Here is a 57,671-nt window from a genome sequence, read left to right as displayed (position 1 = left end):
TTTAGGATTGGCTGAGCAACAAAACGGTTGGTTTACTTCTGAAAATTTGCGTTTTGCTTGTAAATCTTGGGCGGAAGCGTTGCAACGGAACAATATAGAACGTTGGCTATCAAACTACACCTTTGATGGAATTACTCCTAAAGATATAGCCATCATTATGGCGGGAAACATTCCTTTGGTGGGGTTTCATGATTTTTTATGTGTACTAATTTCAGGACATCGTGCTGTGGTCAAACTATCTTCGGATGACGAAGTGCTACTTCCTTTTTTAGCGAATTACCTTCAATATATAGAACCGAGTTGGCAGGGAAAATTTGAGTTCACAAACGAACGAATGACCCACTTTGATGCTGTCATTGCTACAGGAAGTGATAATTCTGCTCGATATTTTGAGTATTATTTCGGAAATAAGCCTCATATTATTCGAAAAAATAGAAATTCGATAGCTGTTTTAACAGGAAAAGAGACTCAGGAGCAGCTTTTTCAGTTAGGAAAGGATATTTTTACGTATTTTGGATTGGGCTGTAGAAGTGTTTCTAAGATTTTTATTCCTGAAAATTATGATTTAGATATCTTTTTCAAGGCAATTTTCCCTTATAGTGACATCATCAATGGGCAGAAATATGCTAACAATTATGACTATAACAAGGCTGTTTATTTGATGAGTTTGTACAAGCTTCGTGAAAACGGCTTTTTGATTTTGAAAGAAGATGAGCGATATGCTTCTCCTATAGCAACACTTTTTTACGAATACTATACCGATATTAACAATTTGAAAAATAAATTGCTAACCGACTTTGATAAAATTCAATGTGTTGTCTCAGATGGATTTTCGCACAATGAAATTCATTTTGGAGAAACCCAACAACCAGCATTGTGGGATTATGCTGATGGAGTGGACACGGTTGCATTTTTAACGAATATACCATAGAAACGAATGAAAAAACATAATTTTAGTGCTGGGCCTTCTATCTTGCCTCAAACTGTTTTTGAAAAGGCTTCACAAGCAGTAATTGATTTCGAAAATACGGGACTCTCTATCTTAGAGATTTCCCACCGAAGTTCTGAATTTCTGAATGTTATTGAACGAGCCAGAGCTTTGGCTTTGGAATTGGCCGGATTGGATGATTCGTATGAAGCGTTGTTTTTGCACGGAGGAGCGAGTACTCAATTTTTGTCAGTTCCGTATAATTTGTTAGAAAATAAAGCTGCTTATATTGACACAGGAACGTGGGCAAATAAAGCTTTAAAAGAAGCTCAATTGTTTGGAAAAGTAGAGGTTATTGCTTCCTCTAAAGATACTGGTTATCGACATATTCCAAAGGAGTATTCAATTCCTAAAGATATTGATTATTTACATATTACAACGAATAATACCATTTACGGGACGCAGTACCACAGTTTGCCTACAACGGAAGTCCCCTTAGTGGCAGACGCAAGTTCGGATATTTTTTCAAGAACAATGGATTACTCAAAGTTCAGTGTCATTTACGCTGGTTCTCAGAAAAATATAGGTCCATCAGGTAGTACACTTGTGTTAATCAAGAAAGACGTTTTAGGCAAAGTATCTCGAAAAATTCCGTCAATTTTGAGTTATGAAAATCAAATTGGAAATGAGAGTATGTTCAATACCCCAACTACGTTCTCAATATACGTGAATTTGTTGGTTTTGGAATGGATTCAGGCAAAGGGTGGACTACAAGGAATGGAAAAAATGAATCAAGTTAAGGCTGAATTGATTTATAATGAGATAGATAGAAATCCTTTGGTGTTAGGGTACGCTAATACAGAGGATCGTTCTTTGATGAATGTTGTGTTTAATTTGAAAGATACATCTGCAGAAATATTATTTGATGCACTTTGTGAAGAAGCAGGAATTAGCGGGATTAAAGGACACCGAAGTGTGGGAGGTTATCGAGCATCTATCTACAACGCAATGCCTTTAGAGAGTGTACAACTGTTAGTGGAAGTCCTCCAGTTACTTGAAAGAAAAAGCTGAAGGTAAAGGATTAGATTAACTTTATCATCTCTCTCTATATAGTATCATTAATCCTTAGTCCTATCAGCTTTTCGAGGGTGCAAAAATAAATATTTTTTTGGAATGCCCAAAAATGTTTTTATATTTGTATGTTTAAAACGTATAATAATATGCAAAATATGTATAAAATAGGGGTAAACATTCGTAAAGTAAGAGAACTACGGGGGTATTCACAAGAATATGTGGCAAATAAACTAAATATCAGTCAAGCGTCCTATGCACGAATGGAAAGTGAAGATACTAAGATTACAGTGGATAGGTTATTTCAGATAGCCAAAATTTTAGAAACAAATGTGAGTGATTTCTTTGATAACAGCGGAATAAACATTCATTCACAGGTCTATAACGGTGAAGCCTACTGCAATGGATATATACAAAATTTGGTTGTAGAAAATAAAGATACGGTTAATAAATTAATTGAACTATATAAAGCACAGCTACAGGATAAAGATAATCAAATTCAGTATTTAAAAAGTCTTTTGGCTCAATTTACCCCCTGAAATATTGCTATTTTTTTGACAGTTTTCGAGCCAAAAGAAGTCAAAAAATATATCAACCGACCTAAAAAATATATAAATCTATGAAAATCAGACTTTTATTTTTGTTATCTTCTTTTTTTCTCTATGGATGTCACCACCAAGAGAAACCTATTTTGGAGGAGCAGACTCCACTGATTGACTATGTGAATCCTTTGATGGGAACAGATTCAAAGTTCGAGCTTTCCAATGGAAATACGTATCCAGCCATAGCTTTACCTTGGGGAATGAATTTTTGGACACCTCAAACCAATAAAATGGGCGATGGATGGACGTATCAGTATCAAGCCAACAAAATTCGAGGATTTAAACAAACCCATCAACCCAGTCCATGGATCAACGATTATGGAGCTTTTGCTTTGATGCCTGTGGTGGGCGATTTGAAAATTGAAGAAAGTGAACGAGCATCTTGGTTTTCCCATAAAGCAGAGATAGTTAAACCGCATTACTATAAGGTATATCTGGCTGATTATGATACTACTGTTGAAATAGCTCCAACCGAAAGAGCAGCTCAATTTAAGTTTACATTTCCAGAATCGCAGAAGGCTTACATACTTTTGGATGCTTATTTCAAAGGCTCGATGGTAAAAATTATTCCTGAAAAACGGAAAATTATAGGTTATGCTCGGAATCATAACGGAGGTGTTCCTGATAATTTCCATAATTACTTTGTAGCAGAGTTTGATACTGATTTTGAGAATGTTAGTACTTGGGGCGATCAATGGAGATTGTTGGAAAACAATACTGAAAGTGAAGGAAATCACGTTGGAGCAATTGTGAAGTTTGCTACCAAACGGGGGCAAGAAGTGCGAGTGAAAGTAGCGTCATCGTTTATCAGTTGGGAACAAGCTGAGCGTAATTTGAACGCTGAAATAGGCAACGATTCGTTCGAACAAACCAAAAATAAGGCTCTGAACCGTTGGGAAGAAGAACTTGCTAAGATACGTGTCAAAGATAGCAATATTGATAATATACGAACATTCTATTCATGCCTCTATCGTGTGTTACTTTTTCCCCGAACGTTCTATGAATTGGACGAAAAAGGCGAAATTGTACATTACAGTCCCTACAACGGAAAGATCGAGAAGGGTTATATGTTCACTGACAATGGTTTTTGGGATACATTTCGAGCTGTTTTTCCGTTCTTTAATCTGATGTATCCAGAGATGAATCAGAAATTTATGAAGGGATTGGTAAATACCTATTTAGAGTCAGGTTGGTTACCCGAATGGGCGAGTCCGGGGCATCGTGATTGCATGATTGGGTCAAATTCAGCTCCTATCATAGCTGATGCTTTTCTAAAAGGAAATATTTCCAATGAAGATGCCGAAATTTTGCTTGAAGCCATGTTGAAAAACGCTACTCAAAACGAAGGACGACCTGTCAAATCCGTGGGGCGTGAGGGTGTTGATTTCTATAATAAATTAGGATATGTTCCTTACAATGTGGGTATTAATGAAAATGTAGCTCGTACTTTGGAGTATGCCTATGCTGATTTTACCATTTACCAAATGGCTAAAGCGATGGGTAAAAACGACATCGCTCAGACTTACAAACAAAAATCGTTGAATTATCGCCATATGTTTGACAAAGAAAGCGGTTGGATGCGAGGTAAAAATGAAGATGGGACATTTCAATCACCTTTCAATCCACTGAAATGGGGTGATGCTTTCACTGAGGGTAATAGTTTGCACTACACTTGGTCAGTTTTCCATGACATTCAAGGATTAGCAAATTTGATGGGTGGAGATGTTGCCTTTGAGAAAAAATTAGATAAGGTTTTTGAAATGCCACCTCTGTTCGATCACTCGTATTATGGATTTACTATTCACGAAATCAGAGAGATGCAGATTATGGATATGGGCAATTATGCACATGGTAACCAACCGATTCAACATATGATTTATTTGTACAACTACGTTGGTAAGCCTCATAAAACCCAAGAGAAAATTCGTGAGGTAATGACCAAACTTTATGCTCCTACCCCCGATGGATATTGCGGAGATGAGGATAATGGACAAACATCCGCTTGGTATGTGTTCAGTGCGTTAGGATTCTATCCTGTGACTCCTGCCACTGATGAGTATATTATCGGAAGTCCAATTTTTGAGAAAGTAACAGTACAACTTCCAAATGATAAAAAGCTCATTATCAATGGTGTTAAAAACTCTTTGGAAAACAAATATATTGACCATGTCGTATTAAATGGAAAAACTTGGGATAAACCTTACATTCCTTTTGAGTTTTTCAAATCCAATGGACGTATTGATTTCCATATGACCCATATGCCGTCAGATAGTGGTATTGCAGGAGAAAAACCGTATTCAATTAGCAAGTGAAAATTGATAATTATTTTGAAAATTAGGTACTTTTATGATGAGATATCTATTTTAAAAATCATGTGAATATCTAAAAAGAAAGGAATCGCAAAAAAAAATAAATTATGAACCGAAATCTATTATCTCTGTTGTTTTTTATCATAAGTCTTTCCGCTTTTTCTCAGAATTACCAAGTGATTTATAAAACGGAAGTCAATATCGATAATCTCAAAAACATCAAAGACCCTATAATCAAAAATAATGTTGAGAGCAAATTAAAAGCAAAACGAAGCCACAGATTTCAGCTATTAGTTGCAGGGGACAAAGCGGTGTATTCATTTTATGAGCAAATGCTCCCTGAAGGAATACAACTTCCTAAGGTCGAAAGATTCTATTACAAAGGAAATCAGGTTGTTGCAGAAAGAGAAGGCGTATTTGTGAAATATGATTTGAATCATCATCAATGGACAATTACCGATGATTCGGTTACTATAAATGGTTATGTGTGTTATCGTGCTTTTACCAAACGGCCTCACCTGATAGAAGCCTTGGGAGATGAGGAACAGGAAATGGAAGCGTGGTTTTGTCCCGATTTTCCTGTCAAATACGGCCCTGAAGATTTTTTTGGACTTCCGGGGTTGGTACTTCTTGCGGGAACGAAGGGAGCGACAAGCAGTTTGGTAGTCGAGAAAATCATACCCCTAAAATCTGCTCCCCAATTGAAATTCCCAAAAATAGATAAAACGCTTACTCCTGAAGAATATAAAGTCTTTGTAAATAAAGAAGTTAATGAGTTTCTTGAAAAATTGAAATAAACTTCCCTTTTTGAATGCGTTTATTTTTCTTTCTGCTTATATTGTGTTATTTTTCAGGTTATTCCCAAGAAAGCTTGTTTGAAGGAACGGTCAGAGATAGCCTTGCTCCGTTGGAAAATGCAAACTTGTTGGCACGTCCTGCCCAAAAAGGAGGTCGAATATTGTTTGCTACGACCGACAAACAGGGGAGGTACAAATTCAACTTGCTTCGTGATGTCGAATATGTGATTTCAGTGTCCTATTTGGGATATACTCCTCAAAATATTACGACTACGGCAACGAGCGAACGTTCGGAACATCATTTTGTACTCAAAAGTACAGGAATTGAACTTACCGAAGTAGTCATTTCTGTTGAGAGGCTTCCTATCACTGTTAAAAAAGATACGACCGTTTATAAAGTTGATGCTTTTGTGTTGGGTAACGAACGCAAAATGAAGGAAGTACTGGAAAAACTCCCAGGTGTGGAGGTGGACGATGATGGCATAATCAAGGTACAGGGCAAACAAGTAACTCAAATGTTAGTAGAGGGACGTTCCTTTTTCGGAGGGAGTTCAAAATTGGCTGTTGAAAACATTCCTGCCGATGCGTTGGACAAAATTGAAGTAATTGACAATTTTAACGAGGTCAGTTTTTTGAAAAATGTATCAAGTTCTAATGAGTTGGCAATGAATGTTTTACTGAAAGAAGACAAAAAGAAATTCGTTTTTGGTGACCTCGAAGCTGGGGCGGGAAATGATAGTCACCACTTAGCACATACCGCCTTGTTCTATTACCATCCCGAATTGAATTTGAACCTTATAGGCGATGTTAACGATTTTGGAAAATCGGCGTTTTCTTTCCAAGATTTGATGCGTTTTCAAGGAGGACGCAGTCGTTTTACTAAGCAACGAGGGGTATCAGTAAATCTTTCTACGTACAGTAAAAATAACCAAAATATGTACCGCCACAATGCACGTTTTTTAGCGTTTAATTACGGGTATATGCCTACCTCCAAACTCTATCTGTCGGGGTTTAGTATTTTTTCAAAATTGCTAACTGATTACAAAAAAGATACTTCTATTGAGTATCTTACCAATCAGAAACCTCTTTTGGAATGGCAGCAGCTTACTAACGAGCAACAGAATCTGTTGGGAATGGGGAACATCAAGGTGGATTATTCTCCTTCGTCTGATGAAAAATGGTTTTATAATGCTCAGTTTGATGCTAATAATAATCACATCTCTAATGATTTAGTTTCCAAATCGTCTCTCAGAACCCGAAGTGTAAATTCATTGACCGATACTGATAATGTTTCGTTTAAGCAATATGTGGAATGGCATAAGGTTTATAACCCTAAGGAAACGACTACCTTTGTCATAAATCATAGTTATGATAAGATAACTATTGATAATCAATGGTTTGTGAATAAGTTGGCTTCCTTGCCGTCTTTATTGCCATTGCTAACCGACACGGAATATCATTTGTTACAAACCCAACAGACCAAAAAGTACCAAATAGATGCTATTTTTAAGCACTATTGGACGATTAATGATTTGAATCATTTATATACCAATATAGGTAGTAATTTGGAAATGAGTTCATTAGATGTTCGTGAAGGACAATTACTGACCAATGGAAATTTCAATGATTTTGCTTCGGAAGGTTTTGGAAATATGCATAACTATACTTTGGCAGATGCTTTTTTAGGGTTGGAATATCGGTTTAAAATTCGTAAATTAGTTTCAAAATTTTCTGCTTTTTTACGGTATTATACGCTTAAAAACAATCAATCAGTCAATAAAAGAACGTCTGATTTGTTGGCTTTTGAACCTGCTTTTGAAACTACCTATGAGTTTAGTAATTCAGAAGAAATTAAATTTCATTATGCCAAACGAAATATATTTCCTAAAGAAGAAATGCTATTAGAAAAATTTTCGTTACTTTCCTATAATGCCATTACGAAAGGAAATCCAATGTTGGATAATGAATTATTTCATTCATTTTCGTTGAATTATAGGCGAAACAGTTTTTTCAAACGAATCACATTATCAGCTCATTTGTCATTTAATAGAAAAACGAAAACCATAGGTAGTGAGTATATTTTTGAAGATATTAACCGTTTTTCGACTTGGTTTTTGACTCATAAACCTGAAACTTCGTGGAGTTTTATGACTACGCTGGAAAGAAAAATTTTAGGTATGCAGTGGGGACTGACTTACGCTGGTTCATGGAACGATTACGTACAGAAAATGAATCGTATCATCACAGAAAATCGTCGAGAGAATCATAGTGTAAAGGCTTATACAAGAGTTGTTTACAAGAAAATGAACCTGAATGTTTCTTATACAAAAAATTGGAATGCACATCGGGGAGTTTCTTCAACAAAACTCATATCCGATTATTGGCTTACTATTGGAAGTTACCGATTTACAAATGATTTTTCGACGGAATTGCAGTATGCTTATTTTAGAAATGAGCAACTTAATTCAAGTCAATTAGCCGATTTTCAATATTTAAATATATCGTTGGACTATCAGAGATCCAAAAGTCCGTGGGGGTTTCATTTGGCAGGAAATAACGTTTTGGGTACAAAGACTAAAATAAATAGCAGTATATCAAATTATTATGTGGTGATGCAAACTACCCACGTGATGCCTCGAACGATTGTTTTTTCAATTCGGTATAAGCTATAAATGATTTACAGAGAGATGGTTATATTGTTCTAAAAATTCGTAAAAGAATACAGTTTTTAGAAAACCACATGGAAACACAGATATACGATGTCTTTATGTGATTTTGGGTCGTGTTATAAAAAGTATGATGTAGTTCTGATTGTCAGGCTGAGCTTAGTCGAAGTCCTGTAATTACGAGGCTTCGACTAAGCTCAGCCTGACAAAAAAACTTCTTTTTTAAGGCATCATACTTTTTACATTACCTTCTGATTTTAATTGTCACAGCTCCAAAAATAGTATTTTATGCGTTTAGTTTGAAATTTTTGTAAAACAAAATTGAGAGTTTGATAAAAAACGTATCTTTGCCGAAAATATTCATATTTTGGTATGACGAGGAAATTTTTATTATTATTTTTGGGGATATTCCTAAGTGTTTCGGTGTATGCTCAAAAAAAATATACTTTCAGTGGACATTTTGTTGATGCCTCAAATGGAGAGTTGTTGTTGGGAGTTAATTGTATTATCAAAGAATTAGGTACGGGAACAACTTCCAACGAGTATGGTTTTTTTTCCATTACACTTCCCGAAGGAAAATATACCATATCTATTGAGTCTATGGGATTTATGACCATTACGGAGGAATTGGTATTGGATAAAAATATCCGTAAAGATTACAAATTATCTGCCGAAGCAATTGAATTGGATGGAGTAGAGGTGTTTGCCAATACTTCTTCAAAGGTGGATATCCGAAAACCTGAGATGAGTACAGTTTCCGTCCCTATTTCGACTATTAAAAAGCTACCCGTACTCATCGGTGAAGTAGATATTATAAAAACTTTGTTACAGATGCCTGGAGTGAGTAACGCAGGAGAAGTGTCATCAGGCTTCAATGTGCGGGGTGGTGGAGCTGACCAAAATTTAGTACTTTTGGATGAGGCTACCATTTTTAATTCATCACATTTGTTTGGTTTTTTAAGTGTGTTCAATGCCGATGCAGTTCGTGATATGAAACTTTACAAAGGAGGAATTCCAGCGCGTTATGGAGGTAGAACTTCTTCGGTTTTAGATATTTACCAAAAAGATGGAAATCGGAATGATTTCGGAATGACAGGTGGTCTGGGGATTTTGTCCTCAAGGTTGTTAGCTGAAGGCCCTATCGTTAAGGAAAAGAGTTCTTTTCTCATAGGCGGACGCGCTTCGTATGCTCATTTGTTTTTGAAGTTTACAGATAATAAAAATTCGGCTTATTTCTACGATCTAAACACAAAATTGTCCTATAAACTGAATGATAACAATACACTCTATTTATCCGGTTATTTCGGTCGTGATTTTTTTGATTTGAGCGATAATTTGAGAAATGTCTATGGTAATGCTTTGTTTAATTTACGCTGGAATCATTTGTTCAACGACAAGCTTTTCTCTAATTTATCGTTGATTTTTAGTGATTATTATTACGGTTTTATGTTTAATTACATTGGATTTCAGTGGGATTCAGGTATCAAAAACTTCAATTTGAAATATGATTTTAAAAATTATATATCTGAAAAATTCAAACTTTCCTATGGAGTTCAAGGTTTGTACTACGTTTTTATACAAGGAAAATTATCCCCAAGTTCTCCCGACTCGAATATCAAAGAGCAATATCTACCTAATAAATATGCCTTTGAAAATGGGTTCTACATTGATGCAGAACATAGTATAACCTCTTCGTTGAATTTGTCTTACGGACTTCGATTAAATTCCTTCTACCATTTGGGAAGTCGAGAAATAAACCGTTATGCTAACGATCAACCAGTTACGTTCAATCCTAATCGAGGTGTATATCAAAAAGGAGTTCCTATCGGTACTGATTATTACCCTAATAATAAGATAATAGATTTGTTCAGTCACCTTGAGCCACGTTTGACCTTATCGTATGCTCTGAATGATAATCGTTCGTTTAAAGCAAGTTATGGTAGAAATGCTCAATATTTGCATCTCATTTCAAACACTTCATCACCAAGCCCATTAGATGTTTGGACGCCAAGTGACCAATATTTAAAGCCACAAGTTAGCGATCAGTATGCTGTCGGATTTGCTACTAACTTTGCTGAAGACAGGTATAGTTTTGAGGCTGAAACCTATTACAAAACTACCCGAAATAGGTTGGATTATATTGATGGAGCTGATTTGATTGCGAATAAAGCCATAGAACAAGTGGTGTTGAACGGGCATAGTCGTGCTTATGGTTTGGAATTATTATTGCGTAAAAATACGGGAAAATTAACAGGATGGATTGCCTACACCTTGTCGAAATCGGAGCAACAAACCCCAGGTCGTACGCTACAAGAAACGGGAATTAATAACGGCGAATGGTATAGTACTCCGTATGACAAACCGCACGATTTGTCCATTACGGCAACCTATGCTTTGAGTCCGAAATGGACTTTTGGGGCTATTTTTAATTTACAAACGGGACTTCCAGCCAATTTTCCTGTGGGAACGTACCAATATCTAAATATGATTGTTCCAAATTACAGCAAACGCAATGAATATCGCTTGCCAACGTACCACCGATTAGATATTTCAGCAACTTACACGCCTCAAAAACAACATAAGCGCTGGAAAAGCGAATGGAATTTTGGAATTTATAACCTTTATAATCGAAAAAACGCTGTTTCTATTTCCTTTCGTGAAAATTCAGATACTCACTTGAATGAAGCTGTCAAGTTGTCGATTTTTGGAATTATTCCAAGTGTAACCTATAACTTTACTTTTTAAAATGAGAAAAATTTATACCATAATATGTATGCTTTCGTTCGCACTGAGTTCGTGTGAAGAAGTCATTACTTTAGACATAGATAATGAAAAACCTCAATTGGTGGTAGATGCCTATATTGATTGGAAGAAAGGAGATACTCAAGCCATTCCCGTAGTGCATTTGAGTTACACAACCGATTATTACAGCAATCTTCCTTCGCCAAAAGCCACTGGAGCAGCTGTTAAAATTACTACTTACCATAGTGAAGAATATATTTTGCAAGAGATTAGTCATCAGCAATTTGCAAATATTTTTCCACCGACAGAATACCCAACAGTATCCAACCATCTAGGAGGAACTATTTACGCCTTTCCTGACGGAATTACTCCTGTTTTGGGGCGGGATTATATCTTGCATATTGAGTATGAAGGGGAAAAATACGTAGCTAAAGCTCGTATGAAAGAAACAGCTATTGTTGATGCCTCACGAACACAACAAAATGACAACGGAGGAATTTTTGGAAATAAAACCGAAGCTCGATTCTTCTTTAATGGATTTGCTAATGAAGAAAATGCTTATTTGGTGCGAATGAAACACAAACAGAAAGAAGATAGATATACTTTGGATGATAAATTCATCGCTGATCAAAAGTTCTTTTTCACAACCAATGGTTTCCAAGAGGAGTTGAAAAAAGGTGATCAAATTTATGTCTCTTTATATCGTATATCATATGAATATAAACAAATCATAGACTTTTTGGCGGACGTAGCCATTAACGACCAAGGTAGGGGAGCAGGACCTCCATCCAATAATATTCCTGCTCGTATTTTAGGAAATGTAACACATGAAACTAATCCAAAGAAAAATCCGTTAGGAGCCTTTCGTGTAGGGCAGTATTCTGAATTTCAATATATTGTTAAGTAGAAGTGCAATGTTTTGATTATTGTTCTGAGATTAAAAAACATAAGTTTAATTTCATATTGGTTTTCTTGATATTTTCGAACTTTCGCCTTTATTTAAGTTCTGCTAAGTCGCACAAACATAAAAAATGAAAATAGCTGTTGTAGTTCTAAATTGGAATGGAAAGCATCTTTTGGAAAAGTTTTTACCTTCATTGGTAAAATATTCGCCTCAAGCATCTCTTTATTTGGTTGACAATGCCTCGACAGATACCTCTGTGGAATACGTTAAAAATACGTTTTCGGATGTTCATATTGTTAGTTTACCTACTAACGGGGGCTATGCTCGAGGGTACAATCAAGGGTTACAGCAGATTGAAGCAGATGTATATTGTTTATTAAATTCAGATATTGAAGTAACTGAAAATTGGTTGATTCCGATTGAAAAATTGTTCAAAAATCCTGAAATAGGGGTTGTACAGCCCAAAATATTAGATTATAAGGATAAAAACCACTTTGAATACGCTGGAGCTGCGGGTGGTTTTATTGATAAATATGGTTTTCCTTTTTGTAGAGGACGTATTTTTGATGTTGTAGAGCAAGATTTAGGACAGTATGATACTGAAATGGATGTGTTTTGGGCATCGGGAGCCTGTTTTTTTATTCGTTCAGATGTTTTTAAACAGATGAATGGATTCGATGAGGATTTCTTTGCTCATCAAGAAGAAATAGACCTTTGTTGGCGGATACATAGATTTGGAAAACGGGTTGTTTATACCCCACAGAGTAAGGTTTTTCACGTAGGTGCGGCTACCCTGCCCACCGATAATCCTAAAAAGACCTATTTGAATTTCAGGAATGGATTGTTCATGCTACTTAAAAATTTGCCACAGAAGAGAAAATATCGAATTTTATTTTTACGAATGTTGTTAGATGGAATTGCAGGAGGACGTTTTCTTTTCCAAGGAAAAATAAGCTTTACATGGGCAATTTTCAAGGCTCATATGAGTTTTTACAGAAATTTTTTTAAATTTAAAAATAAAAGAAAAGGAACTGATTTTCTGTTATATTATGAAGTAGAATCTATTGTTTGGGAATATTTTATTAAAAATAAAAGAACTTTTAACAAATTAAAATAGTATTTTTGCCTTTATATAAACCTTTAAAATTAAATATAATGAGAAAGATTTTTGTAGCTATTTCATTAGTGAGTTTGGTAACAGTTTCGTGCGTATCGAACAAGAAATATGCAGAGCTAGAACAAAAGTACAAACAAACAGATGAATTACTAAACACGGCAACTGTCAAATTGAATGCTTGTTTGAAAGATTATGAAAAATTGCAGTATCAAGTGTCAAGCCTAAAAAATGAAAATGATTTGTTGCGTGAAAACAATCAGCAATTGATTAATAATATGGGTAATTTGACAACCTTAACCCAAAAAGGAGCTGAAAATCTTGAAAAATCATTGGAAAGTCTTCGTGAGAAAGATTTGACAATCAGAAACTTAAGAGATGCAGTAACTCGTCGTGATTCTATCAACTTAGCCTTAGTGCAAAGTTTAAAGGGAGCCATTGGTAACTTAGACGACCAAGATATTGAAGTGAAAGTTGAAAAAGGAGTTGTTTTTGTAAATATTTCTGATAAGTTGCTGTTCAGCAGCGGAAGCTATGCAGTTACTAACCGTGCTAAAGAGGTGTTAGGTAAAGTGGCTTTGGTTGTGAAAAATAAGCCTGATTTTGAGTTTATGGTTGAAGGACATACTGACAATGTACCGTATAAAGCTAATACAGTTATTAAAGATAATTGGGATTTGAGCGTACTTCGTGCAACTGCAATCGTTCGTATATTACAAAAAGATTTTGGTGTAAGTCCAGAGCGTATGACGGCAGCAGGACGTAGCGAATACATACCAGTTACAACTAATGACACCAAAGAAGGAAAAGCTCAAAACCGTAGAACACGCATCGTAGTACTTCCTAAACTTGATCAATTCTATAATATGATAGAAGAAGGAATGAAAGATCCGGCTATTAATAAATAATTAAATAGTTTAAAGAAGCTGTCCAAAAAGTAATTTGTTGTTTTGTTATTTTAGTTTGTTGAGCTCTTGTTCAATTGTAGACATAAATCTTGCAAGTACAGATTTTCTAATTTCAACACGAGAATATTGCTCAACAGAATCTAAATCAATTGCAAGAGAAGAAAAAAAAATACTTTTATGACACTTAAATTCCATTAGTAAGTGCAATTTTTTGGGATCGTTTTTCTCTCTTTTTTCTTTGGGCTAGCCCAAAGAAAAAAGAGAGAAAGTAAAAAAACTTTCTCCCTTCAAAAAAATGTTATTTCTTTGTCAAATAACCAATAAGACAATGAAATATAAACATTTAACTTTGGAGCAAAGATACGAAATAAAAGCATATCTTAAATGTAATAAATCACAAAAATTTATTGCTCAGCAAATGGGCGTGTCAGAAAGCACCATCAGTAGGGAGCTTAAGAGGAACAAACTCAAAAGAGGGGGGTATAACCCTCAAAACGCTCAGGAACAAGCCAATATTCGCAAGGAAAGATTTGCCGTAAACAGGAAGTTTACCCCAAAGGTAGCAGCTTTTGTAGAAGAGAAAATAAGGCGGGAACAGTGGTCTCCTCAGCAAATCGTAGGTTACTGTAAAAAGCACGAAATAAGTATGGTAAGTACTGAAAAGATTTATCAATATATCCGAGAAGACAAGGAAAAAGGAGGAGATTTATATCAATATTTAAGACATAAGTTAAAACATCGAAAACGCCCCGTTTCAGGCAAAAAAGAAGTGATAAAAAACCGAAAACCAATTCGTTTACGCCCTGAAATCGTTTTGACTAATGAAGAATTTGGACATTTTGAGGTAGATTTAATCGTGGGGGCAGAACATAAAGGAGCGATTCTGACGATTGTAGAAAGAAAAACAAAATTTCTAATAATGAGGAAGTTAAGTGGTAAAAATGCAAAAAGTTTAGCCAAAGCAATGATATACGCTTTGCTTCCGTATAAAGATTATGTGAAAACCATTACCAGTGATAATGGATTAGAGTTTTCTGAACATGAGTATATTAGCAAGAAATTAAGTTGTGATTTTTATTTTGCCAATCCGTATTGTTCTTGGGAGCGAGGATTGAGTGAAAATACCAACAAACTTGTACGACAATATATCCCTAAGGGTACTTATTTTGAGAGAATTAGCAAAGAGAAGATTAAAGAAATTCAACATAAAATTAACCGAAGACCGAGATTAACATTAGATTTTGAAGAACCTAAAAATTTATTTTATAAATTCGTGGCATAAAAAATTGCACTTGGGGGTTGAATCTAAGACAGCTTCTTTTTTATTGAAAGTTATTCCAATTTAATTATATTCAGTATCTTTGTCATTGGATTTGTTTAAGAATCCGATAGATAATGAAGAAAAAAAAGAGAAAATATAATAAAAAACCATCGGTTCAACCTCGAAAATCTGATGTTACCACACCTCAATTACCGAAACCCAAAGAGGATGTTTCTGAGGAATCTAAACCTAAGGTAGACACTTCTCAAATTCCTATTGTAACAGATACAAACCCTAAAATACATAATTCAAGACCGCGTTCAAAGAAAAAGAGTAGAAGAGGGGATTGGCAAACTTTCTTGCGAGAGGTCAGGAGGTTTATTGACATGCTCTCGCCTATAGAAAAATCTGTAATTATTACGCTTTCTTTCATAATATGTATTTTGGTCTTAATGTTGCGTGTTCAGCTTAAAGCTAAGGAAGTTGAAATTATGTTGGAAATGAATTTTACTCCAGAAGTTGCTCAATTTGATATTCCTCCCGAAGAAAGCAAGGCTGAACAAGGCATAACGGAACAAACAAGGATTACTATAAAAACTTATAATGAAGCAGATAGAGCTTTAAAACACGCTGATGAGCCTTTCAAAACCTTAGATGAAATTTTAGCAGAACGCGAAATGAAAGAGGCTAGTGAGTCATTGCTAACGGATAAAATTTCCGATGTTGTAGTTACAACAGATGTCGGGATAGAACAAAACCAGCAAGGCGTCAAAAGAGAAGAAGTTGTCAATAAAAACACTTTAATAAAGTATGCTTTAGTCGATAGAGAAGTCAGGGGCGATTTGCCTAATCCTGTATTTACGTGTGAGGAAGAAGGCAAGGTCGTTGTTGACATAAAGGTCAATGAAGAAGGCAAAGTAGTAACAGCTTCCATAAATCGAGAGCATTCAACTACCACTAATGGTTGCTTAGTTGAGAATGCTCTGGCGTATGCTCGTCAAGCACGATTTAATGTCTATTTGGACAGAAAAATGCAAAGCGGTACAATCACCTATTTTTTTCAATCTAAACGATAAAATCTTATGATAAAAAATGTAATTGTTTTTTTTACAATAGTTTGTGTGTTTTTCTCATGCAATGGTTTGGGATCACAAAAAACACGCAATTACAATCTCAAAGTTCAACCACAAAAAAAGGAATATCATCTAAACGATACCGTTCAACTCTCTGTTTCTGATAATGATTTTGGAGAAGCGGTGGCTTCGGTAAGTTATAAAATCAATGGAGAGGAGCTTACGTTCATGGAAGGATCTTATCTTTTAAAAAATATAAAATTAGGTAAGCAAATTATTGAAATTGAGGTGGTAACAGAGAGTGGGAAAGAATATACGTTCCAAAAAGAATTGACAATTTTGGCAGATAAAGCCCCCAAACTCTACACTTACAGAATTATAAATCAATACGATCATGATAAAACTGCTTATACCCAAGGGCTTGAATTTGTGGGAGATACTCTTATAGAAAGTACGGGGCAATATGGAAAATCAACTCTACGAAAGTGGAATGTTTTTACAGGACAAGAGTATAAAAAAATCAATTTAGCGTCTCAGTACTTTGGGGAAGGAGTTACTGTTTTTGATAATAAAATTTTGCAACTGACATGGCAAGAAAACTTAGGTATTGTCTATGATTTGGATTTGAATCAGCAGCAAACATTTGCCTACGGGAAAAGTAAAGAGGGTTGGGGTTTGTGCTACGATGGAAAAAAAATCTATAAAAGTGATGGTACGGAGAAAATTTGGATATTAAATCCGAATACGTATCAAGAGGAAGATTTTATACAAATTTCTACTGATAAATCCTTATTTTCAAATGCAAACGAGTTGGAATGGGTGAACGGGAAAATTTACGCCAATACCTACCAGAAAGATGGAATAATGATTATCAATCCCCAGAATGGGGCTATTGAAGGTATTGTGGATATGCGTGGGTTGAAAGAAAAAGTGGAACAAATACCTGAATTAGATGTGTTAAATGGGATTGCTTATCACCATAATAGAAAAACGTTTTTTATAACAGGAAAAAATTGGAATAAAATTTTCGAAGTAGTTTTTGAAGAAAAGTAGGGACTTAGTTTTCTACGTTTTTTCTCTATCATCACATACACGACCTGATTTTTAAAATCGTGAATAAATTCAACTTGAGGTTTAATTAGTTGGTATGTAGATAGTTAATAGGATAAAACTGATAAACCTTTTTGATAATACGTCATAAATCATTTTTTTTATGTAAGTTTGCCAAGTTACAAGTATATTTTGGCACTTATTTTGCCCTTTCACAGAGAATTAATTAATATAGAAAACCTGTAGTAATGAAAAAAATTTCAGCATCTTTACTTTTATTTTTCATATCCTTTGCATCCTGTAGTTTTGCAAAAAAGTTTGAAAATCCTGACAAAGACAAACTATTGTTGGAGATTGTACAGTACGTGCTTAGTAATGGACATTTCAGTCCTATGCAAATCAACGACGAGTTTTCTAAAAAAATGTACAAAAGCTATATCGAGCAATTGGATAGCCAAAAACGTTATTTTCTACAATCGGATATCAACGAGTTTAAAAAATACGAAACTCGTTTGGATGATGATTTGAAACGAGGCGATATTTCATTTTTTAATCTCACATACAGCCGTTTGATGCAACGAATGAAAGAATCGCAAGAAATTGCAAAGCAGATATTTAAAAAACCGATTGATTTTAATTCTAAAAAAACAATAAGCACTGATTTTGAAGAAATTCAATATGTTAAAACAAAAACCGAAATGCAAAATCGATGGAATCAGATCATCACTTTTTCGGCTATTTCCAATTATTTAACCAAAGAAAAGGAAGAAAATACAAAATTGGAGAAAGATAGCACCTACAAAGTGAAGTCTGCTGAGGAATTAAAAAAAGAATCGGTGGAGAATGCTGAAAAAACACTCACAGAAATTTTTTCGATTTATGACGATATGCTCGAAGAAGAATGGTTTTCCATATATGTGAATGCTTTTGCTGAGACCTTTGATCCACACACCAACTATATGGCTCCCGACATCAAAAAAAGTTTTGATCAAGGAATGTCAGGAAAATTTGAAGGTATTGGAGCTCAATTACAGAAAAAAATTGACGGTATTCGAGTTACAACAATCATTTTAGGAGGGCCTGTTTGGAAAGCTAAAGCATTGGAAGTGGGAGATTTAATTCTCAAAGTAGCTCAGGGCAAAGAAGAACCTGTTGATGTTGTTGGAATGCGTTTGGATGAGGCTATTAAACTCATAAAAGGGCCAAAAGGGACTGAGGTGCGTTTGACTGTTAAGCGTGTGGATGGAACTATCGAAACGGTGGGTGTGATTCGGGACATTGTTGAAATGGAAGAAACCTATGCAAAATCAGTGATAGTGGATCATAACGGCAAAAAATATGGAATTATAGACTTACCCAAGTTTTATATGGATGTGGAGAACTACAATTCCAAAAATGCCGCAACCGATATGGCAATTGAGGTTGAGAAGTTAAAAAAGCAAGGTGTTGCTGGAATCATTGTTGATTTGCGAAACAATGGTGGTGGCTCGTTACGTTCAGTGGTCGATATTGCAGGGTTGTTTATCAAATCAGGGCCTGTGGTGCAGGTCAAATCTTCCCAAGGGCGTGTTGATAATCTCGCTGACACCGATTCACGTACGCAATGGGATGGTCCCTTGGTAATTATGACTAATGAATTGTCAGCTTCAGCATCCGAAATTTTAGCGGCTGCAATGCAAGATTATAAACGTGCTATTGTTATGGGGGGTAAACAAACTTTTGGGAAAGGAACGGTACAAACTTTTGCTGATTTGAATCAGTATGTTCGACAAAATTCATTCGGCGATTTGGGAGCTTTGAAGATTACGATTCAAAAATTCTATCGTATTAACGGGGGGTCAACTCAGCTCGAAGGTGTGAAAAGCGATATTGTTATGCCCGATAAATACAAGTATATTGATGTGGGAGAACGCGATATGTCTAATGCTATGGTTTGGGATAAAATTAAAAGTCAGCAGTACGTACCTCTGAAAAACGATGAGTTGTTTGCACGTGTAATAGCTAATAGCCAAAGGAGAATACAAGAAAATCCAAATTTCAAATTGATAGACGAAAATGCGAAATGGATTAAGCAACAACAAGATGAGAATATATTTCCATTAAACTATGAGGCGTACAAAAAACTCATGGAAAAAAATGAAGAAGAATCAAAGCGTTTCAAAGCTATTTCCGAATATAAATCAAACTTAAAGTTCTCTTCTTTGCCAAGTGATGAAGCTAAAATTGGTAAAAACGAAGATTTAAAGCTTCGTAGAGACCGTTGGCATGAAAACTTACAAAAAGACATTTATTTGGAAGAAGCCGTGAATGTTTTGGAAGATTTGGCTCAAAAATAACAAATGAAATATTGAGATTTAGAGTTTCTGAATCTCAATGTTTTTTTTAATCGATGTTTTCAGTTCCAATCTACGAAGTACTTTTATCAGACGACTAAGTGAATCTACACAAAAAGCGTTCTTTTTTACTCAAATTGAAATTAAGATTGTTGAGGTAAACATAGCGTTTAATATAAAAGATATTGAAACTAAAATTGTATATTTGCCGACAATAAAAGAAAGGGAAATGCAGAAAATAATTATCGCTATAGACGGATATTCATCCACGGGGAAAAGTAGTACGGCTAAGGTTGTTGCCAAGAAATTAGGGTATGTTTATGTGGATACTGGAGCAATGTACCGAGCTGTAACTTATTTGGCAATGCAAAAAGGATTTGTTGAAAAAAAAACAGTAGAAAACACTGATAAACAGCAAGATGAACAGACAGTTTATCTTAAAGAGCAAGAATTACTGACGGCTTTAAAAAATTCAGATATTAAGTTTAAATATAATCCCGAGTTACAGTTTTCTGAAATCTACTTGAATGATGTTAATATAGAGAAAGAAATCCGATCAATTGAAGTGGCTAATTTGGTGAGTGAAGTAGCAAAAGTAGCGAGTGTACGTGCTTATTTAGTTGATTTACAAAGGAAATTTTCAGAAGAGAAAGGCATTGTAATGGACGGAAGGGACATTGGTTCAGTAGTGTTCCCCAATGCAGAGCTGAAGATTTTCATGACAGCTTCCGAACAAATTCGAGCTGAGCGTCGCTACAAAGAATTGCTAGAAAAAGGCGAAGAAGTATCGTTTGAAGAAGTTTTAAAAAACGTTCAATATCGAGATTTTTTAGATACCACACGCAAGGAGTCTCCTTTGTTGAAAGCTAAAGATGCTGTTGAAATCGATAATTCCAATTTGACGTTTGACCAGCAAGTACAGAAAATACTCGACTTAGCAAACCAGCGAATTTCAGACGAAACAGTTTAATTCCTTTAACCAAAAAAATCAAAAGTTTCGTTTTGGTGCATATTCGAATTATTTAAATTAATTATCACTGAATTAATTATTAAGATTCGTATTTATTCAAAAAATATAGCAATTTAAAGCTATAAAATCACTTTCTATATAAATGATAAAAGCAACTAATATACATAAAACATACAGCGGTTTAGAAGTACTCAAAGGAGTTGATATTCACGTACATAAGGGAGAAATTGTTTCGATTGTTGGAGCTTCAGGAGCTGGGAAAACTACGCTTTTACATATTTTAGGTACACTTGATTTAGCAAATCAACAGCAAGATAGTTCATTGGTAATCAATGACGTAAATGTTAATGAACTATCATCGAAGTCCTTGTCGAAATTCCGTAATGAGCATATTGGGTTTATTTTCCAATTTCATCAGCTACTACCCGAATTTACAGCACTTGAAAACGTGTGTATTCCCGCTTTTATTAAAGGAACAGCAAAGAAAGAGGCGGAAAACAGAGCTAAGGAACTGTTATCATTTTTAAATTTATCAGACCGTATTCATCATAAACCCAGTGCTTTATCAGGTGGAGAGCAACAACGTGTTTCGGTAGCAAGGGCTTTGATGAATCATCCAGCAGTAGTACTTGCTGATGAACCCAGTGGCAACTTAGATTCGGAAAGTGCCGAGAATTTGCATCACTTGTTCTTTGAATTGCGAAAAACTTTTAATCAGACTTTTGTGATAGTTACACATAATGAGGATTTAGCGAATATGGCAGACCGAAAATTAACAATGCTTGATGGTAAATTCATATGATAATTAGTGATTTAAAAGATTTTTTAGACGAGAAAGTACTGAAATATAATCGACCAGAATTTGTTGAGACCGATCCCTTACAGATTCCTAAAAGGTATTCCGCTAAGGAAGATGTAGAAATATCAGGTTTTTTAGTTTCGGTTATTGCGTGGGGATTGCGAAAGTCTATTATAAATAACGGATTGAAAATGATGGACTTAATGGGGAATGCACCTTACGATTTTGTGATGTCGCATACTCAAAATGATTTGAAGCGTCTGCAAAATTTTGTCCATAGAACGTTTAACGGACAAGATTTCGAGCAATTTATTATCAGTTTAAAACATATTTATACGCATTATGATGGATTGGAAAACGCTTTGGCTGATAGTGTTGAAAACAACGATTTACAGTTAGGAATTTCAAATTTTAAAAGTTTGTTTTTCAAAGATTTAAAATATAATCGTTCTCTCAAACACTTGCCTGACCCTCGTAAAGGTTCCGTAGCAAAACGTATCAATATGTATCTGCGTTGGATGGTTCGCAATGACAATTCAGGGGTCGATTTGGGTATTTGGAAGCGTATTTCCCCTGCGATGTTATCCTGCCCGTTAGATGTACATTCAGGTAATGTGGCACGTTCTTTGGGGCTGATTACGCGTCCGCAAAATGATATAAAGGCTTTAACGGAATTGAACGGTCATTTACTACGATTCGACCCTAACGATCCCGCTAAATACGACTTTGCTTTGTTTGGATTAGGAATCTTTGAAGGTTTTGCATGATGGTAACTATTTATCTTATGGAAGTCTTATAAAATTTATAAATAATATATCTTATTGAAGTTTAATTTAAAAAATAATTGTAAAAAATGAAAAAAATATTCACTATTTTAGCTTTATTGATGTTTGTATTGGTAAAAGCACAAACAGGAACGGAAAAAAATACTATTTATCAATTTACTGTTAAAGATATTAGTGGCAAAAAGTTTGATTTTTCGAAACTCAAAGGGAAAAAAATAATGATTGTCAATACAGCTTCCAAATGTGGGCTTACGCCTCAGTATGAGGGATTGGAGGCTTTGTATAAAAAATATAAAGACCAGAATTTTATAATTATTGGATTCCCTGCTAATGATTTCAAATCGCAAGAACCAGGTACAAATTTTGAAATTGCACAGTTTTGTAAAGTGAATTACGGCGTAACTTTTCCTTTGATGGAAAAAATTACAGTAAAAGGAGATGACATTCATCCCATATATCAATTTTTGACTCAAAAGAGTAAAAACGGAGTGCAAGATTCTGAAGTACAATGGAATTTCCAGAAATATTTAATCGGAACAAACGGAAAATTAGAAAAAGTAATTTCACCACGCACCCAACCGGATGATCAGGAGATTATCAATTGGATTGAAAATTAAGTTATTACATAGATGAAATTAGATATATTAGCTTTTGGAGCACATCCCGATGATGTAGAATTAGGTTGCTCAGGAACGATTGCTAAAGAAGTGTCTCTTGGTCGGAAAGTAGGAATTGTAGACCTTACACAAGGTGAGTTAGGTACACGTGGTAACGCGCAAATCCGTAAGCAAGAGGCTAGGGAAGGAGCAAGGATTTTAGGAGTGGAGATACGTGAAAATTTAAAATTTGCTGATGGATTTTTTGTTAATGATCAAGCTCATCAGTTGGAAGTTATCAAAATGTTGCGTAAATATCGTCCTGAAATTGTACTTTGTAATGCTATTGATGACCGGCATATAGACCATGGCAGAGGTAGCAAATTGGTAAGTGATGCTTGTTTTTTGAGTGGGCTTCGGAAGATAGAAACTGTACACGAGGGAGTTACACAAGAAGCATGGAGACCCAAGGTTGTTTATCATTATATTCAATGGAAAAATATTGAACCAGATTTTGTAGTTGACATTTCAGGGTTTATGGATAAAAAATTAGCATCGGTTTTGGCATATAAAACTCAATTCTATGATGCAAATAACAATGAACCTAATACCCCGATTTCTGATAAAAACTTTTTGGATAGCGTAACCTATCGAGCCAGAGATTTAGGTCGGTTGATTAGTGTGGATTTTGCTGAGGGATTTACAATGGAACGCGTGGTAGCTGTAAATACGTTATATGATTTAAAATAAAAATAGAAAGAAAAATGAAACTTATTTTATTGACAATAGGGATTTTAGCACTTTGTATAGCAGGAATAGCTATTAAAATATGGGCAAAAAAAGGTGGAAAATTTTCAGGTACGTGTGCCAGTCAAAATCCGCATTTAAACAAAACGGGAGAACCTTGTGGTTTCTGCGGAAAGATGCCTGAGCAACAAGAATGTGGTAAGGAGTAAATTCTCGAAAATTAGGATATTCACAAAATGCGAAAATTAGCAAATAGCGAATTGATTCGATTGGATGTTGATGCGTTTAAAAAAGCTCCAAAAACTCCATTAATAGTTATTTTGGATAACGTTCGGAGTCTAAATAACATAGGTTCTGTTTTTAGAACAGCAGATGCTTTTTTGGTCGAAAAAATATACCTTTGTGGCATCACGGCAACTCCTCCAAATAAAGAAATTCACAAAACAGCATTGGGAGCTACAGAAAGCGTCTGTTGGGAATATGCCGAAGATACACTTTCAGTAGTGAATAGTTTAAAGACTCAAAATGTGAAAGTTATCAGTATTGAACAAACTGAAAATGCTGTAATGCTCAATGAGTTTCAGCCTCAAAAGGAACAAAAATACGCTTTAATCTTTGGAAATGAAGTCAAAGGAGTGGAGCAAGAAGTGGTTTCGGCTTCTGATGGGGTCATTGAAATTCCTCAATATGGAACGAAGCATTCACTCAACATCTCAGTAAGTGCAGGAATTGTTATTTGGGATTTATGGCAGAAGATTTATGGTAATTAAATTTATCAAAAAACAAATGAATCGACAAAATGATATATACATTTGATTTATCATTTATCTGTAAAAATGTAACGACACGGCTAAAAGGCCGTGTTTTTTATTCCAAGTTTATGTATTAAGATTTAATCAATCGTTTTGAGAAGTTTGTATACTTATTGAGCTGAGGTAGCCGAATGAATCAATTTGTCATTTGCCAATTAATACGTACCTTTGCGGTCTAAATATACGAACAATGGCACATTTACGATATGTACGAAAATATTTTTTTAAATACCGATACCATCTGATTTTAGGGATATTCATCACGATTTTAGCACGTATTTTTTCGCTATTTATGCCTGAATATGTTCAAAATTCGATTATAGCCATTGAGGAATATGCTAAATCATCGGATAAAAATGGAAACATTGTTCAACTTTTGATACAATATGCTTTAATAATTATCGGAGCAACTATAATTTCGGCTATTCTTACGTTTTTTATGCGTCAATTAATCATAAATGTATCTCGATATATTGAATTTGATCTAAAAAATGATATTTTTGTTAAATATGAAGAGCTTTCATTGAGTTTTTACAAAAGAAATCGTACAGGTGATTTGATGAATCGCATCAGTGAGGATGTAAGTAAGGTACGCATGTATGTTGGTCCAGCTATCATGTACAGTGTTCAAACCATTACTTTATTTGCATGTGTTATTCCGTTGATGCTTTACACTTCGGTGGAATTGACGCTTTATACTTTGATTCCTTTACCGATTCTTTCAGCTTTGATTTATGTGATGAGTAGGAAAATAAACCGCGAAACTTTGGTTGTTCAGCAGTTTCTTTCCGATTTATCAACATTTTCGCAGGAATCTTTTTCAGGAATAAACGTCATTAAGGCCTACAATAATGAGCCTTTGGTTAATCAGCAACTTTCCGACCTAGCGGAACGAGGACGTCAGAAGAATATCAAATTAGCTAAAATTCAAGCTATTTTCTTTCCTACTATGATTCTAATGATCGGGTTGAGTTTGATTTTTGTGATTTTTATGGGAGGTCGGTTGTACTACTTAGGAGAGATTACCTCTATTGGAGTGATAGCCAAATTTAGTATTTATGTGATGATGCTCACGTGGCCAGTAGCTACGGTAGGGTGGGTAAGTTCGATAGTTCAACAAGCCGAAGCGTCGCAAAAACGAATTAATGAATTTTTGGCAGAAATTCCTGATATTCGTAATCATAATCCTAATATTGAAAAAATTAACGGGAATATTCGCTTTGAAAATGTGAGCTTTACATATGCAGATACAGGTATTGAAGCGTTGAAAAATGTATCATTTGATATTCCTAAAGGACAAACTGTAGCTATTATTGGAAAAACAGGTAGTGGGAAAACTACAATCATCGATCTAATTGCTCGGATGTATGATGTGTCGAAAGGAGAAATTTATATAGATAATAAGCCTATTAGAGAAGTAAATTTGCACAGTTTGCGAGAAGCCATTGCTGTGGTGCCACAAGAATCATTTCTGTTTTCCGATACCATAAAAAATAATTTGTTATTTGCTAATAAACAAGCAACTGATACTCAAATCGTAAAAGCCACTCAAGAAGCAGTCGTACACGATAATATAATGGATTTTACCCATCAGTATGATTCTATTTTGGGTGAGCGTGGTGTTTCGCTTAGTGGGGGACAAAAACAACGGATTTCTATTGCACGAGCTTTACTTAAAGATGCAGAAATTTATTTATTAGATGATTCACTTTCAGCTGTGGACACGGAAACGGAAGAGAAAATATTACAAAATTTACACAATGCACTAAAAGGCAAAACAGTGGTCATTGTGAGCCATCGCGTGTCGATAGCCAAAAATGCAGATAAAATTTTTATGCTCAACGAAGGAGAATTGGTAGAAAGTGGCACACATGATTCCTTATTGCAACAAAATGGATTTTATAAGGCTTTTTATGATTCTCAAGTGTGATTTTGATATTTCCGGATTTATTGCTACCTTGCGACGTTGTTTTTCTCAAATGATTCTATGAAAAAAATATTATTAGCCAGCACATCAACTATTTATGGAGGTACCTACTTGTCATATTTGCAGGAAGAGTTAGCCGTTTTTTTTGCAAATGTTGATGAAATTTTGTTTGTACCCTACGCACAGCCTAGTGGTGTGTCATATGATGAATATACGCAAATTGCTCAAAAAGGATTTGAGAGTATAGGTAAGAAAATTGTTGGGCTGCATACTTTTGAAAATCCTAAGGAAGCAATTCATCAAGCTAAAGCCATTTTCACAGGCGGAGGCAACACTTTCCTATTAGTTACTCGGCTTTATCAGTTTGATTTGATGGGAACGCTACGAGAGGTTATTGAAAGCGGAATACCCTATTTTGGTACCAGTGCCGGTAGTAATATTGCAGGGCTAACGATGCAAACAACCAATGATATGCCTATAATTTATCCCCCAAGTTTTGATACTTTGGGAGTAGTACCTTTTAATTTGAATCCACATTATCTTGATCCTGATCCCGACAGTAAACACAAGGGTGAAACTCGGGAAACACGGATTAAAGAGTTTCATAAGCTTAATGATACTCCTGTGGTTGGGTTGCGTGAAGGTAGCAGTATTCTTTTCGAAAGTAATAGATTTATTTTAAAAGGGACATTAACTGCTCGTATATTTCTTAAGGACAAAGAGCCTTTTGAAGCTACTAATGAGGATTTTTCATCATTATTTAAGCAAATGGATAGATAATTTCAGAATTTTCAGTTTACGAGAATGCTCAGTATCAGTAAGTTGATTTTATGTTTTGAATCCATTGTAAGTCAAAAAGTTGCATTATAAGATTATGTTTCAACCACTAAATGAGAAATAATATAACTATGACAATAATCCTAAGTCACCAAGATATAGAAAACAAAATTCGGCGTATTGCATATCAAATTTACGAAAAACACTTAAATGAATCGGAAATCATTTTAGCAGGAATTGAAGGTAATGGATATCTGTTTGCTGAGAAATTAAACGCTTATCTTTCAGAAATATGTTCGTTGAAAGTAGCGCTTTGCAAAGTGAAAATGAACAAACGAAATCCTTTGGAAGGAATTTCAACGTCTATAGATTCAGAGGATTATAAAAATAAATCGGTAGTACTGGTCGATGATGTACTGAACTCTGGTCTGACTTTGATTTACGGAGTTAAACATTTTTTAGAAGTTCCACTAAAACGACTTACTACCGCTGTTTTGGTCAATCGTAATCATAAAAATTTCCCTATTAAGGCAGATTTTAAGGGTATTTCCCTATCCACCAGTTTGCAAGAGCATATTTCTGTGGATTTTACAGAAGGGAATTATGTTGCTTGTTTGAACTAGTTTAGTAGCTACAGAAGAGATTGGAAGAGTTTCATTTTTAGGGTGATGTTGTACAAATTATTTCATCCGTGTAGGGAAGTAAAGCGTTTTCTTTTATAAGTTTGCGATAAGCTTAGTTATAGAAAAATCAAAATTTTATATCACAATGCCAAATTGACATATAAGACGTCATTGGCATACTTTTTTATATATGATGGAGTAGTAAAATTAAATGAATAGATAATGAGTACAGAAAAACACGTTCAAGAAGAGCCTTTATCAAACGAAGAAGTTAAAAATGAAGGTATTACGAATGAAGCAATAGAGAATATAGAAGATAAAAGTTCCATTGAAGAAGAGTTAGCAAAGGAAAAAGATAAATTTTTGCGTTTATTTGCTGAGTTTGAGAATTATAAAAAACGTACAACTCGAGAGCGTGTTGAGTTATTCAAAACCGCAGGACAAGACATTTTGTCATCGATGTTGCCTGTGATTGATGATTTTGACAGGGCGTTGGTTGAAATTTCAAAATCAGAAGATAAAAACATGTTGAAAGGAGTGGAGCTTATTTATAATAAATTTATAAACACCTTAAAATCAAAAGGTTTAGAAAAGGTAGAGGTTGCTCCTAATGATGTTTTTGATAGCGAAATTCACGATGCCATTACGCAAATTCCAGCTTTGACCGAAGATATGAAAGGGAAAATTATTGATGTGGTTGAAAAAGGATATAAATTGGGAGATAAAATTATAAGATACCCGAAAGTAGTTGTAGGACAATAACTTATCATTAAATGAAAAAAGATTACTACGAAATATTAGAAGTTGAAAAAACGGCAAATGCCGCTGAAATAAAGAAAGCATACCGCAAACAAGCCTTGAAGTATCATCCGGATAAAAATCCTGGAGACAAGGATGCAGAAGAGAAATTCAAGTTAGCAGCGGAGGCATATGAAGTGTTGAGTGATGATACCAAAAGAGCTCAGTACGACCGTTTTGGACACGCTGCTTTTGAAGGAGCAGGAGGTGGATATCATTCCTCAATGGAGGATATTTTCAGCCATTTCGGGGATATTTTCGGAGGTCATTTTTCTGGATTTTCTGGTTTTGGTGGATTTGGAGGTGGAAGTCAAACGCGTTTGCGAGGTGAAAACTTGCGAGTTCGTTTGAAAGTTACCTTAGAAGATATCGTTAAGGGAGCCGAGAAAAAAATTAAAGTTAAAAGAAAAGTGAAGGCTGAGGGAGTTACCTATAAAACTTGTCCCTCTTGTAATGGTTCAGGTCAAGTAGTTCGCCAAATGCAAACCATGCTTGGAATGATGCAAACCTCAGCACCATGTTCGTCATGTCAAGGAAGTGGTCAGATTATTGAAAATCGACCTCCTGAATCTGATAGTCAAGGGCTTAAAATATTTGAAGAAACTATTAGTGTGAAAATTCCTGCAGGTGTAATGGAGGGTGTACAGCTTAAGGTTAGTGGCAAAGGAAATGAAGCGATGGGGAAAAATAGCGTTCCAGGGGATTTATTAGTTCTCATTGAAGAACAGGAACACGAGACCCTCAAACGAGAAGGAGAAAACTTACATTACGACCTATATATCAGCTTCCCAGAAGCTGTTTTAGGAGCTTCAAAAGAAATTGAAACGGTCACAGGAAAAGTGCGATTTAAGCTGGATGAAGGAGTGCAATCTGGAAAGATATTGCGATTGAAAGGCAAAGGGATTCCCAGTCTAAATGGTTATGGGACAGGTGATTTGATTATTCACGTGAATGTTTGGACACCTAAAAATTTGACTGAAAAACAAAAAGAATTTTTTAGAGAAATGCGAGATAATGAAAATTTCACACCAAAAGTAGAAAAAACGGATAAATCGTTTTTTGAAAAAGTGAAAGATATGTTTTCATAGAGAGATTGATTATGTTGTTTTATTAAGCTTCGACTATGTCCGTTTTATGAGCGATGTAGTCGAAGTTTGTTTTTTTTGAATAGCGAATCAACCTTTTGATTTACTTATATATCTTGTCTAAAAACAAGTACATTTGGTTAATGTTTATTAATCCTATATAACAAATTGAATAAAACGATGGGATATGCAATAAATGTTAAATAAATACAAAAAACAATATTTTTGAATAGTAATTTATTTTAGTTTACTATCTTTATCCGTCAGATAATTAGTATGACCAAAAAGGATATATTTGTTGAATTAAAAAAACGTATGAAAAAAGTTTTATTTGTAATGATAACCTTGTTTACAGGGATGTTATCAGCTCAATCCACCGAAGTAAAAGGAACTGTGTATAGCGTTCAAGATAACAAAGGGATAGCTAACGTACATGTGTTGAATTTGAATAGTGTTAAAGGAACAACAACCAACGAACAGGGGTATTTTTCTATAAAGGCAGCTGTTAACGATACCTTGTATTTATCTTTTTTAGGGTATAAATCTATTAAAGTTTTGGTAACCAATGATATGATTCGCTTTCCTAATACTAAAATAGGGATGACTGAGTTGGCGTACGCTTTGGAAGAAGTGGTTATAACTCCTTATAAATTAACAGGTTATTTAGATATTGATGCTAAGAATGCGCCTGTTAATGAGAATAAAAGGTATAGTATTTCAGGATTGGAGATTGGATATGAGAGTAGAGCCAATGCAAGTATGGTTGGTCGTATATTGAGTTCTGTGATGAATCCTGCTGATATGCTGTATAGGTTGTTTAGTTCTAAAGGTCAAGAAGTCAGGAAGTTACAGAAATTGAAGGATGATAACAAGTTGAGTGATGCACTTTCGCAACGTTACGATCGAGAAACTTTACTCGAATTACTACAAGTTGATAGAGCTGAATTAGAGAATATTATACGTTCGTGTAATTACTCTAATGAGTTTATTATGTCTGCTAATGACCTACAAATTTTGGATGCAATTAGCAATTGCTATGAAGAGTATCGTGTTTTGAACAGAAAGAAAAAATAGTTTTTGCAATTATAATTTAGTTTGCAAAAGAAATCTTTTATAAACTGTGTTGCAATTCCGTTTAGTTTCGAGTTGATTTTATTGAAGAGGTACATACTCCATAAAATAAAAAAGTGTGTTGGTATAAGTGGAGTAAAAAGTAATAAAAGTAGCTCAAAATGTTATCTTTTCAGTTATTAACAGTTCATTGTTGAAAAAAAATAACGAAATGAAGTGAAAAAAATAAAAATAAAACAGATTGAAAGAATCACATGTTTTCTTTTTGTTTAACAAATAAATGATATTAGAAATTGTTATTTAAAAGATAAAGGTGTCCTTTATTAACAAAAACGTTCAGAAAAACATTTTGTTATAAAATACAAAGGCTTTGTTTTTTTTCTATTGATGGACAAAAGTCATTTGCATATTTCGATTAAAAAGCTATCTTTGTAGTGTTCGGATGGCAAATTTGAATTTTTAGAGAGTATAAATATGATAAAGAAATGGACGTTGACAATAGTATGTTTACTATTGGGAGTTGTTGCTTATGGGCAATACGAAGTGAGAGGGGAAGTAGTCGATGCTAAGACTAAGAAGCCGTTGGTGGGAGCTAACGTGATTGTGCGAGGTAAACTTGTAGGTACAGCGACAGATATCAAAGGAGAGTTTATTTTACCAGTTTCTTCAAAGTCAGGAGAATTGGTGATCTCTTATATGGGGTATATTTCCAGAAGATCTTCGTATCGAATTTTGACTAATAAAAGAGGAAAGGTAAAGGTAGCACTACAATGGGACGAGAAAGGACAGACCTTAGCTGGGGTTATGGTTTCTGCACACTATAATATGTTTGATATTGCTGAAGAAAGGAAAACTCCAACTGCAGCGACTACTATTGATAGAATTGAAATCAAACGCCGTTTAGGAAACCGTGATTTTCCGGAGCTTCTTCGGCGAGTTCCATCAACGTATACAGTAAGAGGGGGAGGTTATGGAGATTCAAGTGTTAATATTCGAGGTTTCTCTAACGAAAACATCGCAGTGATGATTAATGGAATGCCAGTCAATGACATGGAGAGTGGGCGTGTGTATTGGAGTAACTGGACAGGATTGTCCGACGTAACCACGGCTATGCAAGTACAACGAGGTCTTGGTGCATCCAAATTAGCCATACCTTCAGTGGGAGGAACCGTTAACATTGTGATGCGTTCTGCTTTCATGAAGCAGGGAGGAATGGTCAATGCCTATGTGGCAAATGGAGGTGAGTACAAAACTTCGGTGACGTACAATACAGGAAAAAACGAAAAAGGATTTTCATCTTCTTTCCTTTTTGGAAATGTAGGAGGCTCTAAATATGTAGATGGTACACAATTTAAGGGATACAATTATTTTTTAGCATTGGGGTATAACCCAGTAGAAAAACACGAATTCCAATTAATGCTTACAGGATCGCCTTTACAACATGATCAGAGTTCGTCATTAGTTTCCATTGCAGATGCCTTGAAATATAGTACAAATGGAAAACCAAATCGAAGATACAATGCAGATTGGGGATATTTGGATGGTAAGGAATTTAGTATCCGGAAAAATGTTTTCCACAAGCCTGTGTTCAGCTTAAATTGGGATTGGAAAGCAACAGATAGAGCTGAGGTCAACACTACTGCTTATGCTTCTTTTGGTCGTGGTTATGGAACTAACGACTATGGAGCAAGTAGAGGTTTGAAAATAAATTCATTCCGAAGTCTGGAAACAGGATTGTACGACTTTGATAGAATTGTTCGCAATAATCAAGAGGCGACGTCCCCTGATGATGTTTTGCTTCGTTACGCGAGGGTAAATTCACACGATTGGTTTGGAATTTTAACCAATTATAAACAAAAAATTTGGGATACAGTTACCTTGGATGTAGGGTTTGATGGTAGATACTATCAGGGATATCACTATGGAATTGTTGAGAATTTCTTAGGAGCGAAGAGTATCCGCGATAATTCAAACAAAAATATAGGTGAGAATAACGTCTCTACAGTCGTAAATAATTCAAGTATTTACAATGTTTTTAAGAGTATAGATCCGATAGAAAACTCGATAATATATAACAACATAGGTAGGGTATACTGGTTAGGAGTTTTCGGGCAATTTGAGTATGAAGAGGATGATATTTGTATGTTCGTCCAAGGTTCCATTTCTGAAAAAGGTTATCAACGCGTAGATAACTTTATGAAGGAAGGTACACATGTTCCTGGAACAACTATCGAGATGCCACGAACTACCGATTACGAAAGAATGTTGGGATTCAATGGAAAGGCAGGAATCAACAAAAATATTGACGAACGTCATAACGTGTTTGTAAACATAGGCTTCTACAGCCGACAACCTATTTTTGATGCAGTATATCGAGGTGATTTGAACTATGCAAGTCCAGACAATGTGAATGAAAAAGTTTTGGGTATTGAATTAGAATATGGCTACAAAACTGATTTTTTTAATGCTAAAGCAAATTTTTACCGAACTACTTGGACAGATCGATTCCTACGACGCGTGAACCTAAGAGATGTTGATATAAATCAGACGTCTTATTTTGCGGATATTTCTAATTTGAGTGAGGTTCATCAAGGAATTGAGTTAGAAGCTTCCTATATTGTGAATGAATATCTGAAAGTACGTGGCATGTTATCAGTTGGTGATTGGTTCTATAATGGAAATGCAGATGCAAAAACTTTTCGAACTGAAGACAGTCAGCCTTACATTTTGACAAATTCAATATCTGATAGAACTTCTCTATTGTTGGACAAATCAAAAATTGGAGGTACAGCTCAAACCACATTCGTACTCGGAGCAGAAGTTACCCCTATTGATAGGATTATAGTTAATCTGGATTGGCGATATGTGGATCGTTTGTATTCCAATATTGATATATATGCCTTTACGGATAGAAGTTTGGCAGAAAAAGGAGCTCTCCGTTTGCCTAGTTATAATTTGGTTGATTTTGGAGTTTCGTACAGGTTACCATTATTTAAAAGTCATGTTATGAATTTTAGATTCAATGTTGATAATATATTTGATGCAACTTATATTACCGAGTCAAGCGATAGCGTTCACGCAACTGAACATAGTCAAGTTTATAAAGGAATTGATGTAAAAAACCGAGTTCACTTTGGTTTCGGTCGAACTTGGAACTTCTCAATGCGATATTCGTTCTAAGAGGGTATGGAGATATAAAAAAGAGAGAGGCTGTCCGACTTTTCGGATAGCTTCTTTTCTTTTTTAGACACTTTTGTACAAATATCTCGAATAATTATTGTGATATAACATATGAATATTTGTGTTTTTCAGACAAACTTGAAACTCGGTAAAATGCCAAAAATTGGATTTTGTATAAAAAGTTCGATTGCGATGACACAAAAATTTGTGGCTTACAAACTATTTTTGAAGAAAAGTAGTTTTTTTGCAGAATTTATCTTCGTTTTTAAAGGATTACAGACTTTAAATCGTGGGTACACACAGACGGTCGGAGGTAAGGAAATCAAATAAGTTGAATTTGGCAAGGCAAACAAAAATCTAAATAGACGATATTAGACTTGAGAGTATCTGATTTTCAGTTAATTTAACAAGAAATAAGATTAAAAAATATGTTTACAAGATAAAATTTTGCCCTAATTCTAAAAATAGGAGGGTTGTACCTTGTTTGGGGCAGGGGGAAGTCCTATTTTTATACTTCAAAGTTGATCCGAAGCATCTCAAACAGTAAAAATCGAACAGTAGGGATAAAAACTGATACATTTTTTACATATGCTACATTCAACTCGAAAAAGAGGAACAGACTATTTTCCTTTATTTTTTAACTTTTCAGATAAATCTGTAACCCAAATGTCCGTCAGCATAAACTCTAATTGTTTGTCATTTTTTGATTTTACAAGATTATGAATATCAGTATTTTCCATTACGTAATATGCCAATACACTTATTTTTTCGTCATCTAAGCCAAGGTCTTTTTTCAAAAACCTATTCATATTATCAATAATGTAGTTAGCCACAGCTAAATTTGTCTCATTTTTTAAAGCTTGTTTGTAATATTTTCTTTTCCCTGAAATGGCATTCAATATAGCTAAAATATTAATGGGAGGGAATCCTGAACCTGCCCAAAAATTGTTATTAGCATAGCTACGTTTCTCTTCTAAAGTTCGTTTTTTGGGCGTATATCCTAAAAAATCTTTTGCTGTAACAGTTGTTTCTTTAACTTCAACCCCTTCTAATTCAACAACTTGCTCTTTCAGTTCTATAATAAGTAACTCGTTTTCTAAATCTTCCTTATTAACACTTCGATATAAGTCTTTTTTACCCACATGGGTAAATTTAAGTACGTTCCCTACTTCTCCATGAATTAAAAATAATCCTTCAGTATCCGTAGTTACAAATTTTTTCTTATCGATATTTTGGATATGTACTCCCGGCAAAGGTTGGTTATTATGAATAACTTTACCTTTGATAACAAGATCATTTTGAGCTATTAAAGGTAAGCTAACACAAAAACACAACCATAAAAAAAATTTATTCACTTTCATTGTTCGCTTCTTGTTGTATTTGTAGCCATGAATCTATCAACATAAATTGTAAAGTCTTCGATTCTTTATTTTGCGTTACTCGATGATATTCTGGATTTTCCATTAAATAATACGCTAAATAACGTATTTCTTCTTCATCTAAATTAAGTTCTTTTTTGAGAAATTCACTCATATTATCAATGATATAGTTTGCTACTTTTAAATTTTGTTCATTCATCAGTACCTTACGCAACATCTTGGTTCGACCCGAAATTTTGTTAAGTAAGGCAATAAAACCAAATCCTCCTGCTCTACTGGTGTAAAGTTGTTTTTCGTTATAAGTACGTTGATTCGGAGTATGTTGCAAAATACCTAAGCTTTGAGCAGTAATATCAGGAGCTTTCTGAACCTCAACACCTTCTAATTCGTGAATGAGAGTACGCATTTTGATAACTACAACTGTACCGAAATCCGTCGCTTTCAGCAGACGATGTGTAGTCTGTAAACTTACATGGGTGAATTGCAAAGCATTATTTTCCGATGCAGATATGGTAAAATAACCTTTCTTATCAGTCGTTGTAAACTTTTCATTATGAAGATTTTGCACATGAACATCAGATACAGGAATGGAATCATTCATCACAATACGTCCTTGAAATATATTTTTATTCTGAGCGAAAAGCTGTACAAAAGACAAGATAAAAATAAGTATATAAAGTTTACGCATAATGTATTAAAATAATAAGCAAAACTCAGTGAAGGATTATTAATTTTACAAAGATAACTTAAGTAAAAACTATTTTTGTTTAACATTTATTGTTTTTTCCTCAATTCAATTACGGTAATTTCTGGCCAAATTCCTACACGTCCTGGAAATGCGTGATAGCCAAATCCGCGATTAACATTCAGTTTTTTTCCTGCTTCCTCATACATTCCTGCCCAATATTTATAAGTCCATTTTGAAGGGCTCCATTTCACAAGTCCCTCTATTTCAACACCTAATTGCATTCCGTGCGTATGTCCGCTGAGTGTTAATTGAATGTTTTTGTTTTCAGGTAACACTTCGTACTCCCAATGCGTTGGGTCGTGGCTTAAAAGAATCTTGAAATCTTCATCTGCAACATTTTGCATTGCTTTTTCCAAATCACCATACTTTGAAAATCGTCCGTGTCCCCAATTTTCAACTCCCAAAATGGCAATCCTTTCTCCATTTTTTTCAATATAACGATGGCCATTCAAAATCAAATCGAATCCCATTTCACGTTGTATTTGTTTTAAATCTTCAAGGTTTTTTGCCTTTGCTTCGGGGGTTTCCCAAGAAGAATAATCTCCATAATCGTGATTTCCTAAAACAGAAAAGACACCATCTTTAGCCTTTAATTGCTTCAAAATATCTTTCCAAGGAAGCAACTCACTAGCCAAATTATTTACAATATCACCCGTAATCATAATGGCATCACTCTGCTGTTGGTTAATCAAATCAATTCCATATCGGATTTTATCTTCACTATCGAGACTTCCTGTATGAATATCAGATATTTGCGTTATCCTATATCCATCAAAAGCCTCTGGCAAATCGTCAAAATAAAGTGTGTATTTCCAAACTTTGTAGTTGTACTTCCCTTTTGTAACACCATAAATCACAGACACAAATGGAATGGAAGCGATACCTAAAGCCAACAAACTGACAAATTTCCTTCTTGATGGAATTGATTTATCACCTGCTGATTTATACCGAAATATCGCAACACCAATCCGTTGTATATCTTCCAAAAATAAAATAAAAGACAACACAACAAGTATGATAAACCAAGTAATTAACGCCCCCATTGAGTACTGCTGAAAGATAGTCCATACGGCTTTGGTACGAAAGAGCCACTGCAAAACTACATTTACAATAACCAAAACAGAAACCGCTCCAAAAACATACCTACCCTTTTGAGAAATTTTCAGCGTTTTCAGAGCTTGATTAGCATAACGTGCCAATAAAAGATAAACAACTATAAATAAAATGAGTATTACGTACATATTTTCAAATAAAATTCTTCTCCAATTTCGTGAGAAGTACAAAAATCACTCCCAAAATTTTCAATCTTCATTCTTATAGAACTATTTCTGATAGTATCTAACCCAATCAACATACATACGAATTGGTTTTTCAAAATCAGGAACATCTCCAACCCAAGAGCCTCCTAACTGCATATCAATCAATAAATAAAAAGGTTTTCCAAAAGGGAATTGTTCTGGATTTCCTTCAATACGGGGATATGAAAACGTAAATTGGTCATTGACGTAAAAACGCAATTCGTTAGGCTGAATTTCTACCGCATAAGTATTGTAATCGTCTGGATTTATGGGAAAAGTAGTGTAATGCTTAGGATTTTCCTTATTCTTTTGTGTGTATTGCGTATGTATGGTTTGATATACAAAATTATCAAAATTCAATCGTTCCAAAATATCAATTTCACCGCCATAAGGCCATTTTCCTACCTTTGGAAGCATCCAAATTGCTGGCCAAGAGCCTTGTGTAGCTTCAAGTTTACAACGAATTTCTACCTTTCCGTATTCAAAATATTTCCCGTTTTTGGTAAAAACACCTCCTGTTACAAATTTTGAAGAATCATCTGGAGCGATGTCGTTTTTCTTCCCAATGAGTATCAGATTTCCATTTTTGATTTCAAAAAGCGATTCGTCCAAACTCATTGTGTTATTCCAATCAGATTTACCACGCGGAATTTTTGACCAAACGCCTGTAGAAAAAATATCATCTCTTTCAAAATCATCTTCCCAAACCAATCGCCACTTCTTTTCTTTTTTGCTACCAATTTCAGAAGAAGTTTTACATCCCACCATCAGGGATACAGAACAAAGGAGCATCAAAATTTTTCTCATTCTCAAATAATTTTGGAAAAATCACAATTCAAATAAACAACTAAAAATAAAGCATTTAAAAGTAAAAAATATAAGGTTTTACTTGTAATTGTGTAAAACTTTCAGAAAAATAAACACAGAAGTTTACTTCAAGGCGTTCATAATAGTTTTTATCTGTTCGATTCCTGAAATTGGACGCACCGATTCATCTAAAAAACTTGCCGTATTGAAAGAAAAAGGCATTTCGTTAGCTGATTTCTCAAAAACAGTGCCCGAGAAATGTACTTCGTTAAATCCTGCTTCTTTAATCTTTAATATGGTTTGTGGATTAATTCCTCCTCCTGGCATAATGGTAATTTTTCCTTCAGCCTGTTGATTAAGTTTTTTAAGTACTTCCAACCCTTCCACAGCTGATTTTTTTCCTCCTGAAGTTAAAATCCGTTTTACACCTAAAGTTTTTAATAGATTTAAGGCTTCTTCTGGATTAGGAACGCAGTCAAAAGCTCGGTGATAGATGAAATCAATATCTCCCGCCGCCTCAATCAATTGTTGTGTACGCTCTTTATCTATGGTGTTATCGGTATTCAAAACCCCTGTAACCACACCTTTACAACCCAATTCTCTACAAAAAGTAATATCACGGAGCATCACATCAAATTCCTCATCTGTATAGGTAAAATTTCCACTTCTTGGACGTATCAAAACACAATTTTCAATAGAAAGTTCGTCCATAACTTTTTTTATAAGTCCATAACTTGGGGTAACTCCTCCTACTCCTAATTCACTACACAATTCAATGCGATTTGCTCCTGCTAATTGAGCGTTCCTTGCTGATTCAAAGGAACTTGCACATATTTCGTAAATCATATCTTTTATTTTAAAATTTTTGCTATTCGTTCTAATGTTTGTGGTTCAGTACACAGAGACAAAAATGCTTCACGTTCCAAATCTAACAAATATTGTTCCGAAACGAGGGTAGGTTCGGAAAGATCACCTCCTGACATTACATATGCCAATTTATCGGCTATTCTTTTGTCATAATCGGTTATATATTTTCCTTCTCGCATCGAATCCGTACCTACCAGGAAAGCTCCCAATGATTGTCTTCCAAACACTTTAATATCGTCACGTTCAATAGGACGAGTGTATCCTGCTTCAGCAAGTAACAAAGCATGTTTTTTAGCTTCGGCAATAAGTCGTAAACGATTAACCACTACTATATCCTTCCCTTTTTGCAAAATATCCCAATCAAAGGCCTCATAAGCTGATTTTGAAACTTTTGCCATTGCGATAGTCAGAAAATAATCCTGCAAACGATTCAATATTACATCTCCTTTTCGTAAACCATCTGAAGCCCTGACTGTCAATTCTTTAGAACCTCCTCCACCTGGAATTAACCCTACCCCAAACTCTACCAAACCAATGTAGGTTTCTGCAGCAGCAACCACCTTATCGGTGTGTAGACTCAACTCACAACCTCCCCCTAAGGTCATCCCATGGATTGCAGCTACCGTAGGAATTGACGAATAACGGAGTCGCATCATTGTATTTTGGAAATAGGCTATTGTTTGGTTCAATTTTTCGTATTCTTTTGCTGTAGCCATTGCATAGATCATCGCAATATTCGCTCCTACGGAAAAGTTCTCTGCTTGATTTCCAATAACTATTCCTTGGAATTTTTCTTCAGCAAAATCAATCGCTCGATGGATTCCCTCCAAAATTCCTCCACCAATGGTATTCATTTTAGAATGAAATTCTAAATTCAAAATACCATCACCCAAATTAATGATACTCGCTTCATCATTTTTCCAAAGGGTTTCCGAACGAAAATTATCAAGGATGATAAATCCTTCTTGTCCTACTTTTTTTCGATATTTCTTTGTTTTTATATCGTAAAAATATGTTGCCTCCTTAGTTGGCTTGTAGAATGATAGCTGATTGTTACGCAACATATCCTGAATCCAATCGGCTGTTTCATAACCCATTGATTGTATCAACTCAACTCCTTTGGCAAGTCCAATAGCATCCCAAATTTCAAAAGGTGCTATTTGCCAACCAAAACCTGCTCTAACAGCATCATCAATCTGATAAAGCGTATCTGAAATCTCTGGAATACGATTTTGGATGTAGGCAAACAATGCCGCAAAAGTCCGTTTATAGAACAACGACACATTATCATCCCCCTGAATTAGGAGTAAAAAACGGTCTTTCAGCTCCTCTTTTTTAACTTCATTCAACAACGGAAATACAACTTGCTGACAAGGAACATACTCCATAGCACGTAAATCCAACTCAAAAATTTCTTTATCTATTTTTTTGTAGAACCCTTGTCCTGATTTAGCTCCTAACCAATTGTTTTTTAACATGTTCAACACATAATCAGGAATTTGAAATAGGTGTTTATCTTGATTGTCTGTGGAGTTCTTTTCAACTCCTTTTGCTACATGTACCAAGGTATCTAACCCTACAACATCAGCTGTTCGAAAAGTTGCTGATTTCGGACGTCCAATAATAGTTCCTGTCAAAGCATCAATTTCCGAAATTTTTAAATTTAACCATTTGATATGATGCAAAGTATGCATCATAACAAAAATACCGATTCTATTACCTATGAACGCAGGTGTATTTTTAGCTAAAACAGGCGTCTTTCCTAAAAATTTATCAGAATAAAAAAACAAAAAATCAACCACATCCGACTGACAATCAGCGCTTGGGATGATTTCTAACAACTGTAAGTAGCGAGGTGGATTGAAAAAATGCGTAATTGCGAAATGTTTACGAAAATCCTCACTACGCCCCTCACTTAAAAAATGGACAGGCAATCCTGAAGTATTTGAAGTAATGAGTGTTCCCTGTTTTCGATATTGCTCCAGTTTTTCAAAGACTGATTTTTTGATTTCCAAATTCTCGGTCACAGCCTCAATAATCCAATCAACATCAGCTATTTTAGGTAAATCATCAGCTAAATTTCCGATTTCTATACGTTTAGCAAACTGTGGATGATATATGGGGGAAGGATTTGATTTTAGAATTTTTTCCAGATTTTCACTCGTTATTCGGTTTCTCACCACTTTGTCGGACAATGAAAATCCTTTTTTTTGTTCTATATGGTTGAGTTGTGTTGGTACAATGTCCAATAGCAAAACTTTTACACCAATATTCGCGAAATGACATGCAATGCTACTACCCATCACTCCTGAACCAATAACCGCTATTTTTTTTATTCGTCGCATAACCCTAAATACGTATGGGAATACCTATTATTTCTGATTTTCAAATCTCTTTTCCCGCTATATACATACACTTTTTACCTGAAAAAACATTTATATACGAAGATAATTGAGACCTCTCTTTCATTCCCCATATGCTTAAAACGCTTTAAATCTTATTGAATTAAATAAGGAAGCTATCGTTTTTTAAGTTCCATACAAGTGACAAATGTAATGATTTTTCGTATGTCAAACAATGCGTAAATCGACAAACTAAGAAAATTTTACAATTTTAATAATCTGCTTAGAGTTGTAATTTTCTTTGATTCAGCGAGTTTATGAAGTATCTTTAAGAAAGCAATCGCTGTTAGGAAAGCATCACCAGCTGCGTTATGTCGATCATGAGTGGTTATGTTCAACTCTTGACAAACTTCATCTAAGCTATAATTTTTATCATTTTTAAGAAGATAATTGATTACTTTGGTCTTTTTAAATAGATAGTTTGTGTCGATAAACTCATTTTTGAGAGTTGGTAGTTGATGTCGTTCGAGAGCTGTATTAATCATTTTAATGTCATATCCTACATGGTGTCCTACTAAAACGGCATCTTTAGCATAGTCTGAAAAAATGGTGACAGCCATTTTTTCTGGAACTTTGTTGTACTTATGCTCCTTGATAATTCCATGAATAGGAATACTTTCGGGGTTTGATTTTTCTTGTTGCAGAAAAATTTCGAAACTTTCTTTCACGTACATTTGATTATCCAAAATCGTGATTGCTCCAATAGATAAAATTCTATCCGTTGCCAAATTAAACCCCGTAGTTTCAGTATCGAACACCACAAATTTCACTTTATTGAGAGGTAAATCATCTTTTTGTCTTTTCGAAAATACTCTGAATATTGACATTTTATGTTTTGTCTTTGATTGTTTTAGTCTTTTTGTTAGACTACCGAAAATTACTCTTAAATTCACTTAACAATTGAGAATGGTTATAAATACTCTAAATATCTTGATTGTATTCATTTTAGAAGAATTTTCACCAATTCATTAGGATTAAAGTGAGAATATCATACGATTTTTGTCAAAAACACACAAAAAAAGCGAATGTTCTAACTTTTTTTATTTCCAAAAGACAAAAACTCTACTAACTGTTTAACCGCTTTTCCTCGGTGACTAATACCATTCTTTTCAGAAGCTGATAACTCTGCAAAAGTCTGATCATAGCCTTCTGGTTTAAAAATAGGGTCATAACCGAAACCATTCGTCCCCTTTGCTATTTGGGTAATTTCTCCTTCGGCAATGCCAATAAAAGTGTGTACTTCAGTTCCTATACACAAGGCTATCACCGTTTTAAACCTTGCTTTTCGGTTAGTTTGTCCTTGCATATTTTTCAACAAAAGAGCTATATTATCAGTGTCACTCCTATGGTTTCCAGCGTATCGAGCTGAAAAAACACCTGGTTGATTGTCTAATGTAACCACTTCTAACCCTGAATCATCTGCAAAAACGTCATATCCATAGTGCTTTTTGATATATTGAGCTTTTAATACTGCATTTCCTTCGATGGTGCTTTCGGTTTCTTCGATATCATCATCAAAATTGATATCTTTTAAACTTAAAACCTGTATACTATCAGGCATCAAAGCTTGAATTTCGTTGAGTTTATTGAGGTTATTGGTTGCAAAAACAATTTTTAACATATTTCAATCCATTAAATAAAAAAAACGTAAAACAGTCAATAGTGAATATAATTAGAAAAGAGGCACACTATTTTAGTTGCCTCTTTTCAATCTTAACATCATGAAAACAACTATCTATTCTTCTGTTGATTCCTCTTCTTTAGATTGTGCATTTTGCAAGGTTCTGAGTTCTCGCAATTTTGCTTTCCATGTTTCAAGAGTTTCCTTTTGGTGATTAATGTTTCTGATTACATCACGAACCAACGGATTTTTATCATCTACATTACTGAAAAATTGAAGATTATTCTCTAATTGAAGCACTTCAGCCTTGATTTCGTCAATTTTTCGACGGACAAACATCATTTCATTGGTTAATAAATCCTCATTATCATCGTTTGCTAAACGTTCTAATTTGTTATTGTATTTAATCAACTCAATCTCTTGTTTGTCGAAATCTAACTTTTTGTAGAAGGAATCAATGATTTTATGGAACTTCAAATCAATACCTTTTTTAGCGTGTGGCACTTTCCCAAAGCTATCCCATTGCTCCACAAAACCTTGTAAAGTTTCAAGTTCTTTTTCTCGATTATCTCCCAGTTGGTATTCTTTTATCTTATCCAAGAACTCTTTTTTCTTTTCTAAAGATTCAAACTCTTTGTTTTGATTGTTTCTTACAGCTTTATGATACTGATCAAAATAGTCGTTACATGCTTTTCGAAATTCTTTCCAAATTTTATCCGTATTCTTTTTCGGAACGTTACCTATAGCTTTCCAATCCTCTTGGATTTTTTTCATAACTGGCGTTACGGCTTCCCAATCTTGACTGTCTTTGTTGTTTTTTGCTATTTCTAATAAGGCTAATTTTTTCTCAAGGTTTTCTTGTTGTTCTTTTTTGAGATTTTTATAGTAACTATTTTTCTTACGGTTAAATTCACGAACTACCTCCTTGAACTTATGCCATATTTCCTCGGTAAGCGTGTTAGGGACTCTACCTGTGTTTAAGAATTGCTCTCGCAAATTCTCAACCTCTTTAATACCTTTTTGCCAAGCTCCGTGGGTGGTAATTTTACGTTCTGCAACAGCTTTGAGTTTCTCTATTATTTCGTTTTTCTTGACGGCATTAGCCTCATACATTTTGTCTAAATTGTCGAAATAGTACTGCCTTTTCTCATGAACAGCTTTGGTGGCATTACTAAATCGATGCCAAATTTCCTCTCGGTATTCACGAGCCACAGGGCCAATATCCTCTTTCCACACTTTATGTAACAACTGTAGCTCATGAAAAGCTTTTATTGGATCCACATCACTTTCAGCTAAAGCTTCCGCCTTTTCTACAATTTTCTGCTTTTCTTCTAAATTACGTTTAAAATCAATATCACGCAAATCACGGCTTAAATCTATAAAATCATAGAAATTCTCAACATGATGATAATAATTATTCCACAAATCATTGTACTCGGAATGAGAAACAGCCCCTGCCTTACGCCAACGATCTTGAAGTTGTTGAAAATGCTTGAAAGTAGTGTTGATATTCTCTTCTACGTTGATTAGGTTCTTTATTTCTTCAATAATTTCACGACGTTTTATTAGATTTTCCTGATGAACAACCTCTAAATCCTTATAATACTGATTTCTCTTGTCGCGATATTCGCTGACTAGAGCATAAAACTCCCGATGTAGCGGATGTTCATATTTAAAATCGTATTCCTCGCCTCCGTCAGCAATGTATTCCTCTTTCTTCTCCTCCAGTAACTCCTCATATTTTTTATCAAATTCATTTTTGATAGCATCGACATGTTTTTTAATTGCCTGTACCTTTTCAGTATGAAGCAATTTTTTGAACTCTTGTTTTAGAGCATCTAACGACATTGCCTCATAATGGAGCATGGGAATCTCATGCCGCTTCTTATTGTCTAAATCCTCGGCATCTTCGGCATTCTCTCGGTTGATTTCATTTAATATATGTTGCGTTGCATCACTGTTGTGAGTGACATTAACCTCTTGATTAGTACTATGAGGTGTTTTCGTTACATCTGGCAGTTGTTCATTGTTAAGTTCTGACATAAGCTAATGATTTATGTTACTATTTTCACAATTTTTACGTAAACTCGCTACTAAGGTACAATAAAATATTTAATAAATAGCTGATTTTTAGTTATTTTTTCATTTTTCAGTATAAAAACTATTTCAAAAAACTGAAAATCAATAATATAAATAGTTTCATTTTTTTAAGATTTTGCTAACTTTTTATACACACGGTAGCCATATATAGCAATCACTACAAAGCAGACAAATGGCAATATGAACGAAAAGTTTATTGCTGGTAACGCTCCAACATTTCCTAAATCAATAATCGCTCCTTGTAGAGGAGGCATCAACGCTCCTCCAACGATTGCCATTACTAAACCTGCGGCTCCCATCGTAGCGTCTTTCCCAGTGTTCTCCAAAGCAATTCCATAGATAGTAGGAAACATCAATGACATAAATCCAGAGGTTAAAATCAAACAATAGAGTCCGAACATTCCTCCAACAAAAATGACCATGGATGTGGTCAACATCCCTCCGATAGCAAAGGTTGTAAGCAATACGCTTGGTTTAACATATTTCATCAAAAAAGTAGTTACAAAACGGCTTGACAGAAAAATCACCATAGCTAATATATTGTAATTCTGTGCCGTAGATTTGTTGATTCCAATGCTTTCAGCGTATTGAATGATGAACGTCCAACACATAATTTGAACAGCAACATAGAAACCTTGCGTAATCACACCTTCGCGATATGCTACATTTTTCGACAAACGCTTAAACGATCCTATTACATCTAATTTACTATTATTCTGTGTGTTAGGCATTTTTGATAAGGCGATGATAATAAAGAATAACAATACTACAAAGCCCAATATAATATATGGTTTACTGATAATTTCTAAATCTTGAGTCCGTATGATTGCTTTTTCAGAAGCAGAGAGCGTCTCGAAAACTATATTTCCCGCAACGTCTCTTTTATCTGATTCTAAATGAGAAAGAACAAAATTCGAAGCAACAAACATTCCTAATAGTGACCCAACAGGGTTGAATGCTTGGGCTAAATTTAGGCGACGCGTAGCCGTGGTTTCGCTCCCCATCGAAAGAATGTACGGATTTGCTGTGGTTTCTAAAAAAGCTAACCCAAAAGTTAGTATATAAAGCGAAATTAAAAAATAATTAAATTGCTCATATTTTGCAGCGGGATAAAACAATAACGCTCCCACGGTATACAAAATCAGCCCTAATAATATACCTTTTTTATAGCTGAACCTACTTGCAAAAATAGCTGCAGGAATCGCCATCGTTCCATACCCTCCGTAGAAGGCAAATTGAACCAAAGCAGCTTCTCTATTGGGAATTTCCATTACAGTTTTAAACGCTGCTACCATCGGATTGGTAATATCGTTAGCGAACCCCCATAAAGCAAAAAGACTGGTAATGATAATGAATGGTACTACGTAATGTGAAGGAACAATTTTTTCTTTTTTCATTGCAAAGAATAGTTTTGGTTGTGTTTATTTATACTATATCATCAGCTACAAAGATAAAAAAAATATATAAAAAAACATGCTTTTTTAACTTTTTTTTGAAGATGTTTCGAATCTTCTCGTAAGAAAAGAAAGTATATCGAAGCTACAGCCTTAACGAAATTTGAAGCATGTTATACAAATACGTGATTATCAATATTTTTCAAAAATATTAAAATATCGTATATTCAAAAGTAAACCTGAAAAAATCAAAAAGGCTGTTGAAAATTCATTCAGACAGCCTTTTTTATTAAAAATCAATCAATTATTTTTTGATTCCGTACAAAGCTCCATAGGTATCACAAGCTCGGTAATCAGAACCTTCTTTATCCATTCCAAAAGCGGCCCAAGCTGATGGTCGGAAGATGTCTTTATCCTCCACATTATGCATCATCACAGGTATGCGAAGCATTGATGCTAAAGTAATTAAATCTGCACCTATATGTCCATAACTGATAGCTCCATGATTAGCACCCCAGTATGACATTACCGAATATACATCCTTAAAGTTGTCTTTTGAAGTATCTAATCTCGGTACAAACCAAGTCGTTGGCCATGTTGGATTGGTACGTTCATCTAATGTTTTATGTATATCCTCAGGAATTTCAACCGTCCAACCTTCTGCAATTTGCAACACAGGCCCAACACCTTTCACTAAATTGATTCGCGACATTGTTACAGGCATTTCTCCGACAGTTTTAAACTGAGACGAGAATCCTCCTCCACGGAAATACTCACGAATAGCTTGTGGCCAAAGCGTATTGTCTAAACAAGCCTGAACATCTTGCTCTGTAACTTCCCAATAGGGCTTTAGCAAATGGTTGCCTTCGCTGTCTTTCATTTGTCCAGTAGCATCCAAAGTAGTTGATCCTGAATTGATAAGATGAATAATTCCATTCTTAGCTCTGCCTTCAAGAGTTTTTCCTGTGATACGTTTTACAGCTTCCGGACTCCAATAGGTTCTCACATCTGAGAAAATCTGGGCTGTTCCTGTAAGTAAATGCCCAAATAACATACTTACACCGTTTAAACAATCATTTTCCGTTGCCACAACAAACGCTTGGCGGATGCCATTCCAATCAAAAGATGAATTCAGAATTGCCTCAGGGAAGTCGCCATTAGGCATAAAATCAGTCCATTGGCGTTGTCCTTGGAAACCTGAAATTAAGGCATTACGCCCATTCGATTCTTCTCCAAAACCTAACTCGCGTAATTTTGGGTTACCAATCATTAAATCACGAATAATAATTGTCATTTTCACAACAGTTTCCCACTCATAATCTTTTTGTTTTTCATCGACAATATTATGTGCATTATTCCAATTTTTACCCTCTTTGCAATGTTTACGAGTCCATGCTATAGCTTTTTTATATTCATCTTTGTCGTAGATTTCTTCTTTGATACGACGTTGGATTTCAGACATATCTACGAACTCGGTGCGTACACCAAGATAATCTTGTAAGAAATGAATATCAACCATTGACCCTGCTATTCCCATTGATGAATAACCTAATGACAGATATGATTTTCCTTTCATGTAAGCTACGGCCAAACCTGATTTTACAAAACGTAAGATTTTCGCTTGTACATCAGCAGGGATACTGGTGTCATCAGCATCTTGCACCTCACTTCCGTAGATTCCAAATGCGGGAAGTCCTTTTTGAGTGTATCCTGCCAAGGCTGCAGCCAAATAGACAGCTCCCGGACGTTCTGTTCCATTAAAACCCCAAACCGCCTTTGGAATTAATGGATCAGTGTCCATGACTTCAGTTCCATAACACCAGCAAGGCGTAACGGTCAATGAAACACCTACTCCCTCACGTTGGAATTTGTCGGCACAACGTGCTGCTTCCGCCACACCTCCAATGGTTGTGTCGGCAATAACACACTCCACCTGTTCTCCATTGGGGAATCGCAGAGATTTACTAATTAAATCGGCTGCCGCTTGAGCCATTTTCATACACTGAACTTCCAATGATTCACGGACACCTTGCTCTCGCCCGTCAATCACAGGACGAATCCCCACTTTAGGAAGTCGTCCAATTAATCTTTCTTTATTCATTTTTATGATATTAATTTTAACCTTATTAATCCGAATCCTTTCTATCTCTTTATCAAAGCCAAACTAAAGTTACTCGAACATACTTCTTTATTGGAGAAACTGTTCTTAGATAGAGTGATTTATATTGATTTTTAATCTCTTACATTTTTATTATTCTTTTCTTCCTTTCAAAACAAAATACATGCAAATGAGTTACTAATCTTTTTTATGGAATAATCAGCAACAAAAGAGCGTAATTTATTTCCAAAACACTATCCCAACCAACCTTCACGATCTAAACTTCGATATTGGATTGCTTCCCCAATATGATTTTGATTGATAGTTTCACTTTGGTCTAAATCGGCTATAGTCCGTGCTACTTTCAAAATACGGTCATATGCACGAGCCGAAAGATTCAAGCGACTCATTGCATCTTTCAACATCGAAAGTGAAGTTTCATCTAATTTGCAGAATTTTCGTATCTGTTTGGTATTCATTTGAGCGTTGTAGTGTATGTTTTCATACTCTCTAAATCGAGCAGTTTGTATATTTCTCGCTGCAATGACACGCTCTCGAATAGCGTTACTACTTTCTGACTTATGCTCTGATGACAATTTTTCAAACGGCACAGGGTTTACCTCAATGTGTATATCAATTCGGTCTAACAAAGGCCCTGAAATTTTACTCAAATAGCGTTGCATTTCGGCAGGTGTTGAGGTCATTGGAGCATTGGGATCGTTGAAATAACCACTGGGGCTTGGATTCATACTTGCCACCAACATAAAAGATGCAGGATAGGTTATGGTAAATTTAGCTCTTGAAATGGTTACTTCACGGTCTTCCAGAGGCTGTCGCATCACTTCCAAGACGGTACGCTTAAACTCGGGCAACTCATCTAAAAATAAAACTCCATTGTGAGCCAATGAAATTTCACCGGGTTGGGGATATGACCCTCCACCGACTAACGCCACATCAGAAATGGTATGATGAGGACTACGGAACGGACGGTGATACATCAAACCACTATCTTTAACCCGCCCCACAATGCTATGTATTTTTGTCGTTTCCAAAGCTTCGTGCAAAGTCATTGGTGGCAAAATACTTGGTAAACGCTTTGCTAACATCGTTTTCCCAGATCCTGGAGGCCCTATCAGAATGATATTATGCCCTCCTGCTGCTGCAATTTCCATACAACGTTTGATTGACTCCTGCCCTTTAACATCCGCAAAATCAAATTCCGGTGAATCTATCTGCTTATAGAATTCCTCACGAGTATTAACAACCATTTTTTCAAGTTCCTTTTCTCCGTTAAAAAAGTCAATAACATCTTTTATATTTTCCACTCCATAGACGTCCAAATCATTGACAATAGCGGCTTCCTTCGCATTTTGAACCGGTAGGATGAATCCCTTGAATTTCTCTTTTCTAGCTTGAATGGCTATCGGCAAAGCTCCTTTGATAGGCTGTAAACTCCCGTCTAAGGATAACTCACCCATAATTATATACTCCGAAAGGCGATCACTTTCCACCTGTCCGTTAGCTGCCAAAATCCCGATGGCAAAACTCATATCATACGCTGAACCTTCTTTACGCATATCAGCAGGAGCCATATTTATAGTGATTTTCTTTCCTGGAATTTTGTAGCCTATATTTTGAAGTGCAGCAGCAATACGGTAGTTACTTTCTTTGATGGCATTATCGGGCAAACCAACCAAATGGTACCCCACACCTTTGTCTATATTCACTTCAATGGTAATAGTGGTTGCTTCTACTCCAAAAACAGCACTTCCGTATATTTTTACAAGCATAAAATCCAATGTATTAGTTTTACAAAGGTATTTTATATTTTGAAAAAAAACAAGTTTTTAAAGGGTTGAAAATTATTTTATTCTAAAAGAACCCTTTTCATTGATTTTCATAATGAGTTGTTCCCGTTTACCTTGGAGTGTAAACGTACTTTTTAATTTTAGCTGTGATTTGGTAATTGCTACGATGGAATAACTTCCTTTGGGAAGAAAAAATGAAGATCAAGATGTTCCCGCAACGATGTTTTCAGAAAAATAGGGTTCAATACTGACAGAAACCGATTCAAAGTAATTATTTCTGATATTAAGATGATACTGTTCAGGTTCAATGGCATCTTTTCTGTGAAAAAATATATGCTATATCAGTAAAAAAGAGCGTGTGTTTAATTTTTTTTAAGATAACAATGTTAATCTTTTCTTAAAAAATAAACAGTTCAGGTTCATTTTTTGACCGTTCATGCAAAAATCACCTTTTTTGAACAGAAAATGTTAAAATTTCATGTGACACAAATTTGGTTAGAAGAAAATAGATATGTACATTTGTACCGCAAATTATCTCTTTGAGAGTACAAACTCTCAGAAGGAAATCATTAATCATCTCTTTATATGGAAAAGGTTGTCTATATTCAATAGCAACCTTTTTTCTTGTAAATAAAACCGTTTATCATTCATATTTTTTTGTAGCTTTGCACCCGTTTTATGAAAAACATATTTCTTAAATGAAAAATCCTGTATTCCGACTGTACTTTATTGATGTGATGAGAGCTTTTGCCATTTGCATGATGTTACAAGGTCACTTTGTTGATGGCTTGTTAGCAAATGAATTTCGAAACTCAGAAAATATTTTTTATTCTACATGGTTGTTTTTTAGAGGATTAACAGCTCCTGTATTTTTCACCATATCAGGTTTTATTTTCATGTTCCTCTTAGCTAAAGAAAAAACAGACGAAAAAATAGGATGGAATCACTCACGTGTTATTAAAGGAATCCGCAGAGGTATTGTATTGATTATCACCGCATATCTACTCAGAACACATATTAGAAGTCTATTGGTTTACGGAAAAATATATCCAAACACCTATATGATTGACGTATTGCATTGCATTGGGTTATCTCTACTATTTCTAATTTCAATTTATTTGTTTTCCTATCGAAAGAAAATTTACGTAATGCCATCAATTTTGTTAGGTTTCACACTAATTTCTTTTGTATTTGCACCTATCTATTCAGCGATGAACTACGATTTTCTACCGATAGCAATAGCAAATTATTTCACAAAAGCGAACGGATCGGTGTTTACGATTTTCCCTTGGTTTGGTTACGCTTCCTTTGGTGCGTTTATGGGCGTCTTGTTTAGTATCTTTCGTAATAATAAATATGTTTATAACTACGCAATTGTTTTCACATCTTTTTTCGGGTTGATGCTATCCTTTATCTTTTCTCCATTCCTTTTATGGATTAATCAACTAACAAACAGTGATTTAGCATTATTACTTGCTAAAAACGAGATATTCAATCGTTTAGGAAATGTTTTATTAGTATTTACAGTGTTCATGGCATTACGAAATGTGATTATGTCTGAAAAAATCCGCAGTATCGGACAAAATACATTGTCGATTTATATCATCCATTACATCATTCTTTACGGAAGTTTTACCGGATTCGGATTGTATCAGTATTTTCATTTTAGTTTAAATCCGTACATAACTATTATAGGAGCATTGCTCTTTGTAGCGTTAAACATCTGGATTTCATTCAGATACAATCACTGGAAATTTATTGTATTTGAAAAACTGCAATTTGTTATCACTGAAATAAAACAAGCCTTCATCGAAGGATATCGCCTAAGTACTAGGTTTTTCCTGAGACTCAAAAATCAAATATTATTACTACTATTGGCGTTCACTCGAAAATAATGGATGCCAACTAAACAACCTCAGCAACAACAAACGTACTTCCTCCTACGAAAATAAAATCTTCGGGGATAGCATTCTTTTTTGCAAAAGTGAGTGCCAATTCTACCGAAGAGTAAGTATCTCCTTTTAAATTATTTTTGTTCGCCAATTCCTTTAAAAGATGTACATCCAACCCTCTTGGGATATTTGGCTTACAAAAATAATAATGTGCTGTTTTTGGAAACATTTTCAATACAGTTTCTACATCTTTTTCTTTTACAAACCCTAAAACAATATGTAAGTTTTTATAAGTTTCCTTTGCAATTTGGTCAAGAACATAGGATAACCCTGCCTCATTATGCCCTGTGTCACAGATAATTTTAGGATTTTCACCAAGTGTTTGCCAACGACCTTTTAAATTGGTATTTTTCACAACGCTTTTGAGTCCAATAGCGATGTTTTCTTCCGAAATATCCCAAAAATGGTTGCGTAAAAAATCTAAAACGGCAATAACCCCTTTAATATTTTTCTCTTGATAAAACCCTTTCAAATCGGTAGTTAAATGAGTTTTTATTTCATTAGCGAAAACAATTGGAGCGTTTTCTTCTTTTGCTTTTTGAATGAAGACATCTGCCGTTTGCTCATCATATTCGCTGATAACCACAGGTGTGTTTCTTTTAATAATTCCAGCCTTTTCAGAAGCTATTTTAGGAAGTGTATTACCTAATATATCCGTATGATCTTTTGAAATGTTTGTAATCAATGACACTTCAGGAATTATAATATTGGTAGAATCAAAACGTCCTCCCAAACCAACCTCAATCACAGCTATATCCACTTGCTGTTTAGCAAAATAATCAAAGGCAAGTCCCACGGTCATTTCAAAAAAAGAGAGATTGTTAGCTTCGAAAAAAGATCGGTAATTAGCAATGAACTCAACTACCTCTTCCTGTGGAATTTCAAAGCCATTAATTTTTATTCGCTCCCGAAAATCACGTAAATGAGGAGAAGTATATAACCCCACTTTATAACCTGCCTCTTGTAGGACAGACGCCAACATATGGCTTGAAGAGCCTTTTCCGTTGGTTCCTGCGACATGTATGGTCTTAAATTTCGTTTGAGGATGTCCTAATTCGGCAACTAATTTTTGAATGTTATCAAGTTTATGGTTCAAAGCGCTACGTCCTTGTTGTTGAAACATCGGTAGTCTATTGAACATCCAATTGAGTGTTTGTTGATAGTCCAAGGTTATTCTCCTAACTTAAAATTAACGACAATAAATCCAACTTGACGAGCAGGAGCATTGCTGTCGGCATTCCATTTGTGCTTGAAAGCTGTTTTCCGAGCTGCTTCAAGCAAACAAGGTTCTCTACTGGTTGTTCCACGAGCTCCTGGGGTAGCTTTCACAACATTCCCATTTTGGTCAACTTCGATTTGTACAACGACTACGCCTTCTTCATTGCAGTTTTGTATCTCTTTTCCTTCAGCTTGAATGCTACGACCTTTAAGCCCCCAACCCTTACCGCTAGTTCCAGAGCCTCCTGCTCCGTAGTAAGAGTTTGCGTATGGATCACCATTCGGATCACCTTTGTATCCTCCAACCTTATCGTCACCCTGCCCTGATGTAGCATTACCACCAGCATTGGCTGCCCCCAGAATACTTGACAGTGCATCCGTAGCTTCTTTTGAAGGCTTAGGGGTTTCTTTTGGAGTTTCAGATGCAGTTGGTTTTGGATTCTCTTTAGGTTTCTCCTTTTTAGGTTCGTCTTTTTTCTTTTCTTCTTTCTTAGGTTCGTTTGTAGTAGCGACAACCTCTTCATCAGTATTCTCTTGAGCTAATAAGTTTTCTTTTACCTCTTCGATTTTAGTTTCTTGAGGCTGTGAAGGTTGTTCAACACGCGTGGACTCAGATCGAGAAGCACTGGGTGGCGGTGTACGCTGTCCACTTCCCATCAAATCTACACCAAAAATGACATCTACCCCATTTTCAGGCGGAGGGTCTAAATATTTCAGACCTGTAAAAAACAACAAAAAAACCGTAATCGCCATAATAAATATGGTGATAACTAATGATTTACGTTTGTGTTTTGTATCTACTATACTCATATTTGCTTTACTTCGGGCGTACAGCCAAAATAACCTTATATTGATTTTGGTTAGCGATGTCCATTACTGTCACGGCATTCTCTATCGGTACGCTTTCTTCTACTCTCAAAATGATTGTAGGCTTTTCTACATCTTTAAGAGCATTTCTCAATTCTGTTTCTAAATTTTCAACCGCAACAGGTTTCTTATCAATAAAATAATCTAATTTCTTATTGATACTCACAGAAACATTCTGCGTATTTGTTGATTTTCCTTTGGCTTTGGGCAATAGTAAATCCAGCGCATTAGGACTGTTAGCCGTAATCATAAAAAACACTAACAGCAAAAACACAATATCGGTCATTGAGGACATGCTAAATTCCGCACTTACCTTATTTCTACCTCTGATTTTCATTGTTTTACGAATGTTAAAATGTTATAGAGGTTCGTTCAACAAATCTAAAAACTCTACCACGTTTGCTTCCATTTGGTGAACCACTTTGTCAGTACGAACCACCAAGTGGTTATAGCCAATATAAGCAATAATTCCCACTATAAGTCCAGCTACCGTAGTTGCCATAGCCGTGTAGATACCACTTGCTAATGACCCCATTTCAGCCTGACCTCCTGCGGATGCCATCTCATGGAACGATAAAATCATACCAACAACTGTTCCTAAAAATCCAATCATAGGACCTGCTCCTGCAATAGTAGCCAAAATAGCAGTATTTTTCTCTAATTTATATACCTCTAATGTTCCTGCATTTTCAATGGCTTTGTTGATGTCATCAAGAGGCTTACCAATGCGAGAAATCCCCTTTTCAATCAAGCGAGATACCGGTGAATTTGACTGCAAACAAAACATTCGTGCCGCATCTAACTTCCCTGCTAAAATGCTATCTCTAATTTTCATCATAAAATTTCTGTCTACCTTGGAAGCTGCATTGATGGCAAATAATCGTTCAAAATAAATGAACAAAGCCACTGTAAGCATAGCAAATAGTACAGCAATGATGATAATACTTGAGGTACCACCATTAACAATTAAATCCATAACGGAAAGCGTTTTTTCCTCAACAAGAGCAGTTTCACTTGCAACACCAAGTGAATCAATAGATGTCTGTAATGCCATAATAATTAGTTAAGTTATTTCTTTAAACCCGCAAAAATAACAATTAATTTATTTATACCACAATATTTTTTATTGATTTTTTGTTTTAAATACACAACTATCCGAAACTTTTAAAATAAAAGTTGCCTGAGAATGTCGTATATTTGAAAAATTCCCATTTTTTTTTCAATTATGGCACTCTTCAGGCGAAGCAAAAATACAAATAAACCCGTAATCAGACAAATTTTAGATCTCATTCCTGCGCATATTTTAAGAGCGGAAATCGCTAAACATCAGTCCGATAAGGGAAAGTCTACCTATAAAACTCGCGACCAATTGGTGGCACTAACTTTCGGACAGCTGAATAAATGCTATACGCTATCCGACATAAGTTGCGGATTATCAGTAAGTAGCACTTTCCTAAGCGATCTCCAACTCAAACAAAGTCCCGCAAAATCAACAATGAGTGATGGAAACAAAGTAAGACATTATGCAGTATTTAAAGATTTGTATTCTAGTCTTTTAAAGTATTACAAACACTCTTTAAAAGCCAAACATCAAAGTCATATCATCGATGAAATCCAAAACCACAAAATAAAAATCATTGACAGTACTACCATTAGCCTGTGTTTAAGTCTTTTCAACTGGGCAAAATTTCGGACAGCTAAAGGCGGACTCAAAATTCACACCGTTTGGGACGATCAACTTGGATTGCCTGAAATGGTCAATATCACCGAAGCTAAAACACACGATAGCAAAGGATTACAACAAAATATCTATCCGAAAAACACCATCATTGTTGAGGATAGAGGCTATTTTGATTTTAGTTTGATGCTCGGCAGAATCCATTGCCAAAATACTTTTGTTACGCGAATTAAGTCCAACACGCTCTACCAAAGTTTTGAAGAACGAGACCTGCCTGATGAAAAAGACCACGACATCCTCAAAGATGAAATCATCGTTTTGACCTCAAAAAAGGCGGTAGAAAGTGGTATTGATCAAGAGAAATTACGTTTGGTAACGGTTTATAAGCAAGACGGCAACAAAACCATAGAAATCATCACCAATAATATGGATTGGACGGCGAGAACCATTGCGGATTTGTACAAAAAACGCTGGGATATTGAGTTGTTTTTCAAGGCGATGAAGCAAAATTTACAGATAAAAACTTTTCTTGGCACGAGTGAAAATGCGGTGAAATCACAGATTTATGTATCTTTGATTTGCTATCTTCTGTTGGAGTTGATAAAGCGATTTTATAGCGATAAAAAGACGGCATTTAGTAATTTTTGCGAGAAAATAAGGGTGTGTCTTATGCATTATTTAACCTTGAATTATGTATGCAATGAGCTGAAACCGATTGTAAAAAAAGCAAAAAAACCACCTGAAAACACACTCTTTGACAGAGATAATTCCGCACAACAAACAAGTCTGCCCTTATAAATAAAGGGTTGACAAGGAATTTTATGAGTTTTCAAAAAACTTTCGGACGGCTGTGTTTTAAATACTATAAATGTTCCTCTTCAGCATCTTGACTAAAAGAGAGAGATGATTTTATCTTGGAATGCACTTCCTAAAGTTAGATCAAAATAGCGTTTGCAGAACTTCCAAAGATTTATTTCTTTTAAAATTTGGAAAATGCCACTCGTAATATTTCAATAGACTGTTTAACAAACTATTACGAATAATTCTATTGGTTTTTACACTTTCTAAATCGGTATACGAAGTTTGAATGATACGTTTGAACAAAGCTAAAGCTTCGCCCGAAATGCTGTACTTACTCTGGTCAATAGTAGTAAAAATACCCTCCTCAACGTTGAAAAACAGATGACTATCATCGAAAGTATTAGGATAAAAACCTAAATAGTACGTCATATCAACTAAAAATTTTAGATGGAAATTTGCCGAAAATTCGTTTTCATCAAAAAAATGAAGTTTTTCTTCTAAAAATCGATAAAATTCAGGTTCCTTGTGTTCCACATTGCAAACAATAGCACTTATTTCCGAAAGCAACATCACCACTGAACTTTTCAAAACATTGGTGTGTAACGAACGGTAAAAGCGCTTTAATTTAGCTTCTTTAATGCGTCCCAATGTTCCAGAATCTTTGTTTAAGGCTATCAGCTCCAATTGTGTAAAAGGTTGAAAAAG

At 35.0% G+C, this 57,671-nt stretch carries 48 protein-coding genes (2 of these 48 cut by a window edge); 31 read left to right on the top strand and 17 right to left on the bottom strand.

Features of this window, described 5'->3' with window-relative positions; all coding sequences use genetic code 11:
- From CGC52_RS02145 to CGC52_RS11195, 29 genes are all read left to right on the top strand, one after another.
- Nucleotides 1-931, top strand: the 3' portion of a protein-coding gene (locus CGC52_RS02145; RefSeq protein WP_095893312.1) for an acyl-CoA reductase. It extends 125 nt beyond the left edge of the window; the window shows 931 of its 1,056 coding nt (coding positions 126-1,056); its start codon lies beyond the left edge, outside the window; the stop codon is at nt 929-931.
- A gap of 6 nt (nt 932-937) precedes the next feature.
- Complete coding sequence (gene serC / locus CGC52_RS02140; RefSeq protein WP_095893311.1) at nt 938-1,999, top strand: 3-phosphoserine/phosphohydroxythreonine transaminase; 1,062 nt, start codon at nt 938-940, stop codon at nt 1,997-1,999.
- A 158-nt stretch (nt 2,000-2,157) separates the two neighbouring features.
- Complete coding sequence (locus CGC52_RS02135; RefSeq protein WP_042008106.1) at nt 2,158-2,538, top strand: helix-turn-helix domain-containing protein; 381 nt, start codon at nt 2,158-2,160, stop codon at nt 2,536-2,538.
- An 80-nt stretch (nt 2,539-2,618) separates the two neighbouring features.
- A complete protein-coding gene (locus tag CGC52_RS02130) occupies nt 2,619-4,913 on the top strand; it encodes a GH92 family glycosyl hydrolase (protein ID WP_095893310.1) in 2,295 nt (764 codons plus the stop codon).
- A 104-nt stretch (nt 4,914-5,017) separates the two neighbouring features.
- Nucleotides 5,018-5,707: a GLPGLI family protein gene (locus CGC52_RS02125; protein WP_095893309.1), complete on the top strand. Its 690-nt coding sequence runs from the start codon at nt 5,018-5,020 to the stop codon at nt 5,705-5,707.
- A 14-nt stretch (nt 5,708-5,721) separates the two neighbouring features.
- On the top strand, nt 5,722-8,379 hold the full coding sequence (locus tag CGC52_RS02120; protein ID WP_095893308.1) for a carboxypeptidase-like regulatory domain-containing protein: 2,658 nt from the start codon (nt 5,722-5,724) through the stop codon (nt 8,377-8,379).
- A 366-nt stretch (nt 8,380-8,745) separates the two neighbouring features.
- Entirely contained in the window at nt 8,746-11,118 is a 2,373-nt protein-coding gene (locus CGC52_RS02115) for a TonB-dependent receptor (RefSeq protein WP_095893307.1), read from the top strand.
- 1 nt (nt 11,119) lies between these two features.
- Nucleotides 11,120-12,022, top strand: coding sequence for a DUF4249 family protein (locus CGC52_RS02110; protein ID WP_095893306.1), 903 nt, complete (start codon nt 11,120-11,122; stop codon nt 12,020-12,022).
- Nucleotides 12,023-12,146: 124 nt separating this feature from the next.
- On the top strand, nt 12,147-13,136 hold the full coding sequence (locus CGC52_RS02105; RefSeq protein ID WP_095893305.1) for a glycosyltransferase family 2 protein: 990 nt from the start codon (nt 12,147-12,149) through the stop codon (nt 13,134-13,136).
- A 38-nt stretch (nt 13,137-13,174) separates the two neighbouring features.
- Nucleotides 13,175-14,041, top strand: coding sequence for an OmpA family protein (locus CGC52_RS02100; protein WP_042008015.1), 867 nt, complete (start codon nt 13,175-13,177; stop codon nt 14,039-14,041).
- 328 nt (nt 14,042-14,369) lie between these two features.
- Nucleotides 14,370-15,323: an IS30 family transposase gene (locus CGC52_RS02095; protein ID WP_095893194.1), complete on the top strand. Its 954-nt coding sequence runs from the start codon at nt 14,370-14,372 to the stop codon at nt 15,321-15,323.
- Between the two features lie 113 nt (nt 15,324-15,436).
- Nucleotides 15,437-16,378: an energy transducer TonB gene (locus CGC52_RS02090; protein WP_095893304.1), complete on the top strand. Its 942-nt coding sequence runs from the start codon at nt 15,437-15,439 to the stop codon at nt 16,376-16,378.
- A 6-nt stretch (nt 16,379-16,384) separates the two neighbouring features.
- Nucleotides 16,385-17,428 (top strand): glutaminyl-peptide cyclotransferase, encoded by a 1,044-nt coding sequence (locus CGC52_RS02085; protein WP_095893303.1) that lies wholly within the window; start codon nt 16,385-16,387, stop codon nt 17,426-17,428.
- Nucleotides 17,429-17,673: 245 nt separating this feature from the next.
- Nucleotides 17,674-19,761, top strand: coding sequence for a carboxy terminal-processing peptidase (locus CGC52_RS02080; RefSeq protein ID WP_042008012.1), 2,088 nt, complete (start codon nt 17,674-17,676; stop codon nt 19,759-19,761).
- A 226-nt stretch (nt 19,762-19,987) separates the two neighbouring features.
- On the top strand, nt 19,988-20,728 hold the full coding sequence (cmk, locus tag CGC52_RS02075) for a (d)CMP kinase (protein ID WP_095894424.1): 741 nt from the start codon (nt 19,988-19,990) through the stop codon (nt 20,726-20,728).
- Between the two features lie 142 nt (nt 20,729-20,870).
- Complete coding sequence (locus CGC52_RS02070; RefSeq protein WP_042008007.1) at nt 20,871-21,530, top strand: ABC transporter ATP-binding protein; 660 nt, start codon at nt 20,871-20,873, stop codon at nt 21,528-21,530.
- Entirely contained in the window at nt 21,527-22,294 is a 768-nt protein-coding gene (locus tag CGC52_RS02065) for a TIGR02757 family protein (protein WP_042008005.1), read from the top strand. Before CGC52_RS02070 ends, CGC52_RS02065 begins: the two co-directional genes overlap by 4 nt.
- An 86-nt stretch (nt 22,295-22,380) precedes the next feature.
- Nucleotides 22,381-22,929 (top strand): glutathione peroxidase, encoded by a 549-nt coding sequence (locus CGC52_RS02060; RefSeq protein WP_042008003.1) that lies wholly within the window; start codon nt 22,381-22,383, stop codon nt 22,927-22,929.
- Between the two features lie 12 nt (nt 22,930-22,941).
- Nucleotides 22,942-23,658 (top strand): bacillithiol biosynthesis deacetylase BshB1, encoded by a 717-nt coding sequence (bshB1, locus tag CGC52_RS02055; RefSeq protein ID WP_042342954.1) that lies wholly within the window; start codon nt 22,942-22,944, stop codon nt 23,656-23,658.
- Between the two features lie 14 nt (nt 23,659-23,672).
- Entirely contained in the window at nt 23,673-23,864 is a 192-nt protein-coding gene (locus tag CGC52_RS02050) for a hypothetical protein (protein WP_042007999.1), read from the top strand.
- A gap of 27 nt (nt 23,865-23,891) precedes the next feature.
- Nucleotides 23,892-24,425 carry an RNA methyltransferase gene (locus CGC52_RS02045; protein ID WP_042007997.1) on the top strand — a complete coding sequence of 178 codons (534 nt, stop codon included), beginning with the start codon at nt 23,892-23,894 and terminating at the stop codon, nt 24,423-24,425.
- A 232-nt stretch (nt 24,426-24,657) separates the two neighbouring features.
- Complete coding sequence (locus CGC52_RS02040; RefSeq protein WP_095893302.1) at nt 24,658-26,397, top strand: ABC transporter ATP-binding protein; 1,740 nt, start codon at nt 24,658-24,660, stop codon at nt 26,395-26,397.
- Between the two features lie 57 nt (nt 26,398-26,454).
- Nucleotides 26,455-27,174: a dipeptidase PepE gene (pepE, locus tag CGC52_RS02035; protein WP_042007993.1), complete on the top strand. Its 720-nt coding sequence runs from the start codon at nt 26,455-26,457 to the stop codon at nt 27,172-27,174.
- A gap of 128 nt (nt 27,175-27,302) precedes the next feature.
- Nucleotides 27,303-27,794, top strand: a complete 492-nt coding sequence (locus CGC52_RS02030; protein WP_042008100.1) for a phosphoribosyltransferase family protein — start codon at nt 27,303-27,305, stop codon at nt 27,792-27,794.
- A gap of 222 nt (nt 27,795-28,016) precedes the next feature.
- A complete protein-coding gene (locus CGC52_RS02025; protein ID WP_042007991.1) occupies nt 28,017-28,556 on the top strand; it encodes a nucleotide exchange factor GrpE in 540 nt (179 codons plus the stop codon).
- 11 nt (nt 28,557-28,567) lie between these two features.
- The gene (dnaJ, locus tag CGC52_RS02020; RefSeq protein ID WP_095893301.1) at nt 28,568-29,680 is read left to right on the top strand and encodes a molecular chaperone DnaJ; all 1,113 of its coding nucleotides are present in this window, start codon (nt 28,568-28,570) and stop codon (nt 29,678-29,680) included.
- A 312-nt stretch (nt 29,681-29,992) separates the two neighbouring features.
- Entirely contained in the window at nt 29,993-30,751 is a 759-nt protein-coding gene (locus tag CGC52_RS02015; RefSeq protein ID WP_095894423.1) for a carboxypeptidase-like regulatory domain-containing protein, read from the top strand.
- A gap of 471 nt (nt 30,752-31,222) precedes the next feature.
- The gene (locus CGC52_RS02010) at nt 31,223-33,928 is read left to right on the top strand and encodes a TonB-dependent receptor (protein WP_095893300.1); all 2,706 of its coding nucleotides are present in this window, start codon (nt 31,223-31,225) and stop codon (nt 33,926-33,928) included.
- A gap of 192 nt (nt 33,929-34,120) precedes the next feature.
- Nucleotides 34,121-34,258, top strand: a complete 138-nt coding sequence (locus CGC52_RS11195; protein WP_157909092.1) for a hypothetical protein — start codon at nt 34,121-34,123, stop codon at nt 34,256-34,258.
- A 290-nt stretch (nt 34,259-34,548) separates the two neighbouring features.
- On the opposite strand, the gene CGC52_RS02000 is transcribed toward CGC52_RS11195, so the two are convergent.
- From CGC52_RS02000 to CGC52_RS01945, 12 genes are all read right to left on the bottom strand, one after another.
- Nucleotides 34,549-35,289: a carboxypeptidase-like regulatory domain-containing protein gene (locus CGC52_RS02000; RefSeq protein ID WP_095893298.1), complete on the bottom strand. Its 741-nt coding sequence runs from the start codon at nt 35,287-35,289 to the stop codon at nt 34,549-34,551.
- The gene (locus CGC52_RS01995) at nt 35,276-35,995 is read right to left on the bottom strand and encodes a hypothetical protein (RefSeq protein WP_095893297.1); all 720 of its coding nucleotides are present in this window, start codon (nt 35,993-35,995) and stop codon (nt 35,276-35,278) included. The genes CGC52_RS02000 and CGC52_RS01995 overlap by 14 nt, the downstream gene beginning before the upstream one ends.
- Nucleotides 35,996-36,081: 86 nt before the next feature.
- Entirely contained in the window at nt 36,082-37,296 is a 1,215-nt protein-coding gene (locus CGC52_RS01990) for a metallophosphoesterase (RefSeq protein ID WP_095893296.1), read from the bottom strand.
- Nucleotides 37,297-37,377: 81 nt separating this feature from the next.
- The gene (locus CGC52_RS01985; RefSeq protein ID WP_095893295.1) at nt 37,378-38,160 is read right to left on the bottom strand and encodes a glycoside hydrolase family 16 protein; all 783 of its coding nucleotides are present in this window, start codon (nt 38,158-38,160) and stop codon (nt 37,378-37,380) included.
- A gap of 123 nt (nt 38,161-38,283) precedes the next feature.
- Complete coding sequence (locus CGC52_RS01980; protein WP_095893294.1) at nt 38,284-39,006, bottom strand: copper homeostasis protein CutC; 723 nt, start codon at nt 39,004-39,006, stop codon at nt 38,284-38,286.
- 5 nt (nt 39,007-39,011) lie between these two features.
- A complete protein-coding gene (locus CGC52_RS01975) occupies nt 39,012-41,372 on the bottom strand; it encodes a 3-hydroxyacyl-CoA dehydrogenase/enoyl-CoA hydratase family protein (RefSeq protein WP_095893293.1) in 2,361 nt (786 codons plus the stop codon).
- A gap of 260 nt (nt 41,373-41,632) precedes the next feature.
- Nucleotides 41,633-42,256 carry a PolC-type DNA polymerase III gene (locus CGC52_RS01970; RefSeq protein WP_095894422.1) on the bottom strand — a complete coding sequence of 208 codons (624 nt, stop codon included), beginning with the start codon at nt 42,254-42,256 and terminating at the stop codon, nt 41,633-41,635.
- A gap of 203 nt (nt 42,257-42,459) precedes the next feature.
- Nucleotides 42,460-43,050, bottom strand: coding sequence for a non-canonical purine NTP diphosphatase (locus CGC52_RS01965; protein WP_095893292.1), 591 nt, complete (start codon nt 43,048-43,050; stop codon nt 42,460-42,462).
- Nucleotides 43,051-43,164: 114 nt separating this feature from the next.
- Nucleotides 43,165-44,916 carry a DUF349 domain-containing protein gene (locus CGC52_RS01960; protein ID WP_095894421.1) on the bottom strand — a complete coding sequence of 584 codons (1,752 nt, stop codon included), beginning with the start codon at nt 44,914-44,916 and terminating at the stop codon, nt 43,165-43,167.
- A gap of 341 nt (nt 44,917-45,257) precedes the next feature.
- The gene (gene fucP / locus CGC52_RS01955; RefSeq protein ID WP_095893291.1) at nt 45,258-46,547 is read right to left on the bottom strand and encodes an L-fucose:H+ symporter permease; all 1,290 of its coding nucleotides are present in this window, start codon (nt 46,545-46,547) and stop codon (nt 45,258-45,260) included.
- Nucleotides 46,548-46,848: 301 nt separating this feature from the next.
- Entirely contained in the window at nt 46,849-48,645 is a 1,797-nt protein-coding gene (locus CGC52_RS01950) for an L-fucose isomerase (RefSeq protein WP_095893290.1), read from the bottom strand.
- Nucleotides 48,646-48,896: 251 nt separating this feature from the next.
- A complete protein-coding gene (locus CGC52_RS01945) occupies nt 48,897-50,432 on the bottom strand; it encodes a YifB family Mg chelatase-like AAA ATPase (protein WP_095893289.1) in 1,536 nt (511 codons plus the stop codon).
- 716 nt (nt 50,433-51,148) lie between these two features.
- On the opposite strand from CGC52_RS01945, the gene CGC52_RS01940 reads away from it, so the two are divergent.
- Nucleotides 51,149-52,345, top strand: coding sequence for a heparan-alpha-glucosaminide N-acetyltransferase domain-containing protein (locus tag CGC52_RS01940; protein WP_095893288.1), 1,197 nt, complete (start codon nt 51,149-51,151; stop codon nt 52,343-52,345).
- Between the two features lie 10 nt (nt 52,346-52,355).
- On the opposite strand, the gene CGC52_RS01935 is transcribed toward CGC52_RS01940, so the two are convergent.
- From CGC52_RS01935 to CGC52_RS01920, 4 genes are read right to left on the bottom strand one after another with little or no spacing between them, the layout of a single operon-like run.
- On the bottom strand, nt 52,356-53,570 hold the full coding sequence (locus CGC52_RS01935; RefSeq protein ID WP_095893287.1) for a folylpolyglutamate synthase/dihydrofolate synthase family protein: 1,215 nt from the start codon (nt 53,568-53,570) through the stop codon (nt 52,356-52,358).
- Between the two features lie 2 nt (nt 53,571-53,572).
- Nucleotides 53,573-54,430 (bottom strand): hypothetical protein, encoded by an 858-nt coding sequence (locus CGC52_RS01930; protein ID WP_042342978.1) that lies wholly within the window; start codon nt 54,428-54,430, stop codon nt 53,573-53,575.
- Nucleotides 54,431-54,437: 7 nt separating this feature from the next.
- Complete coding sequence (locus CGC52_RS01925; RefSeq protein WP_042007961.1) at nt 54,438-54,824, bottom strand: biopolymer transporter ExbD; 387 nt, start codon at nt 54,822-54,824, stop codon at nt 54,438-54,440.
- Nucleotides 54,825-54,845: 21 nt separating this feature from the next.
- Complete coding sequence (locus CGC52_RS01920) at nt 54,846-55,544, bottom strand: MotA/TolQ/ExbB proton channel family protein (protein WP_042342983.1); 699 nt, start codon at nt 55,542-55,544, stop codon at nt 54,846-54,848.
- Nucleotides 55,545-55,712: 168 nt separating this feature from the next.
- Between CGC52_RS01920 and CGC52_RS01915 the strand changes: the two genes are divergently transcribed.
- Complete coding sequence (locus tag CGC52_RS01915) at nt 55,713-56,963, top strand: IS4 family transposase (protein ID WP_095893286.1); 1,251 nt, start codon at nt 55,713-55,715, stop codon at nt 56,961-56,963.
- 141 nt (nt 56,964-57,104) lie between these two features.
- Here CGC52_RS01915 and recO read toward each other — a convergent pair whose 3' ends face one another.
- On the bottom strand, nt 57,105-57,671 hold the 3' portion of the coding sequence (recO, locus tag CGC52_RS01910; RefSeq protein ID WP_095893285.1) for a DNA repair protein RecO. Its footprint extends 150 nt past the window's final position; only the last 567 of its 717 coding nucleotides appear in the window; the start codon falls outside the window, past its right edge; it ends in the stop codon at nt 57,105-57,107.

This window comes from Capnocytophaga sp. H2931 (assembly GCF_002302535.1).
In the GTDB taxonomy this organism is placed as follows: Bacteria; Bacteroidota; Bacteroidia; order Flavobacteriales; family Flavobacteriaceae; genus Capnocytophaga; species Capnocytophaga canis.
This window is presented reverse-complemented; position numbering and strand designations above follow the sequence as displayed.

Coding starts and splice junctions, on each gene's coding strand:
- serC (WP_095893311.1), top strand. CDS start 938: ATGAAAAAACATAATTTTAGTGCTGGGCCTTCTATCTTGCCTCAAACT.
- CGC52_RS02135 (WP_042008106.1), top strand. CDS start 2,158: ATGTATAAAATAGGGGTAAACATTCGTAAAGTAAGAGAACTACGGGGG.
- CGC52_RS02130 (WP_095893310.1), top strand. CDS start 2,619: ATGAAAATCAGACTTTTATTTTTGTTATCTTCTTTTTTTCTCTATGGA.
- CGC52_RS02125 (WP_095893309.1), top strand. CDS start 5,018: ATGAACCGAAATCTATTATCTCTGTTGTTTTTTATCATAAGTCTTTCC.
- CGC52_RS02120 (WP_095893308.1), top strand. CDS start 5,722: ATGCGTTTATTTTTCTTTCTGCTTATATTGTGTTATTTTTCAGGTTAT.
- CGC52_RS02115 (WP_095893307.1), top strand. CDS start 8,746: ATGACGAGGAAATTTTTATTATTATTTTTGGGGATATTCCTAAGTGTT.
- CGC52_RS02110 (WP_095893306.1), top strand. CDS start 11,120: ATGAGAAAAATTTATACCATAATATGTATGCTTTCGTTCGCACTGAGT.
- CGC52_RS02105 (WP_095893305.1), top strand. CDS start 12,147: ATGAAAATAGCTGTTGTAGTTCTAAATTGGAATGGAAAGCATCTTTTG.
- CGC52_RS02100 (WP_042008015.1), top strand. CDS start 13,175: ATGAGAAAGATTTTTGTAGCTATTTCATTAGTGAGTTTGGTAACAGTT.
- CGC52_RS02095 (WP_095893194.1), top strand. CDS start 14,370: ATGAAATATAAACATTTAACTTTGGAGCAAAGATACGAAATAAAAGCA.
- CGC52_RS02090 (WP_095893304.1), top strand. CDS start 15,437: ATGAAGAAAAAAAAGAGAAAATATAATAAAAAACCATCGGTTCAACCT.
- CGC52_RS02085 (WP_095893303.1), top strand. CDS start 16,385: ATGATAAAAAATGTAATTGTTTTTTTTACAATAGTTTGTGTGTTTTTC.
- CGC52_RS02080 (WP_042008012.1), top strand. CDS start 17,674: ATGAAAAAAATTTCAGCATCTTTACTTTTATTTTTCATATCCTTTGCA.
- cmk (WP_095894424.1), top strand. CDS start 19,988: ATGCAGAAAATAATTATCGCTATAGACGGATATTCATCCACGGGGAAA.
- CGC52_RS02070 (WP_042008007.1), top strand. CDS start 20,871: ATGATAAAAGCAACTAATATACATAAAACATACAGCGGTTTAGAAGTA.
- CGC52_RS02065 (WP_042008005.1), top strand. CDS start 21,527: ATGATAATTAGTGATTTAAAAGATTTTTTAGACGAGAAAGTACTGAAA.
- CGC52_RS02060 (WP_042008003.1), top strand. CDS start 22,381: ATGAAAAAAATATTCACTATTTTAGCTTTATTGATGTTTGTATTGGTA.
- bshB1 (WP_042342954.1), top strand. CDS start 22,942: ATGAAATTAGATATATTAGCTTTTGGAGCACATCCCGATGATGTAGAA.
- CGC52_RS02050 (WP_042007999.1), top strand. CDS start 23,673: ATGAAACTTATTTTATTGACAATAGGGATTTTAGCACTTTGTATAGCA.
- CGC52_RS02045 (WP_042007997.1), top strand. CDS start 23,892: ATGCGAAAATTAGCAAATAGCGAATTGATTCGATTGGATGTTGATGCG.
- CGC52_RS02040 (WP_095893302.1), top strand. CDS start 24,658: ATGGCACATTTACGATATGTACGAAAATATTTTTTTAAATACCGATAC.
- pepE (WP_042007993.1), top strand. CDS start 26,455: ATGAAAAAAATATTATTAGCCAGCACATCAACTATTTATGGAGGTACC.
- CGC52_RS02030 (WP_042008100.1), top strand. CDS start 27,303: ATGACAATAATCCTAAGTCACCAAGATATAGAAAACAAAATTCGGCGT.
- CGC52_RS02025 (WP_042007991.1), top strand. CDS start 28,017: ATGAGTACAGAAAAACACGTTCAAGAAGAGCCTTTATCAAACGAAGAA.
- dnaJ (WP_095893301.1), top strand. CDS start 28,568: ATGAAAAAAGATTACTACGAAATATTAGAAGTTGAAAAAACGGCAAAT.
- CGC52_RS02015 (WP_095894423.1), top strand. CDS start 29,993: ATGAAAAAAGTTTTATTTGTAATGATAACCTTGTTTACAGGGATGTTA.
- CGC52_RS02010 (WP_095893300.1), top strand. CDS start 31,223: ATGATAAAGAAATGGACGTTGACAATAGTATGTTTACTATTGGGAGTT.
- CGC52_RS11195 (WP_157909092.1), top strand. CDS start 34,121: ATGACACAAAAATTTGTGGCTTACAAACTATTTTTGAAGAAAAGTAGT.
- CGC52_RS02000 (WP_095893298.1), bottom strand. CDS start 35,289: ATGAAAGTGAATAAATTTTTTTTATGGTTGTGTTTTTGTGTTAGCTTA.
- CGC52_RS01995 (WP_095893297.1), bottom strand. CDS start 35,995: ATGCGTAAACTTTATATACTTATTTTTATCTTGTCTTTTGTACAGCTT.
- CGC52_RS01990 (WP_095893296.1), bottom strand. CDS start 37,296: ATGTACGTAATACTCATTTTATTTATAGTTGTTTATCTTTTATTGGCA.
- CGC52_RS01985 (WP_095893295.1), bottom strand. CDS start 38,160: ATGAGAAAAATTTTGATGCTCCTTTGTTCTGTATCCCTGATGGTGGGA.
- CGC52_RS01980 (WP_095893294.1), bottom strand. CDS start 39,006: ATGATTTACGAAATATGTGCAAGTTCCTTTGAATCAGCAAGGAACGCT.
- CGC52_RS01975 (WP_095893293.1), bottom strand. CDS start 41,372: ATGCGACGAATAAAAAAAATAGCGGTTATTGGTTCAGGAGTGATGGGT.
- CGC52_RS01970 (WP_095894422.1), bottom strand. CDS start 42,256: ATGTCAATATTCAGAGTATTTTCGAAAAGACAAAAAGATGATTTACCT.
- CGC52_RS01965 (WP_095893292.1), bottom strand. CDS start 43,050: ATGTTAAAAATTGTTTTTGCAACCAATAACCTCAATAAACTCAACGAA.
- CGC52_RS01960 (WP_095894421.1), bottom strand. CDS start 44,916: ATGCTCCATTATGAGGCAATGTCGTTAGATGCTCTAAAACAAGAGTTC.
- fucP (WP_095893291.1), bottom strand. CDS start 46,547: ATGAAAAAAGAAAAAATTGTTCCTTCACATTACGTAGTACCATTCATT.
- CGC52_RS01950 (WP_095893290.1), bottom strand. CDS start 48,645: ATGAATAAAGAAAGATTAATTGGACGACTTCCTAAAGTGGGGATTCGT.
- CGC52_RS01945 (WP_095893289.1), bottom strand. CDS start 50,432: ATGCTTGTAAAAATATACGGAAGTGCTGTTTTTGGAGTAGAAGCAACC.
- CGC52_RS01940 (WP_095893288.1), top strand. CDS start 51,149: ATGAAAAATCCTGTATTCCGACTGTACTTTATTGATGTGATGAGAGCT.
- CGC52_RS01930 (WP_042342978.1), bottom strand. CDS start 54,430: ATGAGTATAGTAGATACAAAACACAAACGTAAATCATTAGTTATCACC.
- CGC52_RS01925 (WP_042007961.1), bottom strand. CDS start 54,824: ATGAAAATCAGAGGTAGAAATAAGGTAAGTGCGGAATTTAGCATGTCC.
- CGC52_RS01915 (WP_095893286.1), top strand. CDS start 55,713: ATGGCACTCTTCAGGCGAAGCAAAAATACAAATAAACCCGTAATCAGA.